This is a genomic window from Methylobacter luteus IMV-B-3098 (genome assembly GCF_000427625.1).
Lineage (GTDB): Bacteria > Pseudomonadota > Gammaproteobacteria > Methylococcales > Methylomonadaceae > Methylobacter > Methylobacter luteus.
In genome coordinates this window covers 4,258,625-4,316,295 of record NZ_KE386569.1, presented here as the reverse complement: position 1 = coordinate 4,316,295, position 57,671 = coordinate 4,258,625, and the positions used below count along the sequence as shown (strand labels likewise).

General features: G+C 49.5%; 56 protein-coding genes and 2 rRNA genes (2 of these 58 running past the window's edge). 29 read left to right on the top strand and 29 right to left on the bottom strand.

Annotated elements, in window-relative coordinates; genetic code table 11:
* The 6 genes from hisC to METLU_RS0122350 all read left to right on the top strand — a co-directional run.
* Positions 1-806 carry the 3' portion of a histidinol-phosphate transaminase gene (gene hisC / locus METLU_RS0122375; protein ID WP_027160140.1) on the top strand. 283 nt of this gene lie to the left of the window's left edge, so only the last 806 of its 1,089 coding nucleotides appear in the window; its start codon lies off the left edge, out of view; it ends in the stop codon at positions 804-806.
* Positions 807-1,013: 207 nt separating this feature from the next.
* On the top strand, positions 1,014-1,616 hold the full coding sequence (gene petA / locus METLU_RS0122370) for a ubiquinol-cytochrome c reductase iron-sulfur subunit (RefSeq protein WP_027160139.1): 603 nt from the start codon (positions 1,014-1,016) through the stop codon (positions 1,614-1,616).
* A complete protein-coding gene (locus METLU_RS0122365; RefSeq protein ID WP_027160138.1) occupies positions 1,613-3,013 on the top strand; it encodes a cytochrome b in 1,401 nt (466 codons plus the stop codon). The genes petA and METLU_RS0122365 overlap by 4 nt, the downstream gene beginning before the upstream one ends.
* Before the next feature lies 1 nt (position 3,014).
* The gene (locus tag METLU_RS0122360; RefSeq protein WP_027160137.1) at positions 3,015-3,737 is read left to right on the top strand and encodes a cytochrome c1; all 723 of its coding nucleotides are present in this window, start codon (positions 3,015-3,017) and stop codon (positions 3,735-3,737) included.
* Positions 3,738-3,906: 169 nt separating this feature from the next.
* Entirely contained in the window at positions 3,907-4,512 is a 606-nt protein-coding gene (locus METLU_RS0122355) for a glutathione S-transferase N-terminal domain-containing protein (protein ID WP_196806590.1), read from the top strand.
* Positions 4,509-4,886: a ClpXP protease specificity-enhancing factor gene (locus METLU_RS0122350; RefSeq protein WP_027160135.1), complete on the top strand. Its 378-nt coding sequence runs from the start codon at positions 4,509-4,511 to the stop codon at positions 4,884-4,886. Before METLU_RS0122355 ends, METLU_RS0122350 begins: the two co-directional genes overlap by 4 nt.
* Before the next feature lie 40 nt (positions 4,887-4,926).
* Here the strand turns inward: METLU_RS0122350 and METLU_RS0122345 are convergent, their stop codons facing one another.
* Both METLU_RS0122345 and METLU_RS0122340 read right to left on the bottom strand, forming a co-directional pair.
* The gene (locus METLU_RS0122345; RefSeq protein WP_027160134.1) at positions 4,927-5,259 is read right to left on the bottom strand and encodes a DUF1820 family protein; all 333 of its coding nucleotides are present in this window, start codon (positions 5,257-5,259) and stop codon (positions 4,927-4,929) included.
* 88 nt (positions 5,260-5,347) lie between these two features.
* On the bottom strand, positions 5,348-5,848 hold the full coding sequence (locus tag METLU_RS0122340; RefSeq protein WP_231383678.1) for an NUDIX hydrolase: 501 nt from the start codon (positions 5,846-5,848) through the stop codon (positions 5,348-5,350).
* 140 nt (positions 5,849-5,988) lie between these two features.
* On the opposite strand from METLU_RS0122340, the gene METLU_RS0122335 reads away from it, so the two are divergent.
* Entirely contained in the window at positions 5,989-6,555 is a 567-nt protein-coding gene (locus METLU_RS0122335) for a c-type cytochrome (protein ID WP_027160132.1), read from the top strand.
* A 331-nt stretch (positions 6,556-6,886) separates the two neighbouring features.
* On the opposite strand, the gene METLU_RS28855 is transcribed toward METLU_RS0122335, so the two are convergent.
* On the bottom strand, positions 6,887-7,138 hold the full coding sequence (locus METLU_RS28855; protein ID WP_231383721.1) for a hypothetical protein: 252 nt from the start codon (positions 7,136-7,138) through the stop codon (positions 6,887-6,889).
* On the opposite strand from METLU_RS28855, the gene METLU_RS0122330 reads away from it, so the two are divergent.
* The gene (locus tag METLU_RS0122330; protein WP_407939101.1) at positions 7,137-9,215 is read left to right on the top strand and encodes a spermidine synthase; all 2,079 of its coding nucleotides are present in this window, start codon (positions 7,137-7,139) and stop codon (positions 9,213-9,215) included. The two genes, METLU_RS28855 and METLU_RS0122330, sit on opposite strands and share 2 nt — an antisense overlap.
* A gap of 98 nt (positions 9,216-9,313) precedes the next feature.
* On the opposite strand, the gene METLU_RS0122325 is transcribed toward METLU_RS0122330, so the two are convergent.
* The 11 genes from METLU_RS0122325 to def all read right to left on the bottom strand — a co-directional run bounded on the left by METLU_RS0122325 (position 9,314) and on the right by def (position 19,831).
* Positions 9,314-10,936, bottom strand: a complete 1,623-nt coding sequence (locus METLU_RS0122325) for an ArnT family glycosyltransferase (RefSeq protein WP_027160130.1) — start codon at positions 10,934-10,936, stop codon at positions 9,314-9,316.
* A 26-nt stretch (positions 10,937-10,962) separates the two neighbouring features.
* Positions 10,963-11,241: a lipid-A-disaccharide synthase N-terminal domain-containing protein gene (locus tag METLU_RS0122320; protein WP_036243420.1), complete on the bottom strand. Its 279-nt coding sequence runs from the start codon at positions 11,239-11,241 to the stop codon at positions 10,963-10,965.
* Entirely contained in the window at positions 11,231-11,965 is a 735-nt protein-coding gene (locus METLU_RS0122315; RefSeq protein WP_027160128.1) for a glycosyltransferase family 2 protein, read from the bottom strand. The genes METLU_RS0122320 and METLU_RS0122315 overlap by 11 nt, the downstream gene beginning before the upstream one ends.
* A 109-nt stretch (positions 11,966-12,074) precedes the next feature.
* Complete coding sequence (gene rpsI / locus METLU_RS0122310; protein ID WP_027160127.1) at positions 12,075-12,467, bottom strand: 30S ribosomal protein S9; 393 nt, start codon at positions 12,465-12,467, stop codon at positions 12,075-12,077.
* 11 nt (positions 12,468-12,478) lie between these two features.
* Positions 12,479-12,907: a 50S ribosomal protein L13 gene (gene rplM / locus METLU_RS0122305; protein WP_020159295.1), complete on the bottom strand. Its 429-nt coding sequence runs from the start codon at positions 12,905-12,907 to the stop codon at positions 12,479-12,481.
* A 129-nt stretch (positions 12,908-13,036) separates the two neighbouring features.
* Positions 13,037-14,398 carry a sigma-54-dependent transcriptional regulator gene (locus tag METLU_RS0122300; RefSeq protein WP_027160126.1) on the bottom strand — a complete coding sequence of 454 codons (1,362 nt, stop codon included), beginning with the start codon at positions 14,396-14,398 and terminating at the stop codon, positions 13,037-13,039.
* 21 nt (positions 14,399-14,419) lie between these two features.
* Positions 14,420-16,561 (bottom strand): sensor histidine kinase, encoded by a 2,142-nt coding sequence (locus tag METLU_RS0122295; protein WP_027160125.1) that lies wholly within the window; start codon positions 16,559-16,561, stop codon positions 14,420-14,422.
* Positions 16,543-17,127 carry a DUF4390 domain-containing protein gene (locus METLU_RS0122290; protein ID WP_027160332.1) on the bottom strand — a complete coding sequence of 195 codons (585 nt, stop codon included), beginning with the start codon at positions 17,125-17,127 and terminating at the stop codon, positions 16,543-16,545. The genes METLU_RS0122295 and METLU_RS0122290 overlap by 19 nt, the downstream gene beginning before the upstream one ends.
* Positions 17,105-18,391 (bottom strand): 16S rRNA (cytosine(967)-C(5))-methyltransferase RsmB, encoded by a 1,287-nt coding sequence (gene rsmB, locus METLU_RS0122285; RefSeq protein WP_027160124.1) that lies wholly within the window; start codon positions 18,389-18,391, stop codon positions 17,105-17,107. Before rsmB ends, METLU_RS0122290 begins: the two co-directional genes overlap by 23 nt.
* 7 nt (positions 18,392-18,398) lie before the next feature.
* Positions 18,399-19,322, bottom strand: a complete 924-nt coding sequence (gene fmt / locus METLU_RS0122280; protein WP_027160123.1) for a methionyl-tRNA formyltransferase — start codon at positions 19,320-19,322, stop codon at positions 18,399-18,401.
* Between the two features lie 2 nt (positions 19,323-19,324).
* Entirely contained in the window at positions 19,325-19,831 is a 507-nt protein-coding gene (gene def, locus METLU_RS0122275; protein ID WP_027160122.1) for a peptide deformylase, read from the bottom strand.
* A gap of 938 nt (positions 19,832-20,769) precedes the next feature.
* Here def and METLU_RS26275 point away from each other — a divergent pair.
* From METLU_RS26275 to METLU_RS0122230, 9 genes are all read left to right on the top strand, one after another.
* Positions 20,770-21,153 (top strand): type 2 periplasmic-binding domain-containing protein, encoded by a 384-nt coding sequence (locus tag METLU_RS26275; protein ID WP_036243419.1) that lies wholly within the window; start codon positions 20,770-20,772, stop codon positions 21,151-21,153.
* Between the two features lie 10 nt (positions 21,154-21,163).
* The gene (locus tag METLU_RS0122265) at positions 21,164-22,381 is read left to right on the top strand and encodes a hypothetical protein (protein ID WP_051300141.1); all 1,218 of its coding nucleotides are present in this window, start codon (positions 21,164-21,166) and stop codon (positions 22,379-22,381) included.
* Between the two features lie 23 nt (positions 22,382-22,404).
* The gene (locus METLU_RS26270) at positions 22,405-25,266 is read left to right on the top strand and encodes a bifunctional diguanylate cyclase/phosphodiesterase (RefSeq protein WP_051300139.1); all 2,862 of its coding nucleotides are present in this window, start codon (positions 22,405-22,407) and stop codon (positions 25,264-25,266) included.
* An 82-nt stretch (positions 25,267-25,348) separates the two neighbouring features.
* Positions 25,349-26,317, top strand: coding sequence for a terpene synthase family protein (locus METLU_RS0122255; RefSeq protein ID WP_027160120.1), 969 nt, complete (start codon positions 25,349-25,351; stop codon positions 26,315-26,317).
* Between the two features lie 402 nt (positions 26,318-26,719).
* Positions 26,720-27,832 (top strand): LysM peptidoglycan-binding domain-containing protein, encoded by a 1,113-nt coding sequence (locus METLU_RS0122250; RefSeq protein ID WP_027160119.1) that lies wholly within the window; start codon positions 26,720-26,722, stop codon positions 27,830-27,832.
* A 50-nt stretch (positions 27,833-27,882) separates the two neighbouring features.
* Positions 27,883-28,935, top strand: coding sequence for a DNA-processing protein DprA (gene dprA / locus METLU_RS0122245; protein WP_027160118.1), 1,053 nt, complete (start codon positions 27,883-27,885; stop codon positions 28,933-28,935).
* Between the two features lie 18 nt (positions 28,936-28,953).
* A complete protein-coding gene (locus tag METLU_RS0122240; protein WP_027160117.1) occupies positions 28,954-29,421 on the top strand; it encodes a DUF494 family protein in 468 nt (155 codons plus the stop codon).
* A gap of 26 nt (positions 29,422-29,447) precedes the next feature.
* Positions 29,448-31,766: a type I DNA topoisomerase gene (topA, locus tag METLU_RS0122235; RefSeq protein WP_027160116.1), complete on the top strand. Its 2,319-nt coding sequence runs from the start codon at positions 29,448-29,450 to the stop codon at positions 31,764-31,766.
* A gap of 47 nt (positions 31,767-31,813) precedes the next feature.
* A complete protein-coding gene (locus tag METLU_RS0122230) occupies positions 31,814-32,371 on the top strand; it encodes an L-threonylcarbamoyladenylate synthase (protein ID WP_051300137.1) in 558 nt (185 codons plus the stop codon).
* A gap of 19 nt (positions 32,372-32,390) precedes the next feature.
* Here METLU_RS0122230 and METLU_RS0122225 read toward each other — a convergent pair whose 3' ends face one another.
* The gene (locus METLU_RS0122225) at positions 32,391-33,083 is read right to left on the bottom strand and encodes a 4'-phosphopantetheinyl transferase family protein (RefSeq protein WP_036243417.1); all 693 of its coding nucleotides are present in this window, start codon (positions 33,081-33,083) and stop codon (positions 32,391-32,393) included.
* A gap of 5 nt (positions 33,084-33,088) precedes the next feature.
* Positions 33,089-34,765: a gamma-glutamyltransferase gene (gene ggt / locus METLU_RS0122220; protein ID WP_027160113.1), complete on the bottom strand. Its 1,677-nt coding sequence runs from the start codon at positions 34,763-34,765 to the stop codon at positions 33,089-33,091.
* Between the two features lie 274 nt (positions 34,766-35,039).
* Between ggt and smbP the strand changes: the two genes are divergently transcribed.
* From smbP to METLU_RS0122205, 3 genes are all read left to right on the top strand, one after another.
* Positions 35,040-35,384 carry a small metal-binding protein SmbP gene (gene smbP / locus METLU_RS0122215; protein WP_027160112.1) on the top strand — a complete coding sequence of 115 codons (345 nt, stop codon included), beginning with the start codon at positions 35,040-35,042 and terminating at the stop codon, positions 35,382-35,384.
* 109 nt (positions 35,385-35,493) lie between these two features.
* The gene (locus METLU_RS0122210) at positions 35,494-36,378 is read left to right on the top strand and encodes an NAD(P)-dependent oxidoreductase (RefSeq protein WP_027160111.1); all 885 of its coding nucleotides are present in this window, start codon (positions 35,494-35,496) and stop codon (positions 36,376-36,378) included.
* Positions 36,371-37,162 (top strand): hydroxypyruvate isomerase family protein, encoded by a 792-nt coding sequence (locus tag METLU_RS0122205; RefSeq protein WP_027160110.1) that lies wholly within the window; start codon positions 36,371-36,373, stop codon positions 37,160-37,162. The genes METLU_RS0122210 and METLU_RS0122205 overlap by 8 nt, the downstream gene beginning before the upstream one ends.
* Before the next feature lie 31 nt (positions 37,163-37,193).
* Here the strand turns inward: METLU_RS0122205 and METLU_RS0122200 are convergent, their stop codons facing one another.
* Genes METLU_RS0122200 through METLU_RS26265 form a run of 5 tightly spaced genes read right to left on the bottom strand, consistent with a single transcriptional unit; the run spans position 37,194 to position 41,202 of the window.
* Positions 37,194-37,439, bottom strand: a complete 246-nt coding sequence (locus tag METLU_RS0122200; RefSeq protein WP_027160109.1) for a YfhL family 4Fe-4S dicluster ferredoxin — start codon at positions 37,437-37,439, stop codon at positions 37,194-37,196.
* An 8-nt stretch (positions 37,440-37,447) separates the two neighbouring features.
* Positions 37,448-37,927: a pantetheine-phosphate adenylyltransferase gene (coaD, locus tag METLU_RS0122195; RefSeq protein ID WP_027160108.1), complete on the bottom strand. Its 480-nt coding sequence runs from the start codon at positions 37,925-37,927 to the stop codon at positions 37,448-37,450.
* A 57-nt stretch (positions 37,928-37,984) separates the two neighbouring features.
* A complete protein-coding gene (gene rsmD / locus METLU_RS0122190; protein ID WP_027160107.1) occupies positions 37,985-38,539 on the bottom strand; it encodes a 16S rRNA (guanine(966)-N(2))-methyltransferase RsmD in 555 nt (184 codons plus the stop codon).
* Positions 38,529-39,842 (bottom strand): M16 family metallopeptidase, encoded by a 1,314-nt coding sequence (locus tag METLU_RS0122185; RefSeq protein ID WP_027160106.1) that lies wholly within the window; start codon positions 39,840-39,842, stop codon positions 38,529-38,531. The genes rsmD and METLU_RS0122185 overlap by 11 nt, the downstream gene beginning before the upstream one ends.
* Positions 39,832-41,202 (bottom strand): M16 family metallopeptidase, encoded by a 1,371-nt coding sequence (locus METLU_RS26265; RefSeq protein ID WP_036243416.1) that lies wholly within the window; start codon positions 41,200-41,202, stop codon positions 39,832-39,834. The genes METLU_RS0122185 and METLU_RS26265 overlap by 11 nt, the downstream gene beginning before the upstream one ends.
* 101 nt (positions 41,203-41,303) lie before the next feature.
* On the opposite strand from METLU_RS26265, the gene cyoE reads away from it, so the two are divergent.
* The 3 genes from cyoE to METLU_RS0122165 are packed head-to-tail and all read left to right on the top strand — an operon-like array spanning position 41,304 to position 44,027.
* On the top strand, positions 41,304-42,191 hold the full coding sequence (cyoE, locus tag METLU_RS0122175) for a heme o synthase (RefSeq protein WP_027160105.1): 888 nt from the start codon (positions 41,304-41,306) through the stop codon (positions 42,189-42,191).
* Entirely contained in the window at positions 42,188-43,213 is a 1,026-nt protein-coding gene (locus METLU_RS0122170; RefSeq protein ID WP_027160104.1) for a glycosyl transferase family protein, read from the top strand. The genes cyoE and METLU_RS0122170 overlap by 4 nt, the downstream gene beginning before the upstream one ends.
* A gap of 13 nt (positions 43,214-43,226) precedes the next feature.
* A complete protein-coding gene (locus METLU_RS0122165) occupies positions 43,227-44,027 on the top strand; it encodes an alpha/beta hydrolase (RefSeq protein ID WP_036243414.1) in 801 nt (266 codons plus the stop codon).
* Here the strand turns inward: METLU_RS0122165 and METLU_RS0122160 are convergent.
* A complete protein-coding gene (locus tag METLU_RS0122160; protein ID WP_036243412.1) occupies positions 44,019-44,630 on the bottom strand; it encodes a PilZ domain-containing protein in 612 nt (203 codons plus the stop codon). The two genes, METLU_RS0122165 and METLU_RS0122160, sit on opposite strands and share 9 nt — an antisense overlap.
* Before the next feature lie 196 nt (positions 44,631-44,826).
* On the opposite strand from METLU_RS0122160, the gene METLU_RS0122155 reads away from it, so the two are divergent.
* The 4 genes from METLU_RS0122155 (at position 44,827) to METLU_RS0122140 (ending at position 48,480) form a co-directional block, all read left to right on the top strand.
* Positions 44,827-45,351, top strand: a complete 525-nt coding sequence (locus METLU_RS0122155) for a transglycosylase SLT domain-containing protein (protein ID WP_407939100.1) — start codon at positions 44,827-44,829, stop codon at positions 45,349-45,351.
* Positions 45,352-45,417: 66 nt separating this feature from the next.
* Positions 45,418-45,897, top strand: coding sequence for an FKBP-type peptidyl-prolyl cis-trans isomerase (locus tag METLU_RS0122150; protein ID WP_027160100.1), 480 nt, complete (start codon positions 45,418-45,420; stop codon positions 45,895-45,897).
* A 118-nt stretch (positions 45,898-46,015) separates the two neighbouring features.
* On the top strand, positions 46,016-48,211 hold the full coding sequence (rlmKL, locus tag METLU_RS0122145) for a bifunctional 23S rRNA (guanine(2069)-N(7))-methyltransferase RlmK/23S rRNA (guanine(2445)-N(2))-methyltransferase RlmL (RefSeq protein ID WP_027160099.1): 2,196 nt from the start codon (positions 46,016-46,018) through the stop codon (positions 48,209-48,211).
* On the top strand, positions 48,211-48,480 hold the full coding sequence (locus tag METLU_RS0122140; protein WP_081679259.1) for an acylphosphatase: 270 nt from the start codon (positions 48,211-48,213) through the stop codon (positions 48,478-48,480). The genes rlmKL and METLU_RS0122140 overlap by 1 nt, the downstream gene beginning before the upstream one ends.
* On the opposite strand, the gene METLU_RS0122135 is transcribed toward METLU_RS0122140, so the two are convergent.
* From METLU_RS0122135 to METLU_RS26260, 5 genes are all read right to left on the bottom strand, one after another.
* Entirely contained in the window at positions 48,477-49,115 is a 639-nt protein-coding gene (locus METLU_RS0122135; protein WP_036243410.1) for a protein-methionine-sulfoxide reductase heme-binding subunit MsrQ, read from the bottom strand. The two genes, METLU_RS0122140 and METLU_RS0122135, sit on opposite strands and share 4 nt — an antisense overlap.
* Positions 49,115-50,059 carry a protein-methionine-sulfoxide reductase catalytic subunit MsrP gene (gene msrP / locus METLU_RS0122130; RefSeq protein ID WP_027160096.1) on the bottom strand — a complete coding sequence of 315 codons (945 nt, stop codon included), beginning with the start codon at positions 50,057-50,059 and terminating at the stop codon, positions 49,115-49,117. Before msrP ends, METLU_RS0122135 begins: the two co-directional genes overlap by 1 nt.
* 2 nt (positions 50,060-50,061) lie before the next feature.
* Positions 50,062-50,706 carry an HvfX family Cu-binding RiPP maturation protein gene (locus METLU_RS0122125; RefSeq protein WP_027160095.1) on the bottom strand — a complete coding sequence of 215 codons (645 nt, stop codon included), beginning with the start codon at positions 50,704-50,706 and terminating at the stop codon, positions 50,062-50,064.
* Positions 50,707-50,984: 278 nt separating this feature from the next.
* Complete coding sequence (locus tag METLU_RS0122120) at positions 50,985-51,833, bottom strand: PA4780 family RIO1-like protein kinase (RefSeq protein ID WP_027160094.1); 849 nt, start codon at positions 51,831-51,833, stop codon at positions 50,985-50,987.
* Between the two features lie 58 nt (positions 51,834-51,891).
* Entirely contained in the window at positions 51,892-53,196 is a 1,305-nt protein-coding gene (locus METLU_RS26260) for a TIGR03862 family flavoprotein (RefSeq protein WP_051300134.1), read from the bottom strand.
* A gap of 214 nt (positions 53,197-53,410) precedes the next feature.
* Between METLU_RS26260 and METLU_RS0122110 the strand changes: the two genes are divergently transcribed.
* Positions 53,411-53,740 (top strand): cupin domain-containing protein, encoded by a 330-nt coding sequence (locus METLU_RS0122110; RefSeq protein ID WP_027160093.1) that lies wholly within the window; start codon positions 53,411-53,413, stop codon positions 53,738-53,740.
* Between the two features lie 64 nt (positions 53,741-53,804).
* Positions 53,805-55,025, top strand: coding sequence for a glycosyltransferase (locus METLU_RS0122105; protein ID WP_196806589.1), 1,221 nt, complete (start codon positions 53,805-53,807; stop codon positions 55,023-55,025).
* Positions 55,026-55,184: 159 nt separating this feature from the next.
* Here METLU_RS0122105 and rrf read toward each other — a convergent pair.
* Positions 55,185-55,300, bottom strand: a 5S ribosomal RNA gene (gene rrf, locus METLU_RS0122100).
* A gap of 97 nt (positions 55,301-55,397) precedes the next feature.
* Positions 55,398-57,671, bottom strand: a 23S ribosomal RNA gene (locus tag METLU_RS0122095); it runs 620 nt beyond the window's last position.

The window sequence follows — 57,671 nt, the reverse complement described above, 5'->3', positions numbered from 1 at the left end:
TTCAGTTGCTGTTAATGGCACTGCCGTCAAATGCCTGCGTCATGGCGCCTGATCCCGGCTTCGTCATGTATAAACAACTGAGCCACTGTCTGGGCTTGAGCTACCATGGCATTCCTTTGCGGGCCGATAGTTTTGATCTGGACGTGCCGGCCATGCTGGCCGCCATTGAAGCGCATCAGCCTTCGGTTATTTTTCTGGCCTATCCCAACAATCCGACCGGCAACTTATTCAGCGAAGACGCGATGCTGGCGGTTATCAAAGCGGCCAAGGGACTTGTGGTCATTGATGAGGCTTACGCGCCTTTTGCCGATGCCAGCTTTATCGATCGGCTGGATCAATTCGATAACCTCCTGGTCATGCGGACCGTATCCAAACTGGGGCTGGCCGGCCTGCGCCTGGGCTATGTTGCCGGTAGCCGGGCCATTATCGAACAACTTAACAAAATCCGTCTGCCTTATAATATCAACAGCCTCACGCAAATCAGCGCCGACTTCGCCCTGTCCAATAAATCGTTGTTTGACAGCCAAACCCGGCAAATCTGTATTGAGCGGGCCATCGTATTTGATCAACTGAACAGCATGGACGGCATTATCGCCTACCCGAGCGCGGCTAATTTCATTCTGTTCAGAGCGCCGAAAAACCAGGCGAACAATATCTTCGCTTCATTAAAAGAACAGGGCATTTTGATAAAAAATCTGGCGCCGCAAAGTGGCTTGTTAAGTGATTGTCTGCGCGTCACAATTGGCACACCGGAGGAAAATAAGGCTTTTCTTGCTGCGTTAAGAAAAAGTCTGGCCGATCATTAAGCTGATTATCAGGTTATTGACCGCACAGATATATAGATTGAGATGCCAGCCATGCATAATGTCCTTCAATCAAGCCGGGCTGCCGATTCCCGGACCATTACGTATAAACGCTTCAAAATAGTTAAGTTGTAATGGTATATTGGCATCCATAAAAACTAGAAAATCATGTGCTTTTTAAAGCACAGACCCAACCAGGAGACTTTATAAATGAATAATGAAGGCGTCGATAAGTCCAAGCGCCAGTTTTTGACCACGGCGTTGACTGTGGTGGGGGCGGTCGGCACAGGCTATCTAGCGGTCCCTTTTCTGGCTCAAATGCAGCCCAGCGTCAAAGCGATGGCGGCCGGAGCACCTGTTGAAGTTGACATCAGCAAAATGGAACCAGGCCAATTGCTTAGAGTCGAGTGGCGCGGCAAACCGGTCTGGATTCTGAATAGAACACCGGAAGTCCTTGCGACGCTGAAAACACTCGATAACGAGCTTCGGGACCCGCTCTCGCAGGAATCCATGCAGCCGGCATCGAGCAGAAATCCTGTACGCTCGATCAAACCTGAAATTTTCGTCGCCGTAGGCTTATGCACGCATCTGGGCTGCTCGCCTACCTTCCGCCCGGAAATTGCCCCTAATGATCTGGGCGATAGATGGAAAGGCGGTTTTTTCTGCCCTTGCCATGGCTCCTGGTTTGATCTGGCCGGCCGCGTTTATCGCGGCGTGCCGGCGCCTACCAACCTGGAAATTCCTCCCTACCGTTATATTACTGACACATTGATCATCATTGGCGAAGAATCCAACGCGGGGGCAAGCGCATGAAACCATCACGTCTAACGACATACGGCAACTGGGTCCTGGACCGTTTTCCGCTTACCAAACTCTGGAATGACCACATGGCGCAATACTATGCGCCGAAAAACTTCAATTTCTGGTATTTCTTTGGCTCGCTGGCCTTGCTGGTGCTGGTCAACCAGTTTGTGACCGGCATCCTGCTGACCATGAATTACAAGCCGGATGCTCAACTGGCCTTTGACTCCGTCGAATATATCATGCGCGATGTCAACTGGGGCTGGCTGGTGCGCTATATGCACTCCACCGGTGCTTCGGCCTTTTTCATTGTCGTCTATCTGCATATGTTCAGAGGCCTGCTGTATGGCTCGTTCAAGCAGCCCCGCGAATTGATCTGGATCTTCGGCATGCTGCTGTTTGTTGCGCTGATGGCCGAAGCTTTTATGGGCTATCTACTGCCTTGGGGACAAATGTCCTACTGGGGCGCGCAGGTGATCATTTCACTGTTTAGCGCCATTCCCGTGATCGGCGATGAATTGTCGCTCTGGGTCCGTGGCGATTATGTCGTATCCGATGCCACGTTAAACAGATTCTTTGCCTTCCATGTTATTTCAGTACCTTTGGTCCTGGTGTTACTGGTTTTCCTGCATATCGTAGCATTGCATGAAGTAGGCTCCAACAATCCGGACGGTATTGAAATCAAGAAAAACAAGGACGCTAACGGCATTCCTTTGGATGGTATCCCTTTTCATCCCTACTATACCGTTAAGGATATCGTCGGCGTCGGCGTATTCCTGTTGTTTTTCGCGACCGTTATTTTTTACATGCCGGAAATGGGCGGTTATTTCCTGGAGCACGCCAACTTTATTCCGGCCGATCCGATGAAAACGCCTGAGCATATTGCTCCGGTCTGGTACTTCACGCCGTTTTACGCTATTTTGCGCGCGATTCCGGACAAATTCGCCGGCGTTATCGGCATGGGCGGCGCTATTGTCGTGATGTTCCTGTTACCGTGGTTGGATCGCAGTGAAGTCAAATCCATCCGCTACCGCGGCGGCATTTACAAAAAAGCCCTGTTGCTTTTCGTCATCAGCTTTCTCGGTTTGGGCTATCTGGGCACGCAGCCTGCAACACCGGCCGCGACAACCGTTGCCCGTATCTTCACGGCGATTTATTTCGGATTCTTCCTGTTAATGCCTCTGTATACGCGTTGGGAAAAATCGAAGCCACTACCGACACGCTTGACGGATCAGCCCAGCCTTGAAGACCGTGTTCCTGCGCTGATAGAAACTTACCATGAAATGACCCTGCTGAAACCGCTCACAAAAGAAGACGGCACAGCCGTTATGAAGAGAAGACCTAACCTTGCAGGCATTCTCAACGTCATCACTCGACTAGCAATAAAACTAAAAAAGAGCCTCGATTGATATGAAAAAATTTATCACCCTATTTCTATTGTTGATTCTGCCTTTGGGCGTTTATGCATCTGAGGGCATGAAACTGCAAGAGGCCGATATCGATCTTTCCGATAACGCATCCTTACAGCGCGGAGCCAAGCACTTTGTAACCTATTGCCTGGGCTGTCATTCGGTCAAGCATATCCGTTATTTGCGCATCGCCCTTGACCTTGATGTCGACGAAAAGAAAGTCCTGAAAGACATAGCGCCGGAAGGCGCCGGAATCTATGACCAAATGCACAGTGCGATGAATGCGCATGACGCGGAGAAATGGTTCGGCATTCAACCGCCCGATCTGTCATTGATCGCCCGCTCTCGCGGCGCTGATTGGCTGTACAGCTACTTGAAGGGTTTTTATACCGATAAAAGCAAACTCTTGGGCACAAACAATGCGGTTTTTCCGGACGTCGGCATGCCTAATGTATTCTGGCAATTGCAGGGCGAACAAAAACCCCTGTATAAAAAAGTGGATGGCAAACAGGCTATCGATAAACTGATCATAGAAGAACCGGGCGCTTTAACAGAGCTAGAGTTCGACCGCGTAGTCAGCGATCTGGTCAATTTTCTGGTTTATGTCGGAGAACCCGTGCAACTGGAAAGGCAACGCATGGGCAAGTATGTCATATTCTTTATTTTTATGTTTGTCGGCATAGCCTATCTTCTGAAGCGAGAGTATTGGCGAGACATCCATTAATTTACGGTGGCGAAAACAGGGACGTTTTCTTGCCATGCGCATCTAATTCCAATACTTTACTACCGGTCAAAAACCTGATCTTCCATGCTATAATGCCCACTTTTACCGCCCCACACCGTCCTAAATGAGGTTGTTATTCGTGGCAAATATTAATACTCGCAAATCTGTAATGACGCTTTTTTCATCCCCTACATGTGCAATGAGCCACTGCGCCCGTTTTGTTTTGCACGAGAAGGGGGTTGTCGCAGACATAGAATATTATGATCCGAATGACCCGCCCGAAGATTTGCTTGAACTGAACCCGACCGGCACATCGCCGACTCTGATAGAGCGGGATCTGGTTCTCTACGATTCGCGAATCATCATGGAATACCTTGACGAGCGCTTTCCGCATCCACCTTTGCATCAGATGGATCCGGTGTCACGCGCTAATGCCAGGATGCTGATTAAACGTATAGATCAGGATTGGTATCAGTTATTGGATGAGATTTTATATTCCGGCGAAAAAAAATCAGCCCGGGCCAAGAAGATGCTCAAGGAAAGTTTGCTGTCCGCCGCGCCTATTTTTGCCGCCAGACCTTATTTTATGAGTGATGAGTTTTCGCTGATTGATTGCGCCCTCGCTCCCTTATTATGGCGCTTACCGAGCATAGGCATTGATGTGTCGACGCCGAGCGAAGCGATTACAAACTATGCCCAGCGCATATTCAGAAGACCCGCATTCAAGCGGAGTCTCAGCGATGCCGAAAAAGAAATGGCTGATTCACCAAAATGACTTCTTTAAAACCCTATTTGATTCGTTCAATCTACGAATGGATTATTGATAACAACCTGACGCCGCATTTGCTGGTCGACGCTGAAAATAGCGACGCCGTTCTGCCGCAGGAATTCATTGAAGACGGAAAAATCGTCTTGAATATACGGCCTGAAGCTATACAGGGGCTTTCTCTGGGCAATGAGGAAATTCAATTCAATGCCCGGTTTGGCGGCAAACCCATGCATATCGTCACGCCGATAGCCGCTGTGTTGGCCATCTACGCCAAAGAAAACGGCAAGGGCATGATCTTCGATCATGAAGATACAGAAGGCGACGAGCCGCCTCCGGAAAAAACTCCACCCAGCAAACCCAATCTACGTATCGTAAAATAATTTCTCTGCCCGATCCGCCAAAAGGCGATTGGGCAAAGCTTTATTTCTTATCCGGCGGATAAAGCGCGGACAAGCGGCCACGGTCCTCTGCCCCATCCTTGGGAATAGCTACAATCTTTGCCGTCCCACGCTTTTTTACCTGATCGATACGGATAATCTTGTGCATAGGAATAAAAGAGCGATTGACTCCTTCAAACTCGGACCGGAGCTTCTCTTCCGTCGGGTCAACAACAATTGAGCTTTTCTCGCCAAAAATGAAATCCTCAACAATTACGAATCCATAAATCTCTGCTTGATAGACGCTTTTAACATAAACTTCATAGACTTGCTCCTGGTTGATAAAAGCGACTTTATAAATATGCTTTTCCGACATGCCGATTATGTACCTGAATGAAGATAAATTTCCGATATTTTAACCGGATTCAGATGCTTATACACTAAGCGGCCTCAGGCATAAATATTTACAATAAAGGAATATAATCCGTACCTTTCGAATCAACATCATATAATCCTGCCATATGATCCCCTTTATAAATGCAGGAAGTGCGCCTGATAATTTCCGCTAAGCCATCAACCAACTCATAGTCAGTGATGCTTTCCAACGGGACCCATTTTGCATCGGCAATATCGCTCTGAGCTATCGGCATCGCATGATCTTCGTCAATTAACAGGGCCAAATAGTCAATAATCACATAGTGAAAATTCTCAATCCGCCTTTCGACTACCGCGACAATATTTCTAATCTCCGTCTCCAGCCCCGTCTCCTCTTTAATCTCTCGCTTACAGGCCTCCGTTAAAGACTCGCCCGCCTCTAACTTACCGCCCGGTATAGACCACAAACCCATGGCAGGCGGTTGATTGCGCTGTATCAGTAAAACCTGGTTTTGACTATTGAACACGATCCCGCCAACGCCAATAGCAGGCATGGGAAATATACTTGCTGTGTTATCCGGTGCAATCATACTCAGCCTCTGAACTTTTTTATTATCACTTAATCTTTTTAGTTGTATAGTAAATGTTCCCAATAAAAATAAGACAGACGCGTTCAATTGCCCGTCTAACTCAAAATCATCTAATGCTCAATTCTTTTGTGAGGTGAAACATGGTTGTATTCAAGCAAATCCTTACGCTATTTCTATGCCTGGCCTGGTCTGCAACAATCCCGGTTTCAGCCGCCGACATAACAGCCGGCGAAAAAAAAGCAGAGACTTGTGGCGGCTGCCATGGTCCCAAAGGCAATAGCAGCAACCCCCAATGGCCGAATCTTGCAGCGCAGCAATCGAACTACATCATTAATCAACTGAATGCCTTTAAGAACGGGAATCGTAGTAATCCAGTCATGCAGCCAATGGCCGCTAACCTGGCGGACGAAGATATAGCGAATCTGGCCGCTTACTATTCAACCCAGAAAGCCGAAAAAATCGGCGGTGACCCGGCATTGGCCAAAGAAGGCAAGGCTAAAGCGAGTATGTGCCTGGGATGTCATGGTGCATCTGCTGAAGGTAATAACCAGTTTCCGAGACTGGCGGGTCAGCACCCTGAATACTTGGTTCAGCAGTTGAAAAGCTTCAAGGATGGCTCACGCAAAGGCGGCCCGATGCAGGCTATTACTGCCAATTTGTCCGAAGAAGATTTTAAAGCATTGGCCGCTTATTTTGGCTCTTTATAATAACAGCCACTGTATCGATAATTTTAAACTTATACAAACCTTTCGATTTCCGTTGTCGTTTTAATTCTATGCTTAACGGATTCAGTTTTTACAAACAATCGGTTAATCAAGGCAACTGATACAGTGACTACACGGATGCTCTTTATTTGAACAGCAATAAACAAGTGACGTCAGGCGAGAATATCCAAGGCAGAACGCACTCCAATGAATAATAATATACGATGCTACACTCGATAATATCAGCAGACGTTTAGCCCAATCGCAGGAAATGATGAGAAAATACCGATAGTCGTAGAGCTGGTAAATAAAAAAGGCGGTAAAACCGCCTTTTTTATTGCCTTTGCTTATCCCTGAGCATAGCAAATGCTTTATCATTAGCGCATTTATAACAATAAGCCCAAAGGGCGATTTTTAAAATGCGCAACCATTCAGAAACAAAAACAGACCGTAATTTATCTCTGATATTCTTATTTGCAGCGACATTATTTATCAGCGCCTCACTGATGTTTGTTCTGCAACCCATGTTCGGGAAAATTTTATTGCCCTTACTGGGAGGCTCTCCGGCAGTCTGGAACACCTGCATGGTGTTTTACCAAAGCATTTTATTCCTCGGCTATCTTTACGCTCACTATATTTCAACTCGCCAAAACCAGCAGCGCCAAATTCTGATACATGCTGGCCTGATGCTGGCCAGTTTTCTGGCCCTGCCTCTGGCGCTGCCAGAAAGCACTATCCCGCCGACAGACAGTGATCCTACCTTCTGGCTGTTCTGGACGTTGCTTCTAGCTATCGGCCTGCCCTTTTTTGTGGTATCGACTACGGCGCCGCTGATCCAAAAATGGTTCGCCAATGTCGGCCACCATACCAGTCATGATCCTTACTATCTTTATGCGGCAAGCAATACCGGCAGCTTGATTGCCTTGCTGAGCTATCCTTTTATTTTGGAACCGAACATAGGACTGGCTGACCAGAAAACTTACTGGAGCATCGGCTACCTGTTGCTTTGCATACTGATCGCCGGCTGCGCATCCATCTTATGGAAAACCCGAACACAAGCCGAATCCCCGCAAGAAAGCTTGATTAATACTGGCGATCTGAATCCTTACACCCAGTTGCACTGGCTGGCGCTGGCCTTCGTCCCATCCAGCCTGCTGTTGGGCCTGACCAATTTCATCAGCACCGATATCGCATCGGTACCGCTGCTGTGGATCATTCCATTAACGTTATATCTCCTGTCCTTTATCATTGTTTTTTCCAAATGGAATCCTGTCACCCATCCGCTAATGGTCAGGTTACAGCCCGTTGTACTGTTGCCGTTTATTGCCTACTCATTCATCAACCCGGCAGTGCTCCCCTATTGGATGGATCTGATGCTGCACCTGCTGGCTTTTTTTCTGGCCGTCATGGTCTGCCATGGTGAACTGGCTAAAAGCAGGCCCCATACCCGGCATCTAACAACTTTTTACCTGATCATGTCATTTGCCGGCATGTTGGGCGGCATGTTCAATACTTTCGTAGCGCCTTTTATCTTTAATGCGGTCTATGAATACCCGATCATGATAGTCGCAGCATTATTGCTTCGTCCCGGCCTGAAATCGTCGATAGGCGACCATAAAATGGCCTGGGTATCACAGTTAATATTGCCGGCGGCGCTTATCATTATCGGCCTGATTGTGTATGCCAGCAGCGATGATCTGCCTCAATATCTCGATACGATCGGCGTCGGCTTGATTTTAATAACCGGCCTGACCTATGCCTTCAGACGACAACCGATCACACTCGCCCTGCTGACCGGCATTCTTATTTTCTTTACACAGGGACTGCATGGACTGCTGTCCAACACGCTTTATCAGGAGCGCAGCTTTTTTGGCGTCCTTTCAGTACGCGAGAGTGTATTAACTGATGAGCAAAATCGCCCGGAAAAATATCACGAACTCTTCCACGGCACGACCAAGCATGGAGCTCAACGCCTGGCGGCTGCCCACGTTCAAACGCCGTTGACCTACTACAGCCGTCCGGGGCCTATGGGGCAGCTTTTTAAAGAATACGATAACGGTAACCAGAACTGGCAAGTCGGCGTTGTAGGCCTTGGCGCTGGCGCTTTGACCTGTTATGCCAAGCAGCAGCAGGAGTGGACGCTGTACGAGATCGACCCGCTGGTAGTCGAAGTCGCCAGTAATCCAGCGTATTTCAGTTATCTTAAGCAATGCAGTCATAATGCGATCATGCGCATAGGCGATGCCCGCTTGTCACTGGAAAAAGAGCCTGATAAGAAATTCGATTTATTGGTCATGGATGCCTTTAGTTCGGACTCAGTGCCGACACATCTTCTGACTCAGGAAGCGATTGAGCTTTATTTCAAAAAACTGAAACCCGATGGCATACTGGCTTTTCACATAACCAACCGTCATCTGGCGCTAAAGAAAGTATTATCCGATCATGCCAAGCAACTGCATTTAGCCGCTTTGATTCAGGAATTCAAACCGCAGCAGGAAGTTCCGCTGGTTGTGGCGACAGATTGGGTAGTTATGGCAAATCATGCCGAAACACTGGAACCGCTACGTCTTAGCCATCTCGGCAACTGGCAGAAATTGCCATTGTATTTTGACGTGAAACCGTGGACGGATGACTTTACTAATATTGTCAGTATCTGGAAATAAACCCGCGAGTCCGGCGCTATCTGTCGTTTTGGCTGAAGCGTCGGCTATCCGTCATGAAATATTTATAAGCAGTAGGTCGCTGCAGAAATAGTGTTTATCTAAGGCTTCAGAACAGAGCCTAGACTTGGGTTTTCAAGCAGTGCCTTACATGAAAGCAAGCCTATGTTCTGGCTTTTATAAGGATAATGATAGCTGATGACTGATTCAGGCAATGTTCTTGCATTCTTGTAAGTTACGATAATATAACCGTCTTGATGACTGTTGGCCCAGTCGTATAGACCATTGACGTTCTGCACTATAGTAAGCGGTTGCTTAAGCCGTCCGGCAAAATGATACTGACCATGATACTTGTTACCATACAAAGCGATGGCTTTGTTTTCATTCATTAAGCCGGCGATTTTTTGGGCCGCTGCCTTTGTATCGTAATGGTCTGCTTTAATCTCAAAAAAAGCGCATGAAATCGCCAGCGACGCCACAAGCGATGCCATGCAGAGATAAAAAGCGGAACTCGGCGCATCTTTGGCCTTAACCAATCCCAGAGTGATAGCAACCGTCAATAGCAAAGCGCCCCATACCGGCGAAATTAACGACAGCTCATCTCGCCAGTGATAATGATCATTAAAACCGGGCAACACCATCAAGATCATGCCAAATGAGGCGAATATTCCCATAACGACAAGATGGGCGCGCTTCCAGCAACCTTGATCTGCCACTTCATCTGCTGCCCGCGCCAGTATCAACGCCAAAGCAGGTAATAAGGGTAATAGATAATGGATCCGCTTGCCGCTGACTAACGAAAAAGCAATAAAAACAGGTACTGCCCAGGCCAGACAAAAACGCATGCCAGTATCGTTTAAGTTCAGCTTTCTGAACCCTGTCCATATGGGTTTCCATAGCAGCCACGGCAGCAGCAATAATGGCAACATTTCCAAATACCACCACCAGGGCAGTCGATGCGCAAAGGATTCGACCAAACGACCGCTAGTCTGCCCTAGGAAAATTGCCTTTCTATAAGCTTCACCGCCGGCGATACCGGCCGGTATCGCCCAGCACAAAGCGATGCCAGCACCTATTAAAACAGCAGCACCAATACGATAATACCAGTGCCGCCAGCTGTATTCGTTGGCCTGACGCCACCACGGCGCCAACAGCGCAACAGGTAGCAAATGCAGCAGAATCACAGGGCCTTTTGTTAAAACTCCTGCGCCTATCGCCACTCCCAGCAACAGCCAATACTTAAAAGACAAGCCCGAATAAGCGAGTTTCAATAGGCTATAGATACCCAGCAATGCAAAGAAAGCCAGCATCATATCGAACATCGTTAACGTGCTGAAAACGATCCAGAAAAAACATCCCAGCAATATCAGCGGCGTAAGCGCTTCGACTTGTTCTCTATCCTGCCATAATATACGAGCGATGGCACGGGATAAGAACAAGGATGCCAGCGAGAATAATGGGCCGATAATCCGCAGTGACCAATCGTTAACACCCAATACCAGCCAACTGAACTGCATCAACCAAAATAATAACGGCGGTTTATGACTGTAACTGTCACCATTTAAATAAGGGACGAGAAAATCCCCCCTGACCCACATTTCCCACGCAACGGCTGCATACCGGGTTTCATCGACGGGAATTAATGGGCGCGTGGAGAGATTAACTGCGATCAAGCCCCCCCAAAGAAGAACGATCCACAACCGGGCAGACAAGAATTGATACATTAGCAATATAGAAAAACGCGAAAAACTTATTCGATTTTCAGATTCTTATGTTCGTAAATAACAAAATACAGATTTCGCAGATAGATAAACAAGCCGGTTAATTGGCCGACAATGAACACAGGATCCTGTCGATGCACGGCATAAGCAAAAAGCGTAACTCCACCGGCAATACTGAAATACCAGAACGCTATAGGAAACACGCTTTTCTTCTCGCGCTCGCTCTTAAGCCATTGCACGATAAATCGAGCCGAAAACAATCCCTGCCCTAAAAAACCGATAATCAGCCAGATATTTTCAGTATCCATTTTCACTTTCCTTTATTACCGGCAACTTTGCTCGTTGCTTCAACCATATAACGCCTAATAAATCGGTAATTCCTACCCAAAGCCGGTCTAATGTGCCGTATTTTGAATAACCGGCCATTCTGGGGCGATGATTGACCGGTTCGGAAATTACCTGCCCCCCAGCTCTTAAAATTAAAGCCGGCAAAAAGCGATGCATATGATCGAAATAAGGCAATTGAAGGAATTTATCCCTTAAAAACACTTTGAGGCCGCATCCTGTATCAGGCGTATTATCACCCAGCAAACGAGCCCGCACTGTATTGGCCACTTTAGACGAAAAAAGCCGCCAGGCAGAATCATGACGTTTATTTCGCCATCCAGCCACCATCCATAAATTGCTTAGGTTACTGCTTTGCTGCACGAATACTTCATACAAGCGGGGAATATCGGCAGGATCGTTTTGACCATCACCGTCCAAAGTTGCTATATAGGAATAATTTGCGGCTTTGACCCCCGTATGAATAGCCGTGCTTTGGCCACAACTTTGTTCATGTCGAAAAACTCTCAGCGCCTTAACCTGCTGAAGTGCTTGCTGTAAAACAGCCGCAGTATTGTCGCTGCTGCCATCATCGACATAAATAATTTCATAGGCTTGCGCCTGACTCATCGCCTTAACGATCTCTTCAATTAACGAGAGAATATTATCGGCTTCATTATGAACAGGAACAACAATAGATATTTTCATATGACCTCCTGACCAGGAGATTCCTAAAACCCATAAAAAAAGGGCTGCACTCTGAGACGAATGCGACCCTTTCTTACTTGTATGTATAACCTTAGTTATACATAAATAATTAACGTTTTGAGTATTGTGGACGTTTTCTAGCTTTGTGGAGACCCACTTTTTTACGTTCTACGACACGTGAATCACGTGTGACAAATCCGGCTTTTCTAAGCGGAGAACGCAATGCTTCATCATATTCCATCAATGCGCGCGTCAGACCGTGACGAATAGCACCAGCCTGACCGGAAGGGCCTCCGCCTTTAACAATCACGTTAACGTCGAATTTGCTTTCCATATCGACGCATTCCAGCGGCTGACGGGAAACCATCTGATCGGTTTTACGACCGAAGTATTTTTCGATGCTGACGTTGTTAATAGTGATTTTTCCAGTGCCTGTTGTTGCGTAAACGCGCGCTACTGCACTTTTACGACGGCCTGTTCCATAATACTGAGCTGCTGCCATGGTCTACCCGCTTATAATTCTAAAACTTTTGGCTGTTGAGCCTGATGATCGTGTTCGGGACCTGCATAAACTTTCAATTTCTTGAACATTGCACGACCCAGTGGATTGTTAGGTAACATTCCTTTAACCGCGGTATTGAGAATACGATCAGGGAAGGTTTTTCTTAATTTGCCCAGACTAACGGTTTTCAGATTACCGACATAACCCGTATGATGCTGATACAATTTATCTTTTTCTTTATTGCCGGTAACGCCTATTTTCTCTGCATTGACTACAATAATGTAATCACCGGTATCAACATGCGGTGTATATTCTGGTTTGTGTTTACCGCGAAGACGACGCGCAATCTCAGAAGCAAGACGGCCCAGCGTCTTCCCTTCCGCATCAACTACGTACCAATCGCGCTTAACTTCTGCTGGCTTTGCACTAAATGTTTTCATCGTTACTTAGTCTTTCTGTTAAAGGCTCAATAAAAGAGCGAGAATTCTACTAAACGCCATCAACTTTTTCAAGTTTATTTACTATTTCGGGCGTATTAACCACATATAATAACAAATCACCGGCGTTACTCATAATTTAATATTCAACGAATGCAGTTTGCGATAAAGATGCGTGCGCTCCATGCCCACAGCAGCTGCTAACTTTGCCACACTGCCGCCATTTTTTTCAAAATGATATTCCAGGTAGGCTTTTTCAAAATGATCTCTGGCTTCTTTTAACGGCAGATTAAAAAATTCAGGGACTGACGAAGCAGTATAAACGTCACCGACAACTGACCCCAGCGCCAGCTTGACTTCATCTAGCTCTATATCTTCCCCAACACCCAAAATCATGAGCCGCTGCACCAGGTTTTTCAGTTCCCGTACATTGCCGCGCCAACTGTAATTGCGCAGGAAATTCTGAGCTGCTATGGAAAACCGCCGAAAAGGCAGCTTATCCTGGTTAACGAAATAGTCGACATAGAAGCTCAGCAATGCAGGCACATCCTCACTATGCTCCCGTAACGGCGGAATCTCGAGCGTGACTTCATTAAGCAAATAATACAAATCCTGCCGGAAGCGCCCCGCCTTGACCTCTTCATCCAATGCAATCCGGGTCGATGCAACCACTCTAACATCGACGCGAACCGCCTGGCTGCCGCCAACCCGCAAGAAAGAGCTGGACTCCAGGGCACTGAGCAACCTTAACTGGGTTTCTTTATCCATGCCGCCGATTTCACCTAAAAACAACGTTCCGTTATGCGCCCGCTCCAGCAACCCCGGATAAATTTTACCGGCATCCTCTTTGCCAAAAAATTCTACGGCTGAATTTTCCGGCGAGATACTGCCTACGGCCACATCAATAAAAGGACCATGCCGATGAGCACTGTTATTGTGCAAATAGCGTGCGTACATCTCTTTACCAACACCCGCTTCACCAACAAACAGCACGCGAGCCTCATGCTGCGCAAGCCGCTTTAATTGATCCTTGGTTCTTGCCACTGTAGCGCTCTTACCCACAGGCTCAAGATCAGTAATCAGCTGCTGCTTAAGCCCAGCATTTTCTTTTTGCAGATTACTGGCTTCCAGGGCTCTTTCGACAATCAATAACAGCTTTGCCAACGACAAGGGTTTCTCAAGAAAATCATAAGCGCCCAGGCGAGTTGCCTCGACAGCTGCCTCTACCGAGCCGTGCCCGGACATCATTATTACCGGACAAAGCGTCTCATCTTCGACCACCCACTCTTTCAACAGCGAAATCCCATCGCTGTCCGGCATCCAGATATCCAGCAGAATCAGATTGGGATCGCTAATTTTTTTTGACTCCCGAGCTTCGCGGGCGTTTTCGGCCATAGTGACCTGATACCCTTCATCTTCAAGAATTTCGCATACCAGGCGGCGAATATCCGGCTCATCATCTACGACTAATATACGTGGTGTATTTGCATTCATATTGTTGAGGCATTTAAAAATTTAAATAGCAGGCAATTGGATTATAAAGCCAGCGCCCACTTTACGACTGGTGTCAACCCATATGGCCCCACCATGTTCTTCAACTATTTTTTTGACAATAGCCAAACCCAAACCTGTCCCTTTGGCCTTGGTTGTCACATAGGGTTCAAAAATCTTCTCAATCTGTTCATCTTTGATACCGGGGCCATCATCATAGAGCGCTATTTCGATAAAATTGCCATTGTTCTTCCGCAATCGATTCAGGTTTATTTCGATCTGGCCTTTTGCATCGATCGCTTCCAGCGCATTTTTTATCAGATTATGCAGAACCTGCCTGATGCTGACAGGGTCGCCCTTGATCATCAGTAGACCTGCCTCATAATCGACTTTAAACTTGACACCCGACTGAACCGCATAAAGCGCCAGCACCTCCTGCACTAGACCAGGCAAATCAATATCTGCCGTTTGCTTCTTGGAAGGCTTGGCATATTCAGAGAAATCATCCACCATTTCCTTCATTGCTTCAACCTGCTGCACGATAGTTCGTGTAGAACGCTGCAGAATATCCGCGTCAGTAGCGGCCAGCTTGTCGGCCAGTTTATGCTGCAACCGCTCTGCCGACAATTGTATCGGCGTTAACGGATTCTTGATTTCATGAGCCAAGCGTCTAGCCACTTCGCCCCAGGCCGCGTTCCTTTGCGCCTGCATCAAATCAGTCACATCATCGAAAACCACAACCGCTCCTACCCGTCGACCTTCCTGGGAAAAAAGGGGCGTGCCCCGGCACAATAGCTCGCGCCGGCCATTTTGACCTAAAAAGGCAATCCGATGCTGCCAGATATCATCCGCTTGTTCCAATAAGCGCTGAATGACTTTTAAAGGCTCGGCAAGCTCGGCATAGCCATGGGCAATATCCGATAAAGTCTGCCCGATAAAGTAACTGACTGGAATATGAAAAATCCTATAAGCGGCCTGATTGACTGTGCGAATCTTATACAACGCATCAAAACTTATGACGCCCGCCGTTAAATTCGCCAGAATCGTCTCCAGATAGGCCCGTTGATTTTCGACTTCAAGGCCGGCCAGTCTGGTTTCATCCCGAGCCCTGGCAATACGAAGCGTCATTTCATTGAATGACTCCACCAAAAAACCCAGATCATCCTGCACGATAACCGGCAACTGCTGGTCATAATGCCCCGAAGCCACTGCCTGCGTACCTTTAACAAGCTCTTTTACCGGCGCTATAATGTTACGGATACTAATAAAGGCCACCCAGATGGCTGCCAGCAAGCTCATTAATAAAACGAGCGACAATGCCAAAGAGAAGCTTAATTTTAGTGAATCCCTTAAAAAGTGCATCTCCTGATAACGCACAAAGGCAAATTCCACCGAATCCGCCAAATCAGCGATCCTGACCGGCACAGGATACAGTGCCTGTAAATATTGCGGCTCTTCTGCCTTAACAGTAACAATAACGCGGATCATTAGCTGATCTTCACGCATTGGTGCTAAATCCACATACTCGGCATGCTGTCTTAATTGCAGCCAAATATGCTCGTCCGGCAGGCTCGGCAGGATATCGCCGGGATTAATGCTGCTCGATGCAATAATCCTGCCCTGGCGAGAAAACAACGTCATCTCGGACGCTTCCGAGAGCTCACGCAGATTCTCCATTTCCAGAGTAGCCAGACTTTCCGAGGCCTCTTGCAGCCTGTCAGTCAATTGTTGCGTTTGCCTTAAATGCCAGCGCATACGTTGATCCAGTGACGCCTGACTCAGTTCCAGCGAATCCTCCATGGCTTTATCGATTTCCACATTGAACCAGCTGTCTATACCCTGATGCAGAAACTGCATGGAAAAATAAAACACGATGGCGGCTGGCACTAAAGACAGCACCACAAATAGCGACACCATGCGCGTGGTTAACCTTGATCCGGCTTCACGCTTTTTTAATTGCCGGGTTAATGAATAAATATTGGCCCCGACCAGTCCCAGCAGCACAACCGACCCCAAGGCATTGACCAAAAGCAGCCATGAATACATCGCGCTCAACTGCGAAGACTCCTGGGTCGCCGAACTCATCAACTGCAGTGAAAGCAAAATGAGACCGAACAGGACTAGAACGGATAGGCTGACGGGGGGTTTTATTTTTTCAGGGACCATAAATACCAGTCACTGGACAGATACCATTGAGGATTAATATATGCGATCGGGCGTAACGGCAAAGGCAGCTCATCGCGGTCAAAACTGACCTTTATGCCCGCTATATAATGCGCGTCCGAAGCGATATCGGCCTTATCCATAATGGGCATATTGCGTATCATCGACATCGTATGCAATGCCGCTGACAGTGTGGAAAAATTGCCGACCGCTCCGCTGCTTTCATTCCTGACCCGGTATATATTCAATAAGGCATGATACTGGATACGGTAACGTATCTCTTTATCAAGCAACTTTTTGTTCCAGAGATAAGCGCGGCGCTGCTGAACTTTAACGTACACGGTCCAGAATAAGGAAATGCCATTTTGCAACGCGTCTTTCGCGCTATTGCTGAGCTGATAATCAATATCGGCCGATAAAACATAGCTATTTCCCCGCAAGGTCATCTCGGCCTTTTTGATGTTTACTGCAAATTCATCAGCATAAACAGAAACAGGACATAACCATGCCAGCGCACAAAGCAGGCAGATAGTCAGCAACTGAGGTTTATCGCTTAATGATACGGGCATAGTAAAAGCCATCCATCGCAGATTCCCCGGTAAAAATCTGCCGTCCGAACTCCCTGCCAGAGCCCCAGCTCGCCTCTATTGGCAACTGTGCCGCATCGCTATGCGCCGCCAAAAAAGCTTGAATCTGCTGCTCATTTTCCTGTTTTAAAACCGAACAGGTAGCATAGAGCAGTATGCCGTCAGGCGCTAAAAGCGGCCAGATGGCGTCGAGAATATTTTTTTGCAATGACTGTAGCTGAGCAATATCCTCGGCTCTGCGCAATAACTTAATGTCAGGATGGCGGCGGACAACGCCCAAAGCCGAACACGGCGCATCCAACAAAATCCGCTCAAAAGTCTGGCCGTCCCACCAGGCTTCAGGGTTTGCCGCATCACCGACCAATAGCCTGGCTGTCAATGTCAGTCGCTGTAGGTTCTCACTGACGCGCTGCATACGGGCCGCATCGATATCGACAGCCACCAATTCTTTCAGCTGCGGTTGGCTTTCAAGAATATGCGCGGTTTTGCCGCCCGGGGCCGCGCACACATCGAGCACTCGCTGTCCCGGTTGAACATCGAGCAATTGCGCCGCCAATTGCGCCGCTGTATCCTGTACCGAAACCAGTCCCTGCTCGAAGCCGGGCAGCAAGTCAACCGGGACCGGCCTATCGAGCCTCAGTGCCGATATACAGAAATCGACCGGCACCGCACTGATGTCACGTTCCGTCAATAGATTCAGATAATGCTCGCGACTGGTTCGCGCCAAATTAACGCGCAGGACCATCGGCGGCTGATGATTGTTTTCCAGAAACAGTTGCAAGGACTGTTGCGGCCAATCGTGTTGGATCTGTTGAATAAGCCAATGAGGATGACTGATGGCGGCCGATTGTTCCTGATCGGCTTGCTGCTCGATGCGGTCCTGCTCTCGCAGATAGCTTCTGAGCACCGCATTGATCAGTGACTTAGCCCAGGGCTTTTTACGGGCGGCGGCAACCGTTTCGGATACGGCGGCATGAGGCTTGACTCTCATGAATTGGAGCTGATACAAGCCGATTAAAGCCAGGCACTTGACATCGATATCCTTCAGCGGTTTATCGAGCAATTGGCTTAAGATAAAATCCAGTCGATGGTAATACCGGCAGACACCATAACAGAGAGCCTGAACAAATGCCCTGTCCTTAACGGACTCAATGGTTGGCATAACATTGTCCAGCGCCGCCGTTAAAGACTGCCCATCCTGCAACACCCGGGATAGAGCCCGGGCGGCGATCAATCTTGAATTCACTATTAATTCAACCTAACTTCAGCGCATCAACGTCATGAGCGTTAAGAAAAGCCTGAATACTCATGCGTTTCCCCCCCGGCAATTGCACTTCATGCAACCGCAGCATGCCCTTACCGGTAGCGACATCCATAGTTTTATTGACGCAACGCACACTGCCGGGCTCCGCATTGGCATCGTCATTGATAGCCTCGGCCCGCCAGATGCGTAATACTTCGCCCTGATAAAGCGTCTGCGCGACAGGCCACGCATTCAAGCCTCTCACCTTTCTGGCCAGTTGCTCGGCCGGTTGTGTCCAGTCCAGGACCGCTTCGCTTTTTTCCAGTTTTTCGGCATAAGTCACCAGCGCTTCATTCTGCTTTTCCGCGTGCACGGTCCCGGCTTTTATCTGCTCCAGCACTTTAGCCAGTCCGATTGCGCCCAACTGCGCCAGCTTGTCGTGCAAATCGCTGGCCGTATCGTCAGGTCCGATCACACACTCTTCCTTATGCAACATATCGCCCGCATCGAGCTTTCGCACCATCTGCATGATAGTCACGCCGGTTTTTTCATCGCCCGCCATAATGGCGCGCTGAATAGGCGCCGCTCCGCGCCAGCGCGGCAAGAGCGAGCCATGCACATTGACACACCCCAGGCTCGGCATATCCAGCACAGTCTGCGTCAAAATCATGCCATAGGCCACAACCACGATGAGATCGGCATTGAATGAGGCTATTTGCCGCAAATCCTCGTCGGTCTTCAGTGTCTCCGGCTGAAAAACAGGCATGCCAGCTTTCAAGGCCAGTTCCTTGACAGGACTTGGATGCAATTTACGCCCTCTGCCGGCGGGACGGTCGGGCTGCGTATAGGCGGCGCAAACCTCATGCTCCGAGTCCAGCAGCATCTGCAGGGTGGGCACGGCAAACTCGGGCGTGCCGGCAAAAATAATCTTCATGATCAACTGTGTTCCATCTTATGAATTTTTTCCAGTTTTTTCTTGATACGCTGCCGCTTTAACGGCGAAATATAATCGACAAACAGTTTGCCATCCAAATGATCCAGTTCATGCTGCACGCATACGGCCAGCAAATCACGGGCTTCAAACTCAAAAGGCTGGCCGTCTCTGTTGACAGCTCTTACCCTGATATGCTCGGCCCGTTTTACTTTTTCAAAAAAGCCGGGCACGGAAAGACAGCCTTCTTCGGACTCCTCTACGCCGTCCTTTTCAATGATTTCGGGATTAATGAGGAACATCGGCTCATTTTTTTCTTCACTGACATCGATCACGACAATGCGCTGATGCACGTTCACCTGAGTCGCGGCCAGCCCTACTCCACGTGACTCATACATTGTTTCAAGCATATCATCGATTATTTTTCTGATTTGATCATCGACCGTTTTGACAACGGCGGCTTTCTTGCGCAACCGCTCATCCGGAAACTCGAGGATAGTTAAAATACTCAACAAACTCTCCGCTAAATAATTGAATACAGGAATTCTATATGATTTCACATAGAATCAAAACGCTCTTTTTAACCTTTGATTGACCGACAGAGCTTATAAATTCGCCTCTGGAGCCGCACGTTTTAAGGCTTGAGATGGACAAAACATAGAGGTTTTGCAAAAAAACAGGCGCGGGGCATTTTACGCTCGCTCAATTATGCCCAACCAAAGCCTTACGAGGTCACTTTCAGAATAAAGAGGGAATTAACTGATCTTATAAACTAACAGCCGGAAGTTGCTCATTAGAAAGATAATGATTTACCGAGTTCAATCTGAAGACACGATTGAGAGAACAAGTCGTCTTTTTGACAATGCCTTACTTAACGCGACTCGTGTTTACACATAACATTAATGACAAAATTAAAAGCTGAGCTAGAATTAAGAGAAAAAGTATACTTTTTAAATTACACTACATAACCAAGAGCTTGCGTAAAAAGCTCACTCATCCTGTAAAGCAGTGAATATAGAGACAAGAATCCAGTCATGCCCTACTCAATCACTATCCACGGTAAGTCGCTTGACCTCCCGTCAGACAGGGGGGCAATGTGAACAGGCGAATCATTGCATCGTTTACAGGCTGTGCGGCGTTTGAACGTTTTTTGGGCAAAAATTATTCGCACAAAACTGAGTTAGTGCACTGTGAGATTAAACAATATCGCCCTCCTGTCGCTTACGCTACTCTGGGGCTTGGCTCATTCTCTTAATATTGCCAGAATCCCCAAGAAAAACCATCTATCTAATTAACAGGGCTCGAATGATTAAGCTAGTCTGTCAGCAACTTGAAATTCCATCGGTCCAAATGGAATTCGAGTACGTCTTATCTATTTAAAATGCTACGTATCCGACTGTTTTCAGCCTTCAAATATCGACGGCAAAACACTTTATATATGTTGGTATGCATGGCTGCATGGAGCGTTATCGGGACAGTGCTCATACCCTGGCCGACACCCGTCTATGCGACTGGGACTACAGTTGTCCCTTACAGCCTGAACAAGCAGGACACCCCATTCACCCGTGATGAATTACGTGAGATATTTTTTGGGCGTCAAACTCTATGGCGCGATGGTTCTCCCCTCAGAGTTTTTGTGTTGCCTGATCAGCACCCGCTGCATGTCCGCTTTTCTAAAGAGGTATTAGGGGTCTATCCATATCAACTACGCTCCGCCTGGGACCGCATGATTTATTCGGGAACCGGAACGCCCCCTGCGACAGTGGATTCTCTCAAACAAATGGAGACCCTCATTAAGGAGACGCCCGGTGCTATCGGTTATATCGAAAAATAGGAGCCTATACTTGTACATTCAAAGCTCAGCCTTGCGTTGCCGCGAAGCCTTAATTGGCGTTTTTATAGTATTGTTTGCATATCCGCAATATACGACTGCATTGGATCTTGGTATCGATGATTGGCAGGCTCACGGTTTTGTGAGCCAAGGCTATACGCTGACTTCCGACTACAACTTCTTCGGCAATAGTCGAGGTGACGGAAGTCTTGACTTTACTGAGATCGGGGTCAATTTATCAGGACATATTCAACCCAACCTCCTGCTTGCGGCGCAAGGGCTTTACCGAAATACCGGAGGTTCAGACCGTGAGGGCTTTCGTCTGGATTTCGCCAACCTCGACTACCACCTGTCCGTAGGAGATCGGGCAACCGCAGGCATTCGATTAGGCCGCGTCAAGAATCCGTTCGGTTTATACAACGAGGCGCGGGATGTAGTCTGGACCCGTCCCGCCGTGCTTTTGCCGCAGTCGGTTTACTTTGATTCATTGGCCTTGCGCCAAGCTATGATATCTTCTGACGGTGGTATTTTATACGGACGTTACGGTGTTGGAGATCATGCTTTAACCACTGAGTTTCTGATTGCCGAGCCGCAGGACAATACCGGAGGCGCGGCCGAATTCCTGGCAGGCATCCCCGGAAAATTGGAAGGTCGCCCTATGTTTATAGGCCGCATGGGCTATGAATGGCAGGAAGGACGCTTCCGCCTGATGTTCAGTGCTGTCGATCTTGACCGGGACTTCAAGTCCAGCACGCCTGATGTATCATCAGGAAATACCAAAACCTTTTATCCGCTCGCTTCAGCGCAGTTGAACCTGGAAGCCTGGAGCTTTACCGGGGAATATGGGCGAATTACCACTAAACGCCAAGGCTTTACCCCGGGTGGCGCCATATTGGAGAACACTTCCGAAAGCTTCTATGTTCAGGCTCAGTACCGCTTTAAGTCCAATTGGTCGGCCCTTCTGCGCTTTGAGAATTTTACAGCCGATGTTAACGATAGGGGCGGCAGGCGTAACGCGGAAATAACCGGCTTACCCAAGCATAATTTCTATACCCGTGATGTTACCGTCGGCCTTCGCTGGGAATTTCAACGTAATTGGCTTATGGCGACAGAATATCATACGGTTTGGGGCACAGCGTTACTATCACCAGTAGACAATCCGGACTTGATGCAGAGAAATGGTCCTGAACGTTGGGATTTATTGACCATGATGGTTTCCTATCGTTTTTAATAGGGAAGATCAGGCGATACATCATGACCATGCGCGGAACAAAATCTGGAACAAGCAAGCGACGGTTCATCGGCCTGCAGTGGAAAAGCTTTCTCTGGCTGAGCATTCTTCTGCTCAGCCTGAGCACGGCATTTTACGCCCTTAACTATTACTCCCTGACCTCACAATTCCGTGCCCAGCGCCAGGCCGAGGTGACCGCCCTGCGCCATCATATCCGGGGACTGTTCACCGGCACATCGGACCGGCTCATTCGCCTCGGGGGAGCTCTGGCTTCGGTAGCCAATCTGGGAGATGCCCTTTATCGGCGCAATCCCGATAAAATTGCCGCGGCGGTTACCGACTACGCCAGCCTCAGATACGAGCTCGATTTACGCCAGATCGAACTTTACACTATCGATGCAAATCGTGTGGGCAGTTGGACCCAATCAGGCGCGGGAAAGTTGCCCGAAGAGTTCATTCGACGTGCAATCAAGACGGTCAAGGATGAAGAAAGGCCTTTATCGCTCTTATATTGCCAACCCACTTGCCTGATCTATGCATTCGTACCGATTCTGTCTTCAGGCAAAAATGTAGGGGTAGTGGCTCTCGGTCAATCAATTGCGGACTTCATTATCGACTTCCGCCTGATTACCGGAGCGGATATCGCTTTAGCAGTTCCGACCAACGCAAATGCGGGATCTGAGCAGTCCCAATGGGGGGTAAAAGTAGCCGCCTTGACTGATGCGGCCAAACTCACAGCCTTGTTGCAACATCTTTCTGATCTCTACCCCAACCCTTCAGAGCTTGACCAAGGGCATTTGCTCAAATGGGATAATGCGCACTATGACGTCAATCGAGTCCTCTTGAATGAAATCATACCCGATCAACCCGGTTTCATCGTCCTGATCTCTGATGTGAGTCAACGTCTGAATGATATTAAAAACGCTCTTCATGACGACATGCTGATGGCTTTAGGCAGTCTTTTAGCTGCAGAGTTGATTCTGCTCTATCTGATAAGAGTGCCTTTGTGGCGCCTTGGGCAATTAACCCGGACCTTGCCTCTTCTCGCTGAGGGCGCCTATGATCAAGCTCGGGACCGTTTTTCCAACCATCGAAAAAAAGCCCGGTTTCGTGATGAAATTGATTTTTTATATGACAGCGCAATTACGCTATCCCATCAGCTTGAAGAAAACAGTCTTACTTTAGCTGCGAAAAACAGCGAACTTGCAAAAGAGCGCGACTTTATCCAAGGCCTTCTGGACTCAGCGCAAGTTCTGGTCTTGACCCAGACTCGTCATGGCATCATCCGAGCCGGAAACAATTTTGCGGCTATGCTTACCGGTTACACTCCTCAGCAACTGCAGGGTCAACGCTTTATTGATTTAATCGCCGATGATAATGCAAAACCCGAAGTGCTCGGAAAGCTGGAAGCCCTCTGCAGCCATAGGTTGCAACAGATGGAGCATGAGCATGAATTAGCCTGCAAGGACAAGAAACGGCGCCAGATAGTCTGGGTTCATACCCTCCTGCACCAGGAATACATCGATGACACCGTGGTTCTTTCAGTAGGCATGGACGTTACCGAGCGGGTACACGCGGAGACGCAGATGCGCTGGCTGGCCAATCATGACTCGTTAACCTCTTTAGCCAATCGCCATCGCTTTATCGAAGATCTGACGCACGCTTACGACAAAGTCACGCGCACCGGTGGCTCTGCTGCTCTTCTGGTTTTCGATCTGGATCATTTCAAGGAAGTCAATGACACCAGTGGCCATGCGGCAGGCGACGCATTGCTGCGCATGGTTGCCGATGAATTGCGCGCCCGGGCCAGGAGCTCCGACATCATCGCACGCTTGGGCGGAGACGAATTTGCCATGCTGATGCCGCAAACCGATGGTTACGGCGCCGAAATTTTTGCAAATGATTTAAACGAACGCCTTACGAGCACGCCATTCGTTTTCGGCGACAAACGATACAGAATAGGCGCCAGTATCGGCATTGCCTTTTTGCCTCAACACGGCGCCAACATCCAGGAAGTCATGGCTAATGCCGATATAGCGATGTATGAGGCCAAAAAGGCCGGACGCTCTTGTGCCCGTATTTTTGCAGACGATCAAAAGCAATTGCAAATGCTAACGCAAAATGTCTATTGGAAAGATATTCTCATCCATGCCATCGCAAAGGAACATCTGTTTTTCCATTTCCAACCGATGGTTGACGCAATAACGGGAAAAACGCTGTTTAATGAAGCGCTGCTGCGATTGAGAATGCCAGATGGAAGAATCGCCTTGCCCGGCGAATTCCTCCCGTCCGCGGAACGCGCCGGATTTAATTACGATATTGACTGCTATGTAGTGCAGGCTGCCCTGAAAATACTGCTAGCCGATCCGAGAAAGCGCCTTTTCGTCAATCTCTCGACCGCTGCGTTAAGTCATTCGGACTGGACAGATGTCCTTGCACAGGCTGTTAAGGACCAACATTTGGTATCTGACCGCCTGGTTTTCGAAATCACTGAAACCGCCGTGATCGCCGATATGGAAAAGGCCAGGCAAATCACCAACAAGGTAACATCATTGGGGTTTCAATTCGCGGTCGACGATTTTGGCGCTGGTTTCAGTTCTTTGTATTACTTGAAACATCTACCCGTGAAATATGTGAAACTTGACCAGTCTCTGATAAAAGATATCGTCACCAACCAGGAAGATCGTAACTTTGTCCGGGCCATTATTTTAATGATACACGCCTACGGCAAGACGATTGTCGGTGAAGGGGTTGAAGAAGAAGCAACTCTTGAACTACTTAGGGATATGGGTGTGGACATGATTCAAGGATTCTATATTAGTCGTCCCCAAAAAAACTGTAATTCCTCTATAGCAAAAGCGCGACCTGACCATGCTCATAGTTGAAAACGCTATCCACCAGCATGAGACTTTATATTTTTGCTGACCACCTCTTGAAACAGATTAGTCATATTATGGATATTTAACTATGCAAAAACTCACCATTCCCAGTATTTATTGTCCTTTTCCGTCCGCAATCAGCCCACATGCAGAAAAAATAAACCAACATACTCTTGACTGGGTGCAACAACTTAATCTCGTCACAAACGAAAAGGCTTTTAACCGTCTGCGAGCATCCAAATTCGGGTGGCTGGCTGCGCGAGCCTATCCGGATGCGCCTCTGGATCGACTTGAAATTGTTTCAGACTGGAATACCTGGCTATTCATACTTGATGATCAATGCGACGAATGGGGTCTTGGCAAATTTCCGGAACAACTCGCGGCCTTGCACGCCAGATGCCTGGAAATCCTTTCCGGCAGCACGGCCGGCAGTGAAGACGTTGCGCTGGTTCATGCACTCTATGACATCCGTACGCGCATCCAGTCCTTAATGCCGCTTCCATGGATGACGCGCTTTGTGCAAAGTGCTGCGGAATATTTCGAATCTACCGTCTGGGAAGCGAAAAACCGGTTTCTAGGCGTCTGGCCTGATTCCCCGACTTATATCCTGATGCGTCCTTATACAGGAGGACTTTACACGGATATTGATTTAATAGAACTGACCGAGGGTATCGCACTGCCCCTGGAGATCCGAAAGCATCCCCACATTCAGCAACTTGCTGTAATCACCAATAATGTCGTCTGCTGGTCCAATGACATTATTTCGCTGCAAAAAGAGTTCAACCATCAAGACATGCACAATCTGGCTTTGATCTTCCATCACCATCAGCTAATCAGTTTGCAGTCAGCGATTGACCAGGTAGCGAAGCTTATTGAAAGCCAAGTCCGCCAATTCATCACTTTGGAAAAGTCCGTGCCCAGCTTCGGTACCGATCTAGACCGCGACATTGAAAAATTCATAACCGTCATGCGTGCCTGGATGCGCGGCAATCTGGACTGGTCTTTCGAATCGGGGCGTTATCAGCCGACCGAGGAAGTTGAAGCATTGCTAGCTTAAATATCTGGTTTTATAGGGACATTTCTTGGCTCTTCTTTCAAAACGCGGGAAACCGGTTTGAACAACCCTGCGAAACTGGCTTTTTAGCAGTACAGCATAACGAAATGACCCTTTACATGATTCATCCTGACGACGGGGTATAACCTTGAACAATATAAATAATGACAGAGGACTGATAACTCAAGCTTATATTCAAGCCGCCCTTCACAGTCATCAAAACCAGTCTATCCTTATGACAGATGCCGGCTGTTCCCGGGAAGCGCCACACTTTTATCGGGCGCTCCCTAAAGCTGACCATTCTCTATAAAAAATCAATAACTTATGCTTTGGGTAGATTTCCATATGAATTCATCTACACTTTGAATTCAGACAGACTTAAAAAAGACTCTTCAGGAATCAAATATGGCTTTTCGAACACTTATTGGATGTATAGTCGCTCTCTCTTTCAGCCTAAACGCATGGGCTGACGAGATACAGATAAACCCGTCTCATCCTGACCAATACACCGTCGTCAAGGGAGATACCTTATGGGATATATCCGGCAAATTTTTAACACATCCTTGGCAATGGCCCGAGTTGTGGAGCTACAATTCCCAAATCCAGAATCCTCATTTGATTTATCCTGGTGATACAATTTATTTCTCCATGGTCAACGGCAGACCCCAGCTGAGTTTGTCCAGGCCAGCCTACTCAGGAACCCGGCAACAATCGCCATGCGTTCTGAAGGAACAGGACGTTAAAAACGGACGCACATATTTAGCCGCCTCAGAAAGCGGAAAACTAGCCCCTTGTGTACGAGAAACCGACCAGGAACAGGCGATCAAATTGATACCGACTGATGTCATAGCCCCATTTTTAAGCTCGCCCCGGGTTGTCAGTGAAAAAGAAATTACTGAGGCGCCTTACGTCGTTGACTTTGCCGGCGAGCACTTATTGGCAGGCACCGGCGACAGGCTTTATGTACGCTCGATACCTCAGCCGGAAACGCTGTCATATACCGTTTATAGAAAGGGAGAGCCTTATGTCAGCCCTGAAACCGGAGAGCTTTTAGGCTATGAAGCCAAATATATTGCCGACGCGACCCTGCAGCAGGAAGGCGATCCTGCGACCTTATCCATTGCCAAAATGGCTAGTGAGATTCGCATGGGTGACCGAGTAATGTCCGCGCCTGAAGAGGAGCTGACTCTAACCTATTTCCCCCGCCCGCCTGAAGAAAGCATAAAAGGCAGCATTATCAGCGTACTTGATGGCGTTTCCCAAATCGGGCGCTATAATGTCGTGGTTATTGACAAAGGCACAGCTGACGGACTTTTGCCCGGCCATGAACTGGATATCTATCAAAATGGCAGAATTGCTCATGATCCGTTCAGCGCCATTCAAAACGATGCCGTTAAACTGCCCGATGAACTGGCCGGCTCGCTCATGGTTTTTCGTCCTTTTGAGCGCATCAGTTATGCCTTGGTCATGAAAGCCTCACGAAACATTCATGTTCTAGATAAAGTTCAAACCCCCTGAATATTCTTACTCACCAAACTGACAACGACATCAAATACTGGCTTGCGCTTTTGCGCACGCCAGGATTCGGTTGCAGAACATTTCTCAAGATACTCAAAAGCCATACGCCTGAGCAGCTGTTTGCAGAATCGGCGTCAAGCCTCGCGATCTTACAGTTAACAGGCGCTATCATCGGGTCCATAAGGAATCCGGACTGGTCGACTATCGACTATGATCTGGCCTGGCTGGAACAGGAAAATAATCACGCTATCACACTGCATGATGCTAATTACCCTGCTCAGTTAAAGGAAATAGCCGATCCGCCACCCGTCCTGTTTGTACGCGGCAACCCCGAACTCTTGGCATGGCCGCAAATTGCCATGGTCGGCAGCCGCAATCCATCCGCTTCAGGCATGGAGACAGCCAGAGACTTTGCCAGAACGCTGAGCCAGCATGGCTTTGTCATTACCAGCGGCCTGGCTTTAGGCATTGATGCGGCCAGCCACCGCGGCGCACTCGATGCGCACGGATATACTATCGCGGTAGCAGGCACAGGGCTGGATCGAGTCTATCCTGCCAGGCACAAAGACCTGGCCACTGAAATCGTCAATACCGGCGCCATCGTTTCGGAATTCCCGCCGGGCACGACGGCCAAAGCTAATCATTTTCCGCGACGTAACCGCATCATCAGCGGGTTGTGCCAGGGATTGCTGGTCGTTGAAGCGGCCAAACAAAGCGGTTCATTGATTACAGCCCGGATGGCCCTGGAACAGAACCGTGAAGTATTTGCAATTCCGGGATCCATACACAATCCACTGGCCCGGGGCTGCAATGCGCTGATTCGTGAAGGGGCAAAACTTGTCGAAACCACACAGGACATCATGGAAGAATTACATCAATATAATCAACAGGATGACAATTCAGTACCGCTACCCGTGCAAACAACACTTGACCTGGAGCAGCAAACATTATTGAATCTCGTCATGTTCAGCCCAACTTCTATCGATATGCTGGTTGAAAATACCGGGCAATCCGTGGAAGTTATTTCATCAATGCTACTGGTTTTGGAACTGCAAGGATACATAGAAGCGACTGCTGGTGGTTGCTATACACGCATAAAATAAACAGCACAGACCATACCTATGAAAGAAAATATTTTTGATGTCCTGATGTACTTATTTGAGAATTACATGGAAGATGAAATCGAAATACTTCCCGACAGCGATATCATCAGAACCGAATTGATGGAAGCAGGCTTCGAACAAGTCGAGGTTAATAAAGCGTTCGACTGGCTTGAATCGCTCAGTCTTCAGCGTCCTATTCAATCGGCCACATCGCCCGCCTTCCGCATTTTCTGCAGCCGGGAACAAGAAAAACTGGATCTTGAATGCCGCAATCTGCTCATGTTTCTGGAACATAGCGGCATTCTGAATTCGACCAATCGTGAAATTGTCATTGATCGTGCCATGGCATTGGAAAATGAGGAAATATCGCTGGAAAAACTGAAATGGATAGTGTTGATGATATTGTTAAGTCAACCGGATGAAGAACTTGCTTTCTCCAGAATGGAGGACATCGTTTATGACCTCGTTCCGACTTATTTACACTAACACTCACCCGCTCGCATTATTATTAAATGAGTAAGAATCTTGTCATTGTAGAATCGCCTGCAAAAGCCAAAACCATAGAAAAATATTTAGGTAAAGATTTCCAAGTTCTAGCCTCGTATGGACACGTGCGCGACCTCGTCCCCAAAGAAGGCGCCGTTGATCCCAGCCACGACTTCGCCATGAAATACGAGCTCATCGAGCGCAATCAACGCCATGTCCAGACCATCAGTAAAGCGCTCAAAACCGCCGATACTTTATATCTTGCGACCGACCCGGACCGGGAAGGAGAAGCCATCTCCTGGCATCTGTATGAACTGCTGAAAGAAAAAAAACTGCTGAAAGACAAGCCGGTACACCGCGTTGTCTTTCATGAAATCACCAAAAGGGCCGTTACGGACGCCATCGCCCATCCCGAACAGCTGTCCATCAACCTGATCAATGCCCAGCAGGCCCGCCGCGCGCTCGATTATCTGGTCGGTTTTAAACTGTCACCGCTATTGTGGAAGAAAATCCGCCGCGGCTTATCGGCAGGCCGCGTACAAAGCCCGGCCTTGCGCATGATCGTCGAACGCGAGCAGGAAATCGAAGCCTTCAAATCGCGCGAATACTGGACCGTTGATGCCCTCCTGACTGCGCAAGAGCAAGCCTTCAAGGCCAAGCTGACGCATTTCGCCGGCGAGAAGCTGAGCCAGTTCAGCATCGATAACGAAGCGCAGGCGGAAAAGACCAAACAGGCGTTGCTCGATGCGGCGGATGGCCAGCTGATCGTTACCAAGCTGGAAAAGAAACAACGCAAACGCAACCCGGCGCCGCCCTTCATCACCTCGACGCTGCAACAGGAAGCGGCGCGCAAACTGGGTTTCACGACCAAACGCACCATGATGGTCGCGCAGCAGCTCTATGAAGGCATTGATATCGGCGGCGAAACGGCCGGTCTGATCACCTACATGCGTACCGACTCGGTTAACCTGTCGCTGGAAGCGGTCGATGAAATCCGCGAACTGATCGCGGAGAATTACGGCGCCAGTAATGTGCCCAAGGAACCGCGTCAGTTCAAAACCAAATCGAAGAATGCGCAGGAAGCGCACGAAGCCATACGCCCGACTTCCGCGCGCCATCTGCCCAATGCTATCAAGAAGTATCTGAGCGATGAGCAGTACAAGCTCTACGACCTGATCTGGAAACGCACCATTGCCTGCCAGATGATTCACGCAACGATCAACATGGTCGCGGTCGATTTGAGCTGCGGCGACGGCCAGCATGTTTTCAGGGCAACAGGCTCGACGATCGCCACGCCTGGCTTCATGTCCGTTTATCTGGAGGGTATAGACGATACAACGGAAGGCGACGATCAGGAAAGCTATCTGCCGCCGTTGGAAGAAGGCAGACCCGTGCCGCTGAACGATATCGTCACCTCGCAACACTTTACCGAGCCGCCGCCGCGCTACGGTGAAGCCAGCCTGGTCAAAGCACTGGAAGAACACGGCATCGGCCGGCCGTCGACCTATGCCTCGATCATTTCGACGCTACAGAACCGCGAATATGTCACGCTGGAAAACAAGCGCTTCTATCCGACCGACGTCGGCCGTATCGTCAACAAATTCCTGACCGAGCATTTCACGAAGTACGTCGACTACGACTTTACGGCCAATCTGGAAGACGATCTCGACGCCGTGTCGCGTGGTGAAAAAGATTGGATTCCGTTGATGCACGCCTTCTGGGACCCTTTCAGCACGCTGATTCATGAGAAAGAAGAGAGCGTCCAGCGCAAAGATGTGACGCAGGAGGCCATCGACGAAAAATGCCCTGAATGCGGCAGCGCCCTGTCGATCCGGCTGGGCCGGAACGGCCGGTTTATCGGATGCACGAACTATCCGGCCTGCTCCTATACGCGCAATCTGAATGACGACAGTACACCTGACGAGCCTGAAATCATAGAAGGGCGCACCTGTCCCAAGTGCAGTTTGCCGCTGGTGATCAAATCGGGCCGCTATGGCAAATTCATCGGCTGCAGCGGCTATCCCAAATGCCGTTATATCGAGCCTTTGGAAAAGCCTTTGGATACGGGCGTTGAATGTCCGAAATGCAAAAAAGGCAATATTCTCAAACGCAAATCCAAAAGCAACAAGGTATTTTATTCCTGCTCGGAATACCCGAAATGCGATTATGCCTTATGGAACGCGCCGATCGCGGAAAGCTGCCCTGAATGCAACTGGCCGGTTCTGACTGTCAAAGTCACGAAAAGGCACGGCGCGGAAAAAGTCTGTCCGCAAAAAGACTGCAAATACGTCACGCCTTACGAAGGCGATCCTGCCGATGCCGAAGGCCCTAAGGAAGGTTTCTGATTCAAAGACCCGCTGCGCCCTCGCTATGGCGCAGCTTTTTAACGCTTATGGCTTATTATTCCCACTTTAAGATAAGAAACGCCGTCCGCCACCTCAAAGCCGGAGAAGTCATCGCCTACCCGACGGAAGCGGTTTACGGTTTGGGCTGCGATCCGCTCAATGAAAACGCGGTCATGTCTTTACTCGACATCAAACAGCGCCCTGTAGATAAAGGCCTGATCCTTATCGCGTCCTCATTACAGCAGCTGCGGCCCTACCTTATCTTGAATCAAGCGATGATCGAGCGTGTCATGCCGACTTGGCCCGGCCCTGTCACTTGGGTAATTCCGGCCCAGTCCTGGGTGCCAGCCTGGTTGACCGGCGCTCATGATTCGCTGGCAGTCAGAATCACGGATCATCCGATTGCCCGCAGATTATGTGACCGCTACGGCGGCCCTATCATATCGACCAGCGCCAATGCCAGCACCCGCCCCGCCATCAAGCAGGCGCGCAAACTGGTACAAGCTTTTTCAGGCAGCGGCATTTTCATCCTGCACGGCCCTGTAGGCGACCTTAAGCAGGAAACGGCCATTTATGATGCGGTTAGCGGGAACCGCCTGCGGTAAACACAACTTTTGATGTGATTTATATTGCCAGATTACTGACTCTGATATGGGCCAGATCCCTGTTTTTCGCTACCAGAGCAGCGCAGCGATCCTGCCCCAAGTCAAGATCACGCAAACACCACTCGGAAGCGGGACCGCACTCCTCAGGAATTCTTAAAAATTCCGCCGGATGCTCAGGATTGATGACGCACCGATTCAAGCCCTGCCCCAGCCCCCGCCCTGTCGCCTTGACAAACGCTTCCTTACGGGTCCAGAAACGGTAAAACTCGCGCGTCTTCATGGCTTCGGGCAATGCATACCAGTATGCAGCCTCTTCATCGGCCAGACATTTGTGAACCAGCTCGGCCAAACTGGCTCTTTCCTTACAGAGTTCGATATCGATGCCCAATTGGCAATCCCAACCCAACGCCATGACCAGATACGGGCCTGAATGGGACAGATTGAATGCCAATTGCGGATAATCGATCAGATAAGGCTTGCCGTGCTCGCCTTTGCCTATCCGGATGGTTGCCGGGCTTTCATGCAGATAGTCGGCCAACAACAGCCTTGTGCGCCCATGCACTTCAACATAGCGCCGATGCAATACAGGATTTCTTATTCTATCGGCGTGCGCCTGCTCGGCCTCGTCCAATAGAGAACGGTAGCGCTGGTAATATCGCTCTTCTGTCGAAATAAGCCCTTGCCGGATATCGACGGTGTTCTTATTCAACATGCTTGTTACCTCCAACTGTAAACACTGGCGCGTCCTTCTCCGCGCGGGTCGCTGGCCGCCGTCAACGTGCTCGTGGTTTTATCCCGCATCACCGCCTGCATATTGCCGTAGCGGTAACGCGCCTCCTTCAACTGATGACCTCGAGCCGACAAACTGCTGATATCGTCAGCAGTCAGGGCTTCTTTTTCATACTGAATCACATCAGGAATAAACTGATGATGAAAGCGCGGCACGCGAACCCATGAATCCGGGCCGTTGCCGTCGGCAAAATCCAGAACGCCCAGCAAGACCATCGAGATAATGCGGCTGCCGCCTGGCGTGCCCAGCACGGCGATGCGCTTATCATCCTCCAGGAACACAGGCGTCATGCTGGACAGCATGCGCTTGGCGGGCGCTATGGCATTAGCCAGACCACCGACCAGACCGTAAACATTCTTTGCGCCCGGCAGACTGACGAAATCGTCCATTTCATCGTTCAGCACCACACCGGTGCCGGCCGCAACCAGACCGGCGCCGAATGGAAAATTAATGCTGAGCGTAGCCGCGACGCGGTTGCCCTCGGCATCGATGATGGAAAAATGCGTCGTATGCGGCCCATCCGACGCATCCTGTATGTCGCCGGACAGCATCGTGCTTGGTAACGCCTTATCCGGGCGCAGGCTGCTTCTTAATCCGGCCGCGTAATCCTCATTCAGTAAACGTCGGACCGGCACATCGACAAAATCAGCATCGCCCAGATACAAGGACCGGTCATGGTAGGCGCGGCGCATGGCTTCGGCTATCAAATGCTTGCGCGTTATGTCATCCGCATGTTTTAAATCATAGCCGGAGAGAATATTCAATGCCTCGATCAAGACGATACCACCCGCAGAAGGTGGTGCCGCGCTGGTGATTTTTATACCGCGATACCAGCCTCGAACAGGCTCTCGCTCGATCACCTGATAATCCGCCAAGTCCTGCAATGTCCAGATACCGCCGGCCTTTCTGACGCTGGCCACAAGCTTTTCGGCCACATCGCCGTCATAAAAACCATCTCGGCCGTCGTCGGCCAATTGCATCAGAGTGTTGGCCAAATCCGGCTGGCGCAGTATCGATTTGTATTCCGGCACATTGCCGTGATCGAGAAACTGCCGCGCCGTTTCCGGGTCTTTCTTCATCATATCAATCCTGAACTTGAGCAGCTTGCGGTGTATCTCCCCGATGGCAACCCCGTCGCGTGCATAGCGGATTGCCGGCGCCAGGCTTTGCGCCAGCGGCAGGCGTCCGTATGTTTTCGATAGATGCACCAGCGCCGCCGGCATGCCGGGTATGGCCGCGGCCAGCGCGCCATCGACCGATAAGCGCGGCACCACTTTGCCATTTTTGTCGAGGAACATATCACGATGGGCGGCCAGCGGCGCTTTTTCGCGTCCGTCGATCATCGTTTCAAAGCCGTCACTGGCTCTGTGCAGCAGCCAGAAACCGCCACCGCCCAGCCCCGACCCGGATGGCTCGACCACAGCCAGCGCGGCACTGACCGCGACCGCCGCATCGAACACATTGCCGCCTTTGTTAAGAATTTCAAAACCGGCTTCAGTCGCTAAAGGATGTGCACTGGCAATGGCGGCCTTGCCGTCGGCATGAGCTTGCGTTCCCCAAAAAATTGCCGTTAATATCAACACTGCACAACATTTCTTTAACATCTTTTCTCCTGATTGAGTTTTGATTGATAGTACGACTTATTTTTTTGATTAAACCACAGCGCATGCCGAGCACACAGTAATAAATATTGGTTTATTTCGCAATTTGTTGAAATTTAATGGTCAGATCGCGCGCGTTAATTGCATCGGTCCGATACGTATTTTTTCTTATTGTGCCGCATCTGTAATGTGTGTTATACATTGAAACGCTTCAATTCTTTAATCAAGTGAGGCGGTAATAATAATTCTAAATCTCAACGAAAAAGGAACTGCTATTATGAAATTAAAGTATATTACTGTTTTAATTGGTGCTTTCGCACTTGGCCTTAGTGCCCAATCTAATGCGGCCGAGCATCATACAGCACAAGCGCTGGAACATGCAGGCATGGCTACAGCCCATGGGCAGGATGGTCACGCCGATCAACTGCTCAAGCATGCGGAAGAAGGGTTGAAACATGCCGAAGCTGCGGAAAAAGAACATGCCGAAGCTCATAAACATATGACAGAAGCAATTGATCACTTGAAACAAGCCATAGACCACGCCAAGAAAGACCATGCCGATGTCGCCACCAAGCATGCCGAAGAAGCGATGGTGCATATGCGTAAATCCATTGGCCAATAAGAAAACCAGCGATAGAAAAAGAAGGCGCAATAAGTTTATTGCGCCTTCTTTGTTTATATAGATTTCACCGATTATTCCCGATGCTTAGCCCATCAAAAACTTAATCCTCATGTCAGATAAACAATACATACTCGGCTTCATCGGCATTGGCCTGATGGGTAAGCCGATGACTTTGCGCCTGCTCGATGCCGGCTTTAAGGTCAACGTCTGGAACCGCAGTCCCGAGAAGCTGATCCCGGTCACCGAGGCCGGCGCACAAGCCTATAGCTCACTCGCAGACCTGGTTCAGACATCCGATGTCATCATTTTGTGCCTGGCCGATACGGCCGCCGTCGAGTTCATTGTTAAAACCGATATTCTGGCCAGCGGTTCGGCCGGCAAACTGCTGATCGATCTCTCCAGCATTCATCCCGAAACGACGAAACGACTGGCTGCGGCATTGCATGAAACCTGCGGCATGGGCTGGGTGGATGCGCCGGTTTCGGGCGGCGTCGCTGGCGCCCAGCAAGGCAATCTCGCGATCATGGCCGGCGGCAGCGCTGAAAACATCGCTATTGCGCGTCATGTGCTGGCGCCGCTGTATCAGCAATTAACGCACATGGGCGATGTCGGCAGCGGCCAAATGACTAAAATCTGTAATCAGATGATCGTCAGCTGCAATGTCATGGTCATCGCCGAAATGATGGCGCTGGCCAGGCAGGCCGGCGTCGATGCCGAAAAAATACCGGCCGCGCTGGCCGGCGGTTTCGCCGACTCCAAACCGCTGCAGATTGTAGGCCCCGAAATGGCGACCGGGACGTTTGAGCCGATCAAATGGCGCGTCAAGACGCTGCTGAAAGACCTCAACATGGCCGTCGACGTCTCGACCCGGCAAGGCAACGCTGTGCCGATGTCCGCCTTAGCCGCACAGCTGATGCAATTGCACGGACGGCAAGGCTTTCTGGAACAGGACCCGTCCACGTTAATCAAGCTGTTCGACAAAACCGATGCTTAACTTTACCGCTAATCTGAGCCTGCTGTTTACTGAAGTCGAACTGATCGAACGTTTCGAGGCGGCGAGTCGACAGGGCTTTAATGCCGTCGAAATTCAATTTCCGTATGCGCTGGATGCCGGGACGCTAAAACAGGCGCTGACTGCCGCCGGACAAAAGCTGGTGCTGTTCAATGTCGATGCTGATGATCTGCTACAGGGCGGCGAAGGACTGGTCTGCGTACCGGAAAAACAGCCCCTGTTCCGGCAGGCGGTCGCACAAACGCTCATTTATGCAGAGGTGCTGAAACCGGTCGCGATCAATGTGCTGCCGGGGCGCTGCCTGGATGAAAGCCGCCTGCCGGAGTATATGAAAACCTTTAAGGAAAACCTGTACTTTGCCGCCGATGCCTTTGCACCGTTGGGCATCAAAACGGTTTTTGAAGCGATCAATACCTATGATATGCCCGGCTTTATCATCCACAGCGGCGCGCAGATGCTGGCCGTGCTGGACGAACTAGACCATCCCGATCTGTTCCTGCAATACGATATCTATCACATGCAGATGATGGATGAGGAGCCTGCCAGGTTTATTGCCGACCATGTCGACAAGATCGGCCATATCCAATTTGCCGACTGCCCCGGCCGCGCTCAGCCCGGCACCGGCCAGATCGATTTTGAACCGGTTTTTTCGGCGATTGAAGAGTCCGGTTATAACAGTTGGGTTGGCGCCGAATATAAGCCGATGGGAACGACTTTGGATAGTCTGGATTGGTTTAGAAAGCTTGAGGCGAAGATACGCCGATAAAACGCCGTGATCTTCGCCGTAAAGAAAGATATTACTGCGTCAGTTTCAGATATTTCTGATACAGACTGTCTTTATCCTCGACATGCGTGGGATCTTTGTCGATGCAGTCGACCGGACACACCTCTATGCATTGCGGCACATCATGATGGCCTACGCATTCGGTACACATTGCAGGATTGATGACGTAGATGTCTTCGCCCTGGGAAATAGCGCCGTTCGGGCACTCGGGTTCACAGACATCGCAATTGATACATTCATCACTTATAAAGAGGGACATACTTACTCCTAACTAAATTTCCCAATCAAATGTTGTAGCACAAGATCAGGGACAAAACTCGACACATCGCCTTTCAGCTGCGCGATCTCTCTGATCATACTCGAAGAAATAAATTCATATTGTTCGGCCGGCGTTAAAAAAACCGTTTCAAGGTCCGGGGCCAGACGCCGGTTCATACCGGCCAGCTGAAATTCATATTCGAAGTCGGAAACGGCGCGCAAACCCCTCAAAACCACATGCGCGCCCTGCTGTTTGGCGCAATCGACCAACAGATTGTCAAAACCGATCACCTCGACATTCGCGTATTCAGTCGTTACGCCTCGCACTAACGCTACGCGCTCTTCAATCGAAAACAGCGGCGATTTGCCGCGGTTGACGGCGACAGCGACGATGATTTTGTCATAAAGTTTGGACGCTCTGGCAATCAGGTCCAGATGCCCGTTGGTGATGGGATCGAATGTGCCAGGATAGATCGCGGTAATGTTCATATGACAGCTGTAAAAAACCGCTTATTTTATATCAAGATGCCGGCTTGAAAAAATAAATCAGCCGAATCGCTCAAATAAGTGATAGCCGACTTCGCCTGCGGCTTTGCTTTTCAGGCACTGCCAATTGGCCGGCATGCCGGCCAGATCGAGCTTGCGCTCCGTTTCGACATAGATTTTGGCGTGATCGGCCAACCAGCCTTTTTCCTCCAGCCACTGGCAGGTTTGAACGGCCAGATTTTGGGCGAACGGCGGGTCCATGAAGACGACATCAAACGCTTCGGCATCGCCGGCCAGATAGCGCAAGACGTCCATCTGCACGATCTTGATCTGGCCGGCGGCTAATGCGGCTGAATTTTCCTTTAAGCTTCGACAGGCCTGGGCGTTGCTTTCTACCTGTATGACCGAGGCGGCGCCTCTGGATGCCGCTTCAAACCCCAGCGCGCCGCTGCCTGCATATAAATCCAGGCAGCGTTTGCCGATGATACCGCACTGCAGCCAGTTGAACAGCGTTTCCCGCACTCTTGCCGGCGTCGGCCTTAAGCCGGGCAAGTCGACAAAACTCAACTGCCGGCTGCGCCACTCCCCGCCGATGATCCTGAGCTTATTTTTCACTTTTCGCTTGAGCTCCACCTAATGTGATGGTTTGCAGCAATTGCGGATCAATGTGGCGCTTGAAGGCACCGCTGATCGAAGCGACCGTCACCTGCTCGATTTTTTGCTGGAACGTGTCCAGATAATCCAGCGGCAGCTCATAAAAACCGATCATGGATACATAATTGGCCAGTTCCTTATTGGTATCGAAACGCATCGCGAAGCCGCCGGTGATATTTTTCTTGGCGGCCGTAAGCTCGGCTTCCGTTGGGCCTTCGTTGATGAAATCCGCTAGCGTTTTATTGAGCACTTTCAGGGCTTCCTGGGTCTGATCGTTGCGTGTTTGCAGGCTAGCCACAAACGGCCCTTTTCTGAACATCGGCACGAATGAACTGGAGGCGCTGTAAGCCAGCCCGCGTTTTTCCCTGATTTCATTAAAGAGTTTGGAAACCAGGACGGCGCCGCCCAGGATATGATTGCCGACATACAGACTGAAATAGTCTGGATCTTTACGATAGGTGCCTGGCATGCCAACCAGCACATGCGTTTGCGTTGAAGGAAAATCGATTTGCTGCTGTGTCGCTTTCTTCGGCATCGCAACTTCCGGCAACGGCTCGGGTTTCTGGCCTGTCGGCAGATCCGCGACCAGATTTTGTGCCGTCTGCTCGGCCTGCTCTTTGCTCAAGTCCCCGACGATAACGACAATGGCGTTGGCCGCCACATAATATTTCTTGTAAAACTCGCGCAGATCATCGGCGCTGAAACCGGCTACCGTTTCGATGACGCCGTCGCTGGGATGCGCATAAGGATGATCCCCATAGACAGCTTTATAGAAAGCGATATGCGCCAGTTCGGCAGGCGACTCTTCGCGTTGTTTCAGTCCGGCCAGGGTCCTGTTTTTCTCACGCTGAAAATCAGCCTCGTTAAATGTCGGTTTGGCCAGCATGACTTGCAGCGTTTCCAGCGCTTTATCGAACAATTTTTTATCGGTCAGTGTCCGCAGCGATACCCAGGCCATGTCATTGGAAATACCCGAGCCGACATCCGCACCGACGCTTTCAAAACGTTGCGCTATTTCATCGGCATTCCACTCTCCGGCCCCGGTATCCAGCAGCGCCGATGTCAAAGCCGCAATACCGAACTGGGAGCCGTCGCGCGCGCTGCCGGCATCGAAGGACACCTGAATATCAACCATCGGCAGACCTTCTGTACGAACGTAATAAACCCGGCTACCTTGAGCCATTTGCCAGTGTTCAATCTTGGCCGCCGACCAGACCGTCTGGCTAAACAATAAAAAAACGATACTTATCAAACTAGCGCGCATCATGCTCTCCTTGGGTTGTTGGGCTTGCTTTGTTTTCTTTTATTTCCTGGGGCTCCAGATAAGCGATATTCAAGTGATCCTTGATCAGATATTTACGCGCGACATCGCGCACCTGCTCCGCCGTTACCTGATTGACCTTTTTGACGTATTCGTCCACTGTCGGCCAACCCAGACCGACCGTTTCAGTCATGCCCAACTGCATGGCCTGATAAAACATCGAATCGCGCTGGTAAATGTCGCTGGCCAGCACTTGCGCCTTGATGCGCTGCAATTCTTCATCGCTGACCAACTCATTTTGCAGCTTGACCACTTCATCCTTCAGGGCCGACTGCAGATCCCAAACCGTCTTGCCATCGGCGGGGGTTGCCTCCAGTGTGAACAGGTCTGATAGCCGCGAAGTCAGATCGTACCCGGCGCCCGCCGAGACCGCGATTTGCTTGCCGCGCACCAGTCTTGACGCCAATCTGGCGCTATTGCCGCCATCCAGCACGCCGGCCAGCACTTCCAGCGCATAGGCTTCCCACTCCTTCTCTGCCGTTTTCAGGCTGGGCACTTTATAACCCATGACGATGTAAGGCAGTTTTGCCGGCAGTTTGATCGCCATCTCTCTGACGCCGATCTGTTCGACTTCGGTTTGCGGTTTTAATGGTTTGATTTCACTGGTTTTCAACGCGCCGAAATATTTTTCGGCCAGATCGAAAACAGCCTTCGGCTCGACATCGCCGACCACGACCAGCGTGGCATTATTCGGCGCATACCAGCGCTGGTACCAGGCCTGAAGGTCCTCCACGGTGTAACTGGCGATATCGGCGGGCCAGCCGATTACGGGATTCCGATAAGGGCTGTTGGTGTGCGCCATGGCCATGAAGTATTCCTGCATCTTGGCCCTCGGCTTGTCATCGGTACGCATCCTGCGTTCTTCGGTTACTACTTGCAGTTCTTTCTTCAGTTCATCAGCGAGAAGATGCAGATTGCGCATTCTGTCCGCTTCCAGCTCAAAGCTGACCTCCAGTCTGGACTTGTCCATGGTCTGGAAATAGGCCGTGTAATCCTGGCCGGTAAAGGCATTTTCATCGCCGCCGTTCTCAGCGATGATGCGGGAGAATTCACCGGCCGGATGCTTATCCGTGCCTTTGAACATCATATGTTCCAGCATGTGGGAAATGCCGGTAATACCGCCCGGCTCGTAGCTGGAACCGACCTTGTACCAAACTTGGGAAACCACGACCGGGGATCGATGATCTTCCTGGACCAGAACTTTTAATCCGTTTCCTAAAATTCGTTCCGATACTTTTGTCTCGGCACTGCTCGAAAAGGCCGGCAAACATAACAATATTGCAAATAGTAATCGATTATTCATAACTCCCTCTTTAATCTAAATGGTAGTGCTTCCGACTATTTCAATAATTAATCGTTCACGGTATTCTATACAATAATGAAAAAGTTGGAATTTATTAAATAATGACGAGCGACTCTACTTTGCTTTCCTGGCGAAACTATATTGAGCTGTGCAAACCGAAAGTGGTTACACTGATCGTGTTTACCGCGGTTGTCGGCATGTTGCTGGCGGTTCCGGGAATCCCCCCGCTGGATACGCTCATTTACAGCACCTTAGGCATTGCGCTGGCGGCCTCTTCAGCGGCGGCAGTCAATCATTTCATCGATCAGAAAGCTGATGCGGAAATGAAGCGAACCCAAAACCGCCCTTTACCGAAAGGCGAACTGAGTTCCAAGAATGTCATTATTTTTGCCTTGGTTATAGGTTCCATAGGGATGGCATTGCTGATTTTCATGGTTAATACGCTAACGGCTGTACTGACTTTTCTGTCATTAATCGGTTACGCCATAATCTATACCGTCTACCTGAAAAGAATGACGCCGCAGAACATCGTGATTGGCGGCGCGGCCGGAGCGGCGCCGCCGTTGCTTGGCTGGTGCGCCATGACCGGCGAAATACATCCTTATGCTTTATTGTTGTTTTTGATCATTTTTGTCTGGACGCCGCCGCATTTTTGGGCGTTGGCCATCGCCCGCCGCGAGGAATACGCCAAAGTTGAAATCCCGATGTTGCCGGTTACGCACGGTCCGGAATTTACCCGCCTGCATATTCTGCTTTATACCGTACTACTGCTGATCGTGACACTGCTGCCTTATTTGACCGGCATGAGCGGACTGATCTATTTGGCGGCCGCCGTGCCGTTAGGCCTGGGTTTTATCTATTTCGCCATTTTGATGATGCGCAGGAAAGATGACAGAACCGCCATGCGAACTTTTGGCTATTCGATTATTTATCTGATGGTTATGTTCGCCGCCTTGTTAATCGACCATTATGTGGTACTGACTTTATGAAACTGACCCACCACGAACAGACACCCCATCCGGAACATCCGTTCGCCGGCTATATCCGTATTCTCGGCAAAGGTAAGAAAGGCTCAAGGCCGCTGACGCAGGATGAAGCCTATCTGGCCATGAAAATGATTCTGGCTGAAGAAGTGCAGCCTATCCAGCTGGGCGCTTTTTTGATGCTGATGCGGGTCAAGGAAGAAACGCCGGAAGAATTGGCTGGCTTTGTCCAGGCCGCGCAGGAGTCGTTCGGTTTTGCCGGGCATTCTGCTAAAGTCGACCTGGACTGGTCATCGTATGCCGGCAAGCGGCGTCATCTGCCCTGGTTTCTGCTGTCAGCCTTGTTACTGGCCGAAAACGGCATCAAGGTCTTCATGCATGGCGCGGAAGGTCACACAGCCGGCAGAATCTACACGCAGGACGTGCTGAAATTTTTAAACCTCCAGCCGGCCAGTTCCATCGAGGAAGCCGCGCAGCAAATCGAGCAGCACCATTTCAGCTATCTGTCGCTGGAGCATTTTTGCCCGAAACTGCACGAAATCATAGAACTGCGACCGCTGCTGGGTTTGCGCTCTCCGGTTCATACGCTGGTTCGCTTGTTGAATCCTTTTAATGCCGACTATAGCATTCAGGGCATCTTCCATCCCGGTTACCGCCCGGTTCATCAACAAGCCGCCGCCTTGCTGAACCAGCCTCACATGGCTGTATTGAAAGGCGAAGGCGGCGAGACCGAACGCAATCCAGACATGGATTGTCTGGTGCAAAGTGTACATAACGGACAATTGTCCGACGAAAGCTGGCCGGCTTTATTTACGCACCGCCATGTCAAACCGGAGCTGCTCGATCCGCAACAGCTGGCTTTGATCTGGCAGGGTAACATTGAGGACCAGTTTGCGGAAGCCTCCATCATAGGCACGGCTGCGATTGCGCTGAAACTGTTAGGCAAAGCCGATACACAGCAGCAGGCGCACGAACTGGCCACAGCTTACTGGACAAACAGGGATAGGCAAAAATACACAGATTCCTAGGTCCGTTCGATACATGATCGCCAAGCGCATGTTGTCGCTGTTATTGCTTTATTTGCTTCTGTTGCTGATCGTTTTTCTGTTTCAGCGAAAAATGATCTATTTTCCCGAACAGTATTCGCCAGACCGGCAACAGGAACTGACCCGGCAATTTAATCTCAAACTCTGGCCAACGAATGATGATTACCTCGGGCTGATCTCACAAACACCACAAACGGCTGATAAAGGCACGATTGTCGTATTCCACGGCAACGCCGGCTCGGCAATCAATCGCATCTATTATTCACAAGCTCTGGAAAAGCTCGGTTACCGCGTCATCCTGGCCGAATACCCGGGCTACGGCGCCAGAGCGGGCAATCCTTCGGAAACTGTATTGATTTCGAATGGCATTGAAACGGCGAAACGAGCTCTGCATGATTTTGGCGGGCCGCTTTTTCTGTGGGGCGAGTCGTTGGGCGGCGGGGTCGTTTCAGGCATCGTAGCCAGCGGACAGGTACCGGTAAAAGGCATAGTCCTAGTCGCGCCATTTGACAGCCTGGCTAATGTCGCTCACCATCATTACCAGTTTTTGCTGGCAAAATGGTTAATCCGTGATCGATTCGACAATATCAAAAATCTGCGGCACTACACGGGAAACACGGCAGTTGTGCTGGCCGAAGCCGATGAAATCATTCCCGTAAAATACGGTGAGAACCTGTTCGATTCACTGCAACACCGCAAAAAACACTGGATATTTAAAAGCGCCAGCCATAACAGTCTGCCGCTGTCGTCTGACATGCCCTGGTGGCAAGAGGTTATGCTGTTTGTTTCAGATTAAAACAGGAATTCCGTCAATAGCTGTATTGACTATATATATATACTGTAAACCGATCATTGTTCCGACGTCGGTAATATGATTAACCCACATTACTTTTGTCTGCCCTTCCAACTCCAGTTGTTCAAATTCAAACACAGTTATCAGACCTTCTTCGACGGCTATTGTTTCAGCTAGATGAATCATTAAACCATCCGCTGAAACATTGACGGTAGTAAATTCCCAATATTCACCATTTAAGAAAATGCGCCCTGGCGCAGCAAGATTTGCTCTGTAAAATTTTCGCTTATACAGAAGGTTATCCACGTCATGGCCGATATGCTTAAACTCCATGGCGATGAAAGTACGCTCGTCATCCATATCGACCCTGACGACCTCCGCGCCGCCGACTAAACGCATTTCAGGAAGGCTCACATCAATCATTGTCGATGCCGACAATACATTATAAATATCCCGGATATTCTCACAGCCCTGCTTACTGTTTAATTCGGCAAGTGCACCGGTTATCGACATATTTTTAATCGTAACTGCCCGCTCTTCGCCACCCATATAAATCGAACCATTCGATGTCAAATTTCTACGATAAGGTCGTTCTAGATAGTACATCAGGGGGTGTCTCTGCTTGATTACTTGTTAATGTCAATTTGCTTGCTGTACAAGATTATGACATGTCATTATATTGCAGAGTTTCTATTATCGTTTGTTTTTTTAGCTCTATCCGTAATCTTCATTATTTTAATTCTCCTGCCCTGCCATGAAGAAACCGTTCACATTGGTTTTGTTATGCTCCTTAACAGCTTGCATGACTATGCCGCCTAAAAACAGTGACAATATCTGCGCGACTTTCAGAGAAAAAGATGACTGGTATGACGATGCCAGAAAGTCATTCCAAAAGTGGGGGGTACCTGTCCATGTCCAGATGGCGATCATGCATCAGGAATCGCATTTTGTCGCCGATGCGCAGCCTCCCCGTCCCTGGCTGCTGGGCATTATTCCCTGGTTCAGGTCCAGCAGCGCCTATGGCTATGCACAAGCCAAGGATGAAACCTGGGACAGTTATGTTGACAATGCCGGCAGTTGGTGGGCTGATCGTGATGAATTTGACGATGCGGCGGATTTTATCGGCTGGTACTGCAACATCAGTTACAAGAAACTGGGCATCCCGAAATGGGATACAAGAAATTTATACCTTGCTTACCATGAAGGACATGGTGGTTATCTACGCAAAAACTACCTGAAAAAACCGTGGTTGATGCAGGTAGCCAACAAAGTAGCCAGGCGAGCGCAAATATTTCAAAGTCAATTAAACACTTGCAACAAGAATTAAACAGCAAAAGCCGGTTTTTTGATAAACTACGTGTCTCACATTTACCGTATGAGAGGAGGGGAAACCGTGAGAAAACTTCAAACTCGAATTCTTTCAGTTATTACTATCATTCTTGTAGGAATCACTATGTTTTCAATGGCTAATGCCACAACACCCGAAGAAAATAAAGCTGCCGGCGAAGCGTTCCTCGCAGAAAATGCTAAAAAGCCCAATATCATCACGACAGCGAGCGGTCTGCAATACGAAATTCTGAAAAAAGGCGAAGGCGCGACACCTTCTGCCACTGATAATGTAACTGTGCATTACAAGGGCACAACGATTGACGGCAATGAGTTTGACAGCTCCTACAGTAGAGGCGAACCCGCCACATTCCCGCTAAACCGCGTCATCCCCGGCTGGACCGAAGGCGTTCAATTGATGCAGGAAGGCGCCAAGTATCGTTTTTATATCCCGTCAGATTTAGCCTATGGCGCTCATGGCGCAGGACGCCTGATTGGCCCGAACTCAACATTGATCTTTGACGTTGAACTGATCAATATTCAATAAAAAAGCACCTATTTGGCGCTGAGTACGTTAATCTGGCGCCATACCCACAGAAGCTATCGGCCGAAAACCATGCTGAGGCCGATAGCCAACCGATATTTCTCCCCGGCCTTGTTTGACCATGCCTGATTACCAATTATTTGCCACAACACCCAAAGCGATGGAAACCATTCTTGCCGAGGAGCTCCAGAATCTCGGCATCAAGCATGTCAAGCCAACCTTGGCGGGCGTCGCGTTTGAAGGCGACCTGGAGACAGCTTACCGTGCATGTTTGTGGTCCAGAACGGCAAACCGGATTTTATTGGTACTGAGTTCTTTTGATGTCAAAACCCAGGATGATCTTTATTACGGCGTCAAACGAATCAACTGGTTCGAGCATTTGCAGCCGGAAGGCAGCTTTGCTGTCTCGTTCAGCGCCAAGAACTCCCCTGTCATCAACAACACTCATTTTGGCGCTTTAAAAGTTAAAGACGCGATTGTTGACCAAATGCGCGCCAAATTCCAGAAACGCCCGAACATCAATACCGACCAGCCCGATATTCGTGTCAATGTGTATCTGCACGGAACCACGGCTCAGCTCAGCCTGGACCTTTCCGGCGAAAGCCTGCACCGGCGCGGTTATCGCGATATCAATATCAAGGCCCCGATCAAGGAAAACCTGGCCGCGGCCATGTTGCTGCGCAGCGGCTGGCCTGAAATTGCCAGAAAAAATGGCTCACTGATTGATCCGATGTGCGGATCAGGCACCTTGTTACTGGAAGGCGCGATGATCGCCGCCGATTATGCGCCGGGCCTGCTGCGCGATTATTTCGGTTTTACCGGTTGGAAAAAACACGATTCCGAATGCTGGCAAAAACTGCGCACCGAAGCCGAACAGCGGAAAACGGCCGGGCTCGAAAAACTGCCTGTTATTGTCGGCTTCGATCAGAATCGCCACGCCATCAATGCTGCCTTAACACATATCACCAATGCCGGCCTGCAACATAAAATCCATGTGGAACGCCGCGATATCAGCGACGCGCAACCGGCGGAAAGCTGGAAGCCGGGCCTGGTCATCTGTAATCCGCCTTATGGCGAACGGCTCGGCGACGAGCCGGAAACTGCCGAGCTATACAAGCGATTCGGCGATACGCTGAAAGCGCATTTCACCGGCTGGAAGGCCGCCATGATCATCAGCAATCCGGAACTGGGTTTTCGCTTGGGCATACGCTCGCAAAAACCGATTACCCTGTTTAATGGCGCGCTCGAATGCAAACTCCTGCGCTTTACCATTGAAGAAAGTGCTTTTTTCACACCTAAAGCCAAAACGCAGGATGAGAGGCTTAGCCAGATCACCGAAGCCAACAAGAAGCAATCCGTTGATGCCGGGGCCGATATGTTCGCCAATCGTCTCAAAAAGAACCTTAAAAAGTTTTCCAAATGGGCTCAGCAAAACAAGATTAGTTGCTATCGCGTTTACGATGCCGACCTGCCGGAGTACGCGGTCGCTGTTGATATTTATCAGGGAGAGCAAACCTGGATCAATGTCCAGGAATACGAGCCGCCCAAAAGTATCGATCAGCGCAAAGCCGACCAGCGGCTGGCCGGCGTAATGGCAGAAATACCGCGCGTACTCCAGATCAGACCGGACCAAGTCTTTCTGAAGATCCGCCGCAAGCAAAAAAGCACCGACCAGTATGAAAAACACGGCGACTCCGGCGTTTTTCATGTCATCGAAGAGGGCGGCTGCAAATTGCTGGTCAATTTTGAAGATTATCTGGATACGGGCCTGTTCCTGGATCACCGCCCTATTCGCCTGATGATCCAGAAACAAGCCCAAGGCAAACGTTTCTTGAATCTGTTTGCCTATACCGGCAGCGCGACCGTGCATGCCGCCGTCGGCGGCGCTCTGTCGACCACGACCGTCGATATGTCCCATACGTATCTGAATTGGGCCAAAAAGAACATGCAGTTGAACACTATACAGGGCGAACATGAGTTCATCCAAGCTGACTGCCTGGAATGGCTGACGACCGAAGCCAAGCAACCCTACAGTCGACAGTATGATTTGATTTTTCTCGACCCGCCGACTTTTTCCAATTCAAAACGCATGGATGACGTGTTTGACGTACAGACCGACCATGTGTCCTTGATCAAGAATGCGGTTTCACTGTTGGCGCCGGGCGGCGTTTTATACTTCTCGACCAATTTCAGGCGCTTTAAACTCGACAGCACAGCCCTGCCCGGGTTAATCATTGAGGATATTACCGCGGCCACTATCCCCGAGGATTTTGCCCGCAATCCGAAAATCCACTATTGCTGGAGAATTAAGGCATGATGCGTAAAGTGAAGATTCTGGTTTCAGGTCGAGTACAGGGCGTTTATTTTCGGGCCTTTACCCAGAACAAGGCCAAGCAGCTAGGCGTGAAAGGCAGTGCCCGAAACCTGCCGGACGGACGCGTTGAAATCATTGCGGAAGCCGAAAGTGGCACCATTGAAGACTTCATCCGATGGTGTCATAAAGGACCGGTAACGGCTCGCGTTGATCATATAGAAATAACTGAATTACAGCCTGATGAACAATTAACGTCTTTTGACGTAGGCTAAACCTGTTTATATTTGTTGGCCCAGACATACTGGTTTTGTTTATTTTTCTTCCATAAAAACAGCAGCGCGCGGCAAGCCAGCAACAAGAAAAGAATCAACGCATAAACAAGAGGCTGACTGTAATCGGCTTTAACCAGCCAAAAGTAATGAATTAGCGCGGTAATGGCTATGACATAAACCAGCCTATGCAATTTTCTCCAGTTCGCTCCCAAACGCTTTTGCATCGCTTTTGTCGAGGTGACCGCCAGCGGGATCATCAGGAAAAAAGTCAGCAGTCGCATCAGAATATAAGGGCTTTCCGGCACCTCGTCCTTAAATGCGGCCCAGGAACAAGACAAATCAAGGACGGTAAAGGCCAGAAAATGCAATGTGGCATAGAAAAAGGCAAATAGCCCCATCATGCGTCTAAACCGCATCGGCCAGCTTTGTCCGGTTATTTTTTTGTACGGTGTCAGCACCAGACCTATGCATATAAACCGTAATGTCCAGTCACCGAAGCCGTGATGCAGTGCCTGCACCGGGTTGGCGCCGAGCTGGTCCTGGAAGGCCGCTTTAAATAGCAATATAAATGGTAAAAGGCTCAGCAAAAAAACGCCGGCTTTGATAGCCATCCAGTACTTTTTATCGAGCGACATCAGAAATATTTTTTTAGATCCATGCCGCTATAAAGCGTTGCTACCTGCTCGCCATAACCGTTGAATTTTTCAGTGTCACGTTTGGCTGAAAAAATGCTGCTTCCCAGCACTCGTTCACGTTTTTGGCTCCAGCGCGGATGGGAGACTTCCGGATTGACATTGGCATAAAAACCGTATTCCCTCGGCGCGCTTTTATTCCAGGCCGTATCAGGCATGTTTTCCAGCAGGCGGATTTTAACAATTGCCTTGATGCTCTTGAAGCCGTATTTCCACGGCACAACCAAGCGCAATGGCGCGCCGTTCTGATTGGGCAGATCATCATCATACATGCCGGTAGCCATGATCGTTAACGGGTGCATGGCCTCATCGATTCTTAGTCCCTCCACATAAGGCCATTCCAGAACACTGGTTCGCTGGCCGACCATAACGTCCGGGTTATAAAGCGTCGTGAACTCGACAAATTTTGCGCTTGACGTTGGCTCAAACCGTTTCAGCATCTCGCCCAGCGGAAAGCCTATCCATGGCACGACCATAGACCAGGCTTCCACGCAACGGAAACGGTAAATGCGTTCCTGTAGTGGATTATCTTTTAAAATATCTTCCAGATCATAAACGCCCGGTCTGCCCACCTCGCCTTCCACCGTTACGCTCCAGGGTCTGGTTTTTAAGGACCGAGCCAGCCTGGATGCATCCTTTTTATTGGTAGAGAATTCATAATAATTCGTGTAGCTGGTGACGTCATCGTAATCAGTCGGTGACAAAGGTTCCGAATAAGGCCCTGTGAGCACATCGGCGTATTTGCCGCTTTCTGCATTAGCCAGTCCTGACAGCATCAGCGCCGCCGAGCCGGCGACTGCCGCTTTAATGAATTGCCGGCGCGACTCAAAAACCGCCCGGTCCGTGATTTCGCTGCTTAGAATGTTTGTTTTGCCTTTGATCAGCATACTTATACCTCTTGTGCCATATATTTACGACCCAGCCAATAATCGGCACTGACATAGCGACCGCCGCCCATAAAAAACAGTGCCAGCAGCATAATGAAATAGGTCGCGGCAAATTCAATGCCGTTATTGAGCACGACAAAATTGCCTTTCTCAGTCAGCCAGGCATAATCGCCATACTGCTGCAGTATAGACTTAGCCTGCTCCAATCGTTCCATTGCCGCTATTGTTCTATCAGTCGCAAATAAACCGCTATCTCCAGCGATTGCCAGCCAGCCGTATTGCCAATGCACCGTAACGGCTGCGACAATCATCACGACCATGAGCGGAATAGCAATCAAGCGCACGCCGAATCCGAACAGCAAGAATAAAGCGCCCAGAATCTCAACCGTTATTGTTAATAAAACCATCAGCCAGGGCAATGGCATGCCCAAACCCCATTCTGGATTGCCGAACCAGTCGACCGTACTGCTAAAACTGCCGATCTTCTTGGCACCGGCCATCCATAAAACAGGCGCGAGATAAAGCCTTAGCAATAACGGAGCAAAAAAATCCAGCACTTTAACTTTATCTAGCCATTTCGATATTCGCCGGCAAAAAACAACGCTTTTATCTAATAATGCGGCAAAATCAATATCTGCAATATTCATGATAAGCCCTTCTCCTGATTAATATCTACAAAAAACAGACGCTGCCCTAATCGTAAGATAATTCATATATGAAATCTATGCTGGACTATTTTTGCTAAGGAGGGCATCAGGATTTTCTGTCCGAATTGCTGAAGGAGCACGGCAGACAATAAGTGTTCAGACGAACTGAATCGATAGAAAAATGACTATGCTTCTCTTTGCTTAATGCCAGAAGCACCGATCTATCAGATTAAGAAATAAACTGGGGAAATTTCCGGCTGTAACTCTAGACATTGAGTCTAATTGAAATTTTCCGTTTCATTGTGGTGCCGCATCGCCTCTTTCTTGGCATGATTGATAACGCGCATGATGCTTTTGACGTCTGTCCGTTTATCGTGGCTTTTGAAGCGGCCGGTCAACTCGGTTTCAGGCAGTAAAATGCCGCTCTGATAGAGTTTCCAGATTTCCTTGCCATATTGTGTGGCAAGTAATTCAGGCGCAAAGCGACCAAAATAGTCGGCCAGATTGGCGACATCGCGCTCCAGCATTCGGCCGGCATTATTATTGGCCGCCGCATCAACCGCTTGCGGCAGATCGATGATGACAGGCCCATTGCTATCCACCAGTATATTGTATTCAGAAAGATCCCCATGAACGAGCCCGGCGCAGAGCATTTTTACGACTTCCCTGATCAGCAAGCTATGGTATTCAAGCGCTTGTTCGCGGGTTAATTCGAGGTCATTCAGTCTGGGAGCAGCGCTACCGTCTTCATCGGTCACCAATTCCATCAACAGTACTCCTTCGATAAAGTTATAAGGCTTAGGGACTCGCACGCCGGCTGCAGCAAGCCGGTACAACGCCTCGACCTCGGCATTTTGCCATAATTCTTCCTGCTGTTTACGTCCATAACGAGTGCCTTTTTCCATGGCACGTGCCTGGCGGCTGTTACGAACCTTGCGTCCCTCCTGATATTGAGCCTGTTTTTGAAAACCGCGTTTATTAATGTCTTTATAGACTTTGGCGCAACGGATTTCCCCTTCCGAAAGCACGATATAGACCGCCGCTTCTTTACCGCTTTTTAGCGGTCGAATAACTTCGTCGATAAGGCCATCGCGGACTAATGGTTCGATACTTTTTGGAATTTTCATAGTGGTCCTTACCTATGGGCTGATAGGATTTGTTTAAGATAGATTTTTTATTTATGTCTTATTGATTGAGTGATGAATCAATAGCAATTCGAGGCGCTACTGTGGGCATTTTGCCTATAGATTCCAGCCAAGCCAAAACACCAGTTCCTGCCACGTATCCACTTGCAAAACAGGTCGTGAGCAAATAGCCGCCAGTTGGTGCTTCCCAGTCCAACATTTCGCCTGCGCAAAATACGCCAGGCATTGTACGCAGCATTAATCGCTCGTCCAAAGCTTCGAAAGCAACACCTCCGGCAGTGCTGATTGCTTCATTTAACGGCCTAGTAGCCTTTAGCTTAATCGTCAATGCCTTGATGGCCGAACCGAGTCGTACAGGGTCGGCGAATTCGTGTGCCGACAATACCTCTCGCAACAAACCGGCTTTCACACCATCGATACCTAACCGCTTGCGTAGATAATTCGCCGCGGAAAGTTTACCGCGCGGCTGAGATAGTCTGTCAATCACAAACTGCCGTGTCTTACCAGGCGCCAAATCAATGTGTATCTCGGCGGCTCCTGTTGTAACAATCCGCTCACGCAAAGGCGCTGATAGCGCATAAATCAAGCCACCCTCAATACCGTAATCAGTCACGACACATTCGCCCGATTGATGAAACTGGACGCCTTCCGAATCCAGGAAAGTTAGCTGTATTGCCTTCAAAGGTTGCCCTGCGTATCGGCTACGAAAATATTCACTCCAATCTATATCAAACCCACAGTTTGATGGGCGCAAGGGTTCAACCTCAATGCCGCACTCAGTAAGCAGAGGTACCCAGGCACCTGTTGAGCCGAGCTGCGCCCAACTCCCTCCGCCCAATGCCAGCACTACAGCATCGGCTTTTATATTGCGAATACCTGTTGGCGTAGCAAAACACAATATATCGCTCCTGCCACCAGCCCAACCTGACCATTGATGGCGCATATGAAAATTCACGCCGGCTAGGCGCAGTCTGTGCAACCATGCCCGTAATAAAGGTGCCGCTTTCATATCGACTGGAAAGACTCGACCTGACGTACCGATAAAGGTGTCGATACCGAGTTCATGCAGCCATTTTCGCAGCGCTTCCGGTCCGAAGGCGGCAAGCATCGGTTCGATATAGTTTCTCCGCGAACCGTAACGCGACAAAAATTTGTCAATTGGCTCGGAGTGAGTAATATTCATGCCGCCTTTGCCGGCCATCAGAAATTTTCTTCCTACAGAAGGCATCGCATCGTAAAGATCAACTTTCACACCGGCTTGGCTTAAAACATCTGCAGCCATCAGTCCGGCAGGACCGCCGCCAATAACGGCAACTGACTCGAATAAATTGCTATTCGGTATCATTGATGTGTTTGCTCCCTTTGTGGGTAGAATTCCGCTGATTATCTACAGCTAATATCTGTGGTAATGTGACATTGTACAAGATCGTGCCTTTTTATTGGCTGAATTGCTATCAATGCCTGATATAAACTCGATATCACAAAATGCTAAATAATCATTGTCAATCGGTTTGCCTCGCTATATCGTTAGTATGGTTATCGTTATCCACCAACAAACCATGAAACCGGATTGCTCAAATATTTTCAGCGATATCCCCTCGCAACTACCCGAAGAGTTATTTGAATGCATACTCAAGCGGGATAATATTCATATTGAACGCATTGTTTCTAGAGGTCATGTTACATCTGAAGGCTATTGGTATGACCAAGACTTTGATGAATGGGTCATACTGCTTCAAGGCCAAGCAGTTATCGTTTATGAACAAGATCAAATGCGCATCGCATTAAAAGCTGGCGATTATCTGTTAATCCCAGCAAATGTCAAACATCGCGTCGAATGGACCATGCCGGAAGTTGACACGGTCTGGCTGGCAATTCACCTGCACTAAAAGAAAGCTAATCATGAATATAGGCATACAAACATGGGGATCCAATGGTGACATCCGGCCTCTATTGGCTTTATCCGAGGAATTACAAAAAGCAGGGCACCAGGTAACGCTAGTCGTCAGCAGTATCGATAACAGCAGCTATGCGGATATGTGTCAACGGCTGGCTATTCGCTATCGACAAATACCGGCCCACATCGATTTTGATATGCCCAGCTTTGCACAAAAAACGTTCAGAATGAACACGTTGCAATGGCTTAATGCTTTACTCGAAGCTGCCTTCTTCCCTTATGAGCAAGCTATCTATGAGGCTTCCAAGCGGCTGGTTGAAGAAAATGACTGCGTTATTGGTCACCACTTTTTGTACCCGTTGAAACTGGCTGCCAGTAAACAGAAAAAGCCACACTTTAGCGTGACATTTTGTCATGGTGCAATTGCCATGACTGAGCACCCCCCTTTTAGGTTCCCTGATTTAGGTGCCTTAATTAACCGCTTTCAATGGCATATTCTGGATTATATTTTTGATTTTGCATTAAAAAACAGTCTAAGCAAGCTCTGGCTTAGAGAAGGCATGCCCGCCTTTAAACATGTGTTTCCTGAGTTATTGAATTCGAATTTTCTTAATCTGGTGGCTGTCGATCCGCTATTTTGTCCTTATCAGAACCAATGGCATCCGACTCATCAAGTCTGTGGTTTTCTAAATTTGTCGGATACGGCTGAAACCTGGCTAATTCCAAAAAACCTGCAACAGTTTATTGAACAGGGAGAAAAGCCTGTTTACATGACGTTCGGCAGCCTGCAGCAAGCGGTGCCTGACTGGAGCATGAATTTGTTTATCGAGGCGGCTCAACAGACAAACTGCCGCGCAATCATTCAAACCAGTTCTGATAGATATCCGCCCGAAACACAGCATGGAGATATTTATTTTGTTGGCAAACATCCTCATCAGACGGTATTCAGGCATTGTGCGGCCGTTGTGCATCACGGCGGAGCCGGAACCACTCATACTGCCACGCTGAGCGGTTGCCCCTCAATCGTAGTGCCTTTTATGGATGAACAACTATTCTGGGCGTACCAACTGCAACATTTAGGTCTTGCGTCAGCGCCTCTGCTTGCTAAAAATGCAACCGCCACCGTGTTATCAGAAAGAATAACAGCTGTATTGCAATCAGCAAACCTGCCGTTAAATGCCCTGAAAGCCAAAGATCAGATTGAGTCCGGACAAGGTACGAAAAAGGCAGTTGACTTGATCGAAGCGGCCTTAACCCGGTTTCATGAGCATCACTGAAGCTGCCGTAGAATCTCTCTGCTGTCTTTTTTGCCTCGCCGAGCGACTCCAGCTACATCACCGGCGAGATTCTGACGCTGCTGGGCGGCGAGACGCGGGCGGCCTGAGCGGGGGCAAAAAAAAACCCGGGCCTTGGCGGGTCCGGGTTTTGGGATTGGCGCTTGGCAATGCCCTACTTTCGCATGGCAAACTGCCACACTATCATCGGCGCTAAGCGGTTTCACTTCCGAGTTCGGGATGGGATCGGGTGGTTCACGCTCGCTATGGTCACCAAGCAAACTGGTTTGGCAGGCGCTGTCGCCCTGCCGCATGGAAATCCGTAATACTCGCTTCAAAAGCGGTCAGTTGTTACCCAAACTGATTGGGTGTTATATGGTCAAGCCTCACGGGCAATTAGTACACGTTAGCTGCACGCATTACTGCGCTTCCACACCGTGCCTATCAACCTGATCGTCTCTCAGGGCCCTTCAGGGGACTCATGGTCCCAGTGAGATCTCATCTTGGGAGGGGCTTCCCGCTTAGATGCTTTCAGCGGTTATCCTGTCCGAACATAGCTACCCGGCCATGCCACTGGCGTGACAACCGGAACACCAGAGGTTCGTCCACTCCGGTCCTCTCGTACTAGGAGCAGCTTCCCTCAAATCTCAAACGCCCACGGCAGATAGGGACCGAACTGTCTCACGACGTTCTGAACCCAGCTCGCGTACCACTTTAAATGGCGAACAGCCATACCCTTGGGACCTGCTTCAGCCCCAGGATGTGATGAGCCGACATCGAGGTGCCAAACACCGCCGTCGATATGAACTCTTGGGCGGTATCAGCCTGTTATCCCCGGAGTACCTTTTATCCGTTGAGCGATGGCCCTTCCATACAGAACCACCGGATCACTATGACCTACTTTCGTACCTGCTCGACCTGTCCGTCTCGCAGTCAAGCACCCTTATGCCATTGCACTCATTGCCTGATTTCCGACCAGGCTGAGGGTACCTTCGTGCTCCTCCGTTACTCTTTAGGAGGAGACCGCCCCAGTCAAACTACCCACCAGACACTGTCCCTAACCCGGATGACGGGTCGAGGTTAGAACTTCAAACATACCAGGGTGGTATTTCAAGGTTGGCTCCACACCAACTAGCGTTGGTGCTTCACAGCCTCCCACCTATCCTACACAAGTAGGTTCAAAGTCCAGTGTCAAGCTATAGTAAAGGTTCACGGGGTCTTTCCGTCTAGCCGCGGGTATACGGCATCTTCACCGCAATTTCAATTTCACTGAGTCTCGGGTGGAGACAGTGTGGCCATCGTTACGCCATTCGTGCAGGTCGGAACTTACCCGACAAGGAATTTCGCTACCTTAGGACCGTTATAGTTACGGCCGCCGTTTACCGGGGCTTCGATCAAGAGCTTCTCCGAAGATAACCCCATCAATTAACCTTCCGGCACCGGGCAGGCGTCACACCCTATACGTCCACTTTCGTGTTTGCAGAGTGCTATGTTTTTGCTAAACAGTCGCAGCCACCAATTTATTGCAACCTTCGTCGGCTTCGCCCGCGAGGGACTACACCTACCAAAGGCATACCTTCTCCCGAAGTTACGGTATCATTTTGCCTAGTTCCTTCACCCGAGTTCTCTCAAGCGCCTTAGAATTCTCATCCCACCCACCTGTGTCGGTTTAGGGTACGGCCACTGATAACCTGAAGCTTAGAGGTTTTTCTTGGAAGCATGGCATCAATCACTTCGTCGCTCAAAAGAGCGACTCGTCGTCACACCTCAGCATATAGACTCCCGGATTTGCCTAAGAGCCCTGCCTACGTGCTTAAACTGCCACTTCCAACCGGCAGCTGACCTAGCCTTCTCCGTCACCCCATCGCAGTTACCACTGGTACAGGAATATTAACCTGTTTGCCATCGACTACGCCTTTCGGCCTCGCCTTAGGTACCGACTAACCCTGCGTCGATTAGCGTTGCGCAGGAAACCTTGGGTTTTCGGCGTGGGGGNTTTTCACCCCCATTATCGTTACTCATGTCAGCATTCGCACTTCTGATACCTCCAGCCGACTTCTCAATCGACCTTCGCAGGCGTACAGAACGCTCCTCTACCGCTCATCCAAAGGATGAACCCGTAGCTTCGGTACTATGCTTAGCCCCGGTAAATCTTCCGCGCAAGCCGACTCGACCAGTGAGCTATTACGCTTTCTTTAAAGGGTGGCTGCTTCTAAGCCAACCTCCTGGCTGTCTGTGCCTTCTCACATCGTTTCCCACTGAGCATAGATTTGGGGACCTTAGCTGACGGTCTGGGCTGTTTCCCTTTTCACGACGGACCTTATCACCCGCCGTGTGTCTCCCGTGCTGAAACTTGTTGGTATTCGGAGTTTGCATCGGGTTGGTAAGTCTAGACGACCCCCTAGCCGAAACAGTGCTCTACCCCCAACAGTTATACACGAGGCGCTACCTAAATAGCTTTCGAGGAGAACCAGCTATCTCCGAGCTTGATTAGCCTTTCACTCCGATCCACAGCTCATCCCCGTCTTTTTCAACAGACGTGGGTTCGGCCCTCCAGTAAGTATTACCTCACCTTCAGCCTGGCCATGGATAGATCGCCCGGTTTCGGGTCTAATCCCAGCGACTGAACGCCCTGTTCAGACTCGCTTT

What these genes read in the sequence shown, in the direction of transcription:
- METLU_RS0122135 (WP_036243410.1), bottom strand. Translation starts at nt 49,115, where the DNA reads ATGTCGCTCGATAAAAAGTACTGGATGGCTATCAAAGCCGGCGTTTTT.
- METLU_RS0122255 (WP_027160120.1), top strand. Translation starts at nt 25,349, where the DNA reads ATGCAAAAACTCACCATTCCCAGTATTTATTGTCCTTTTCCGTCCGCA.
- METLU_RS0122155 (WP_407939100.1), top strand. Translation starts at nt 44,827, where the DNA reads ATGACTATGCCGCCTAAAAACAGTGACAATATCTGCGCGACTTTCAGA.
- METLU_RS0122335 (WP_027160132.1), top strand. Translation starts at nt 5,989, where the DNA reads ATGGTTGTATTCAAGCAAATCCTTACGCTATTTCTATGCCTGGCCTGG.
- METLU_RS0122210 (WP_027160111.1), top strand. Translation starts at nt 35,494, where the DNA reads ATGTCAGATAAACAATACATACTCGGCTTCATCGGCATTGGCCTGATG.
- topA (WP_027160116.1), top strand. Translation starts at nt 29,448, where the DNA reads ATGAGTAAGAATCTTGTCATTGTAGAATCGCCTGCAAAAGCCAAAACC.
- rlmKL (WP_027160099.1), top strand. Translation starts at nt 46,016, where the DNA reads ATGCCTGATTACCAATTATTTGCCACAACACCCAAAGCGATGGAAACC.
- ggt (WP_027160113.1), bottom strand. Translation starts at nt 34,765, where the DNA reads ATGTTAAAGAAATGTTGTGCAGTGTTGATATTAACGGCAATTTTTTGG.
- METLU_RS0122350 (WP_027160135.1), top strand. Translation starts at nt 4,509, where the DNA reads ATGACTTCTTTAAAACCCTATTTGATTCGTTCAATCTACGAATGGATT.
- rplM (WP_020159295.1), bottom strand. Translation starts at nt 12,907, where the DNA reads ATGAAAACATTTAGTGCAAAGCCAGCAGAAGTTAAGCGCGATTGGTAC.
- METLU_RS0122140 (WP_081679259.1), top strand. Translation starts at nt 48,211, where the DNA reads ATGCGTAAAGTGAAGATTCTGGTTTCAGGTCGAGTACAGGGCGTTTAT.
- petA (WP_027160139.1), top strand. Translation starts at nt 1,014, where the DNA reads ATGAATAATGAAGGCGTCGATAAGTCCAAGCGCCAGTTTTTGACCACG.
- METLU_RS0122320 (WP_036243420.1), bottom strand. Translation starts at nt 11,241, where the DNA reads ATGGATACTGAAAATATCTGGCTGATTATCGGTTTTTTAGGGCAGGGA.
- METLU_RS0122230 (WP_051300137.1), top strand. Translation starts at nt 31,814, where the DNA reads ATGGCTTATTATTCCCACTTTAAGATAAGAAACGCCGTCCGCCACCTC.
- METLU_RS0122160 (WP_036243412.1), bottom strand. Translation starts at nt 44,630, where the DNA reads ATGTACTATCTAGAACGACCTTATCGTAGAAATTTGACATCGAATGGT.
- METLU_RS0122295 (WP_027160125.1), bottom strand. Translation starts at nt 16,561, where the DNA reads ATGGTCCCTGAAAAAATAAAACCCCCCGTCAGCCTATCCGTTCTAGTC.
- smbP (WP_027160112.1), top strand. Translation starts at nt 35,040, where the DNA reads ATGAAATTAAAGTATATTACTGTTTTAATTGGTGCTTTCGCACTTGGC.
- METLU_RS0122110 (WP_027160093.1), top strand. Translation starts at nt 53,411, where the DNA reads ATGAAACCGGATTGCTCAAATATTTTCAGCGATATCCCCTCGCAACTA.
- METLU_RS0122325 (WP_027160130.1), bottom strand. Translation starts at nt 10,936, where the DNA reads ATGTATCAATTCTTGTCTGCCCGGTTGTGGATCGTTCTTCTTTGGGGG.
- METLU_RS0122340 (WP_231383678.1), bottom strand. Translation starts at nt 5,848, where the DNA reads ATGATTGCACCGGATAACACAGCAAGTATATTTCCCATGCCTGCTATT.
- METLU_RS0122225 (WP_036243417.1), bottom strand. Translation starts at nt 33,083, where the DNA reads ATGTTGAATAAGAACACCGTCGATATCCGGCAAGGGCTTATTTCGACA.
- METLU_RS26270 (WP_051300139.1), top strand. Translation starts at nt 22,405, where the DNA reads ATGACCATGCGCGGAACAAAATCTGGAACAAGCAAGCGACGGTTCATC.
- msrP (WP_027160096.1), bottom strand. Translation starts at nt 50,059, where the DNA reads ATGCTGATCAAAGGCAAAACAAACATTCTAAGCAGCGAAATCACGGAC.
- METLU_RS0122300 (WP_027160126.1), bottom strand. Translation starts at nt 14,398, where the DNA reads ATGAATGCAAATACACCACGTATATTAGTCGTAGATGATGAGCCGGAT.
- METLU_RS0122185 (WP_027160106.1), bottom strand. Translation starts at nt 39,842, where the DNA reads ATGCGCGCTAGTTTGATAAGTATCGTTTTTTTATTGTTTAGCCAGACG.
- METLU_RS0122250 (WP_027160119.1), top strand. Translation starts at nt 26,720, where the DNA reads ATGGCTTTTCGAACACTTATTGGATGTATAGTCGCTCTCTCTTTCAGC.
- METLU_RS26265 (WP_036243416.1), bottom strand. Translation starts at nt 41,202, where the DNA reads ATGAATAATCGATTACTATTTGCAATATTGTTATGTTTGCCGGCCTTT.
- METLU_RS0122365 (WP_027160138.1), top strand. Translation starts at nt 1,613, where the DNA reads ATGAAACCATCACGTCTAACGACATACGGCAACTGGGTCCTGGACCGT.
- fmt (WP_027160123.1), bottom strand. Translation starts at nt 19,322, where the DNA reads ATGAAGATTATTTTTGCCGGCACGCCCGAGTTTGCCGTGCCCACCCTG.
- METLU_RS0122345 (WP_027160134.1), bottom strand. Translation starts at nt 5,259, where the DNA reads ATGTCGGAAAAGCATATTTATAAAGTCGCTTTTATCAACCAGGAGCAA.
- METLU_RS26260 (WP_051300134.1), bottom strand. Translation starts at nt 53,196, where the DNA reads ATGATACCGAATAGCAATTTATTCGAGTCAGTTGCCGTTATTGGCGGC.
- METLU_RS0122165 (WP_036243414.1), top strand. Translation starts at nt 43,227, where the DNA reads ATGATCGCCAAGCGCATGTTGTCGCTGTTATTGCTTTATTTGCTTCTG.
- METLU_RS0122125 (WP_027160095.1), bottom strand. Translation starts at nt 50,706, where the DNA reads ATGAATATTGCAGATATTGATTTTGCCGCATTATTAGATAAAAGCGTT.
- METLU_RS0122120 (WP_027160094.1), bottom strand. Translation starts at nt 51,833, where the DNA reads ATGAAAATTCCAAAAAGTATCGAACCATTAGTCCGCGATGGCCTTATC.
- rpsI (WP_027160127.1), bottom strand. Translation starts at nt 12,467, where the DNA reads ATGGCAGCAGCTCAGTATTATGGAACAGGCCGTCGTAAAAGTGCAGTA.
- METLU_RS0122360 (WP_027160137.1), top strand. Translation starts at nt 3,015, where the DNA reads ATGAAAAAATTTATCACCCTATTTCTATTGTTGATTCTGCCTTTGGGC.
- METLU_RS0122290 (WP_027160332.1), bottom strand. Translation starts at nt 17,127, where the DNA reads ATGCCCGTATCATTAAGCGATAAACCTCAGTTGCTGACTATCTGCCTG.
- METLU_RS0122170 (WP_027160104.1), top strand. Translation starts at nt 42,188, where the DNA reads ATGAAACTGACCCACCACGAACAGACACCCCATCCGGAACATCCGTTC.
- METLU_RS0122330 (WP_407939101.1), top strand. Translation starts at nt 7,137, where the DNA reads ATGGTGTTTTACCAAAGCATTTTATTCCTCGGCTATCTTTACGCTCAC.
- METLU_RS0122355 (WP_196806590.1), top strand. Translation starts at nt 3,907, where the DNA reads ATGACGCTTTTTTCATCCCCTACATGTGCAATGAGCCACTGCGCCCGT.
- METLU_RS0122205 (WP_027160110.1), top strand. Translation starts at nt 36,371, where the DNA reads ATGCTTAACTTTACCGCTAATCTGAGCCTGCTGTTTACTGAAGTCGAA.
- METLU_RS0122200 (WP_027160109.1), bottom strand. Translation starts at nt 37,439, where the DNA reads ATGTCCCTCTTTATAAGTGATGAATGTATCAATTGCGATGTCTGTGAA.
- METLU_RS0122240 (WP_027160117.1), top strand. Translation starts at nt 28,954, where the DNA reads ATGAAAGAAAATATTTTTGATGTCCTGATGTACTTATTTGAGAATTAC.
- METLU_RS28855 (WP_231383721.1), bottom strand. Translation starts at nt 7,138, where the DNA reads ATGCAGGTGTTCCAGACTGCCGGAGAGCCTCCCAGTAAGGGCAATAAA.
- METLU_RS26275 (WP_036243419.1), top strand. Translation starts at nt 20,770, where the DNA reads ATGGCTGCATGGAGCGTTATCGGGACAGTGCTCATACCCTGGCCGACA.
- coaD (WP_027160108.1), bottom strand. Translation starts at nt 37,927, where the DNA reads ATGAACATTACCGCGATCTATCCTGGCACATTCGATCCCATCACCAAC.
- cyoE (WP_027160105.1), top strand. Translation starts at nt 41,304, where the DNA reads ATGACGAGCGACTCTACTTTGCTTTCCTGGCGAAACTATATTGAGCTG.
- METLU_RS0122315 (WP_027160128.1), bottom strand. Translation starts at nt 11,965, where the DNA reads ATGAAAATATCTATTGTTGTTCCTGTTCATAATGAAGCCGATAATATT.